The 55987-nt window shown below is 60.5% G+C and carries 52 protein-coding genes, 1 tRNA gene, 1 riboswitch and 1 other annotated feature (1 of these 55 cut by a window edge); of the genes, 9 read left to right on the top strand and 44 right to left on the bottom strand.

What is annotated here, in order from left to right:
• Positions 1-62, bottom strand: a tRNA-Tyr gene (locus LKD23_RS03305) (it extends 23 nt beyond the left edge of the window).
• Between the two features lie 355 nt (positions 63-417).
• Here LKD23_RS03305 and LKD23_RS03300 point away from each other — a divergent pair.
• Positions 418-1788 (top strand): NCS2 family permease, encoded by a 1371-nt coding sequence (locus LKD23_RS03300; protein WP_227620355.1) that lies wholly within the window; start codon positions 418-420, stop codon positions 1786-1788.
• A 99-nt stretch (positions 1789-1887) separates the two neighbouring features.
• Here the strand turns inward: LKD23_RS03300 and LKD23_RS03295 are convergent, their stop codons facing one another.
• The 4 genes from LKD23_RS03295 to LKD23_RS03280 form a co-directional block, all read right to left on the bottom strand.
• On the bottom strand, positions 1888-2202 hold the full coding sequence (locus LKD23_RS03295) for a hypothetical protein (RefSeq protein WP_227620354.1): 315 nt from the start codon (positions 2200-2202) through the stop codon (positions 1888-1890).
• Positions 2203-2713: 511 nt separating this feature from the next.
• A complete protein-coding gene (locus LKD23_RS03290; RefSeq protein ID WP_227620352.1) occupies positions 2714-3712 on the bottom strand; it encodes an ABC transporter permease subunit in 999 nt (332 codons plus the stop codon).
• 18 nt (positions 3713-3730) lie between these two features.
• The gene (locus LKD23_RS03285) at positions 3731-5272 is read right to left on the bottom strand and encodes a sugar ABC transporter ATP-binding protein (RefSeq protein WP_227620351.1); all 1542 of its coding nucleotides are present in this window, start codon (positions 5270-5272) and stop codon (positions 3731-3733) included.
• 167 nt (positions 5273-5439) lie between these two features.
• Complete coding sequence (locus LKD23_RS03280; RefSeq protein ID WP_227620350.1) at positions 5440-6486, bottom strand: substrate-binding domain-containing protein; 1047 nt, start codon at positions 6484-6486, stop codon at positions 5440-5442.
• A 505-nt stretch (positions 6487-6991) separates the two neighbouring features.
• On the opposite strand from LKD23_RS03280, the gene LKD23_RS03275 reads away from it, so the two are divergent.
• Together LKD23_RS03275 and LKD23_RS03270 are read left to right on the top strand one after the other, a co-directional pair.
• On the top strand, positions 6992-8911 hold the full coding sequence (locus LKD23_RS03275) for a diguanylate cyclase (protein WP_227620349.1): 1920 nt from the start codon (positions 6992-6994) through the stop codon (positions 8909-8911).
• Positions 8912-8921: 10 nt separating this feature from the next.
• A complete protein-coding gene (locus LKD23_RS03270; RefSeq protein WP_227620348.1) occupies positions 8922-9269 on the top strand; it encodes an Hpt domain-containing protein in 348 nt (115 codons plus the stop codon).
• Between the two features lie 291 nt (positions 9270-9560).
• Here LKD23_RS03270 and LKD23_RS03265 read toward each other — a convergent pair whose 3' ends face one another.
• The 13 genes from LKD23_RS03265 to LKD23_RS03205 all read right to left on the bottom strand — a co-directional run bounded on the left by LKD23_RS03265 (position 9561) and on the right by LKD23_RS03205 (position 21930).
• Positions 9561-10700, bottom strand: coding sequence for a ribose-phosphate pyrophosphokinase (locus LKD23_RS03265; RefSeq protein ID WP_227620347.1), 1140 nt, complete (start codon positions 10698-10700; stop codon positions 9561-9563).
• Positions 10701-11012: 312 nt separating this feature from the next.
• The gene (gene metK, locus LKD23_RS03260; RefSeq protein ID WP_227620346.1) at positions 11013-12167 is read right to left on the bottom strand and encodes a methionine adenosyltransferase; all 1155 of its coding nucleotides are present in this window, start codon (positions 12165-12167) and stop codon (positions 11013-11015) included.
• Between the two features lie 110 nt (positions 12168-12277).
• Positions 12278-12376, bottom strand: a riboswitch (SAM riboswitch).
• Between the two features lie 184 nt (positions 12377-12560).
• Complete coding sequence (gene deoC, locus LKD23_RS03255; RefSeq protein WP_227620345.1) at positions 12561-13226, bottom strand: deoxyribose-phosphate aldolase; 666 nt, start codon at positions 13224-13226, stop codon at positions 12561-12563.
• A gap of 16 nt (positions 13227-13242) precedes the next feature.
• Positions 13243-13380: a hypothetical protein gene (locus LKD23_RS03250; RefSeq protein WP_015565914.1), complete on the bottom strand. Its 138-nt coding sequence runs from the start codon at positions 13378-13380 to the stop codon at positions 13243-13245.
• 57 nt (positions 13381-13437) lie between these two features.
• Positions 13438-14055, bottom strand: a complete 618-nt coding sequence (locus LKD23_RS03245) for a GtrA family protein (protein WP_227620344.1) — start codon at positions 14053-14055, stop codon at positions 13438-13440.
• 221 nt (positions 14056-14276) lie between these two features.
• Entirely contained in the window at positions 14277-16187 is a 1911-nt protein-coding gene (locus tag LKD23_RS03240; protein WP_227620343.1) for a bifunctional 4-hydroxy-3-methylbut-2-enyl diphosphate reductase/30S ribosomal protein S1, read from the bottom strand.
• Positions 16188-16343: 156 nt separating this feature from the next.
• Positions 16344-16952, bottom strand: coding sequence for a lysophospholipid acyltransferase family protein (locus tag LKD23_RS03235; RefSeq protein WP_227620342.1), 609 nt, complete (start codon positions 16950-16952; stop codon positions 16344-16346).
• Positions 16949-17614, bottom strand: a complete 666-nt coding sequence (cmk, locus tag LKD23_RS03230; RefSeq protein ID WP_227620341.1) for a (d)CMP kinase — start codon at positions 17612-17614, stop codon at positions 16949-16951. The genes LKD23_RS03235 and cmk overlap by 4 nt, the downstream gene beginning before the upstream one ends.
• A gap of 64 nt (positions 17615-17678) precedes the next feature.
• Positions 17679-18968 carry a BaiN/RdsA family NAD(P)/FAD-dependent oxidoreductase gene (locus LKD23_RS03225; RefSeq protein WP_227620340.1) on the bottom strand — a complete coding sequence of 430 codons (1290 nt, stop codon included), beginning with the start codon at positions 18966-18968 and terminating at the stop codon, positions 17679-17681.
• Between the two features lie 194 nt (positions 18969-19162).
• Entirely contained in the window at positions 19163-19948 is a 786-nt protein-coding gene (locus tag LKD23_RS03220; protein WP_227620339.1) for a M23 family metallopeptidase, read from the bottom strand.
• Between the two features lie 196 nt (positions 19949-20144).
• A complete protein-coding gene (locus LKD23_RS03215; protein ID WP_227620338.1) occupies positions 20145-20777 on the bottom strand; it encodes a hypothetical protein in 633 nt (210 codons plus the stop codon).
• A gap of 209 nt (positions 20778-20986) precedes the next feature.
• Positions 20987-21217, bottom strand: a complete 231-nt coding sequence (locus LKD23_RS03210) for a type II toxin-antitoxin system MqsA family antitoxin (RefSeq protein ID WP_227620337.1) — start codon at positions 21215-21217, stop codon at positions 20987-20989.
• A 5-nt stretch (positions 21218-21222) separates the two neighbouring features.
• Entirely contained in the window at positions 21223-21930 is a 708-nt protein-coding gene (locus LKD23_RS03205; RefSeq protein WP_227620336.1) for a Bax inhibitor-1/YccA family protein, read from the bottom strand.
• A 110-nt stretch (positions 21931-22040) separates the two neighbouring features.
• Here LKD23_RS03205 and hemW point away from each other — a divergent pair, with 110 nt between their 5' ends.
• Entirely contained in the window at positions 22041-23123 is a 1083-nt protein-coding gene (gene hemW, locus LKD23_RS03200) for a radical SAM family heme chaperone HemW (RefSeq protein WP_227620335.1), read from the top strand.
• Positions 23124-23126: 3 nt separating this feature from the next.
• On the opposite strand, the gene LKD23_RS03195 is transcribed toward hemW, so the two are convergent.
• The 3 genes from LKD23_RS03195 to LKD23_RS03185 form a co-directional block, all read right to left on the bottom strand.
• Positions 23127-23816, bottom strand: a complete 690-nt coding sequence (locus LKD23_RS03195; protein WP_227620334.1) for a DUF6199 family natural product biosynthesis protein — start codon at positions 23814-23816, stop codon at positions 23127-23129.
• A gap of 447 nt (positions 23817-24263) precedes the next feature.
• Positions 24264-24863, bottom strand: a complete 600-nt coding sequence (locus tag LKD23_RS03190; RefSeq protein WP_227620333.1) for an ATP-binding cassette domain-containing protein — start codon at positions 24861-24863, stop codon at positions 24264-24266.
• Positions 24864-24865: 2 nt separating this feature from the next.
• Complete coding sequence (locus LKD23_RS03185) at positions 24866-25633, bottom strand: ABC transporter permease (protein WP_227620332.1); 768 nt, start codon at positions 25631-25633, stop codon at positions 24866-24868.
• Positions 25634-25805: 172 nt separating this feature from the next.
• Between LKD23_RS03185 and brnQ the strand changes: the two genes are divergently transcribed.
• Positions 25806-27080: a branched-chain amino acid transport system II carrier protein gene (gene brnQ / locus LKD23_RS03180; protein WP_227620331.1), complete on the top strand. Its 1275-nt coding sequence runs from the start codon at positions 25806-25808 to the stop codon at positions 27078-27080.
• Positions 27081-27128: 48 nt separating this feature from the next.
• Here brnQ and LKD23_RS03175 read toward each other — a convergent pair whose 3' ends face one another.
• A complete protein-coding gene (locus LKD23_RS03175) occupies positions 27129-28148 on the bottom strand; it encodes an ABC transporter substrate-binding protein (RefSeq protein WP_227620330.1) in 1020 nt (339 codons plus the stop codon).
• 169 nt (positions 28149-28317) lie between these two features.
• Between LKD23_RS03175 and LKD23_RS03170 the strand changes: the two genes are divergently transcribed.
• The 3 genes from LKD23_RS03170 to LKD23_RS03160 all read left to right on the top strand — a co-directional run bounded on the left by LKD23_RS03170 (position 28318) and on the right by LKD23_RS03160 (position 30762).
• Entirely contained in the window at positions 28318-28998 is a 681-nt protein-coding gene (locus LKD23_RS03170) for a Crp/Fnr family transcriptional regulator (RefSeq protein ID WP_227620329.1), read from the top strand.
• Positions 28999-29206: 208 nt separating this feature from the next.
• The gene (locus LKD23_RS03165) at positions 29207-30187 is read left to right on the top strand and encodes a glycosyltransferase family 2 protein (protein ID WP_227620328.1); all 981 of its coding nucleotides are present in this window, start codon (positions 29207-29209) and stop codon (positions 30185-30187) included.
• Positions 30184-30762, top strand: coding sequence for a flavin reductase family protein (locus tag LKD23_RS03160; RefSeq protein ID WP_227620327.1), 579 nt, complete (start codon positions 30184-30186; stop codon positions 30760-30762). Before LKD23_RS03165 ends, LKD23_RS03160 begins: the two co-directional genes overlap by 4 nt.
• A gap of 417 nt (positions 30763-31179) precedes the next feature.
• Here the strand turns inward: LKD23_RS03160 and LKD23_RS03155 are convergent, their stop codons facing one another.
• The 8 genes from LKD23_RS03155 to rpsO all read right to left on the bottom strand — a co-directional run bounded on the left by LKD23_RS03155 (position 31180) and on the right by rpsO (position 40403).
• On the bottom strand, positions 31180-32232 hold the full coding sequence (locus LKD23_RS03155) for a DmpA family aminopeptidase (protein WP_227620326.1): 1053 nt from the start codon (positions 32230-32232) through the stop codon (positions 31180-31182).
• A gap of 57 nt (positions 32233-32289) precedes the next feature.
• Entirely contained in the window at positions 32290-33228 is a 939-nt protein-coding gene (metA, locus tag LKD23_RS03150) for a homoserine O-acetyltransferase MetA (protein ID WP_227620325.1), read from the bottom strand.
• A 12-nt stretch (positions 33229-33240) separates the two neighbouring features.
• Positions 33241-34515 carry an O-acetylhomoserine aminocarboxypropyltransferase/cysteine synthase family protein gene (locus tag LKD23_RS03145; protein WP_227620324.1) on the bottom strand — a complete coding sequence of 425 codons (1275 nt, stop codon included), beginning with the start codon at positions 34513-34515 and terminating at the stop codon, positions 33241-33243.
• A gap of 141 nt (positions 34516-34656) precedes the next feature.
• Positions 34657-35313 (bottom strand): methionine ABC transporter permease, encoded by a 657-nt coding sequence (locus LKD23_RS03140; protein WP_227620323.1) that lies wholly within the window; start codon positions 35311-35313, stop codon positions 34657-34659.
• Positions 35310-36323, bottom strand: coding sequence for a methionine ABC transporter ATP-binding protein (locus LKD23_RS03135; protein ID WP_227620322.1), 1014 nt, complete (start codon positions 36321-36323; stop codon positions 35310-35312). Before LKD23_RS03135 ends, LKD23_RS03140 begins: the two co-directional genes overlap by 4 nt.
• 21 nt (positions 36324-36344) lie before the next feature.
• On the bottom strand, positions 36345-37265 hold the full coding sequence (locus LKD23_RS03130) for a MetQ/NlpA family ABC transporter substrate-binding protein (protein ID WP_227620321.1): 921 nt from the start codon (positions 37263-37265) through the stop codon (positions 36345-36347).
• Between the two features lie 112 nt (positions 37266-37377).
• Positions 37378-37640, bottom strand: a binding site (T-box leader).
• A gap of 145 nt (positions 37641-37785) precedes the next feature.
• Complete coding sequence (locus LKD23_RS03125) at positions 37786-39930, bottom strand: polyribonucleotide nucleotidyltransferase (protein WP_227620320.1); 2145 nt, start codon at positions 39928-39930, stop codon at positions 37786-37788.
• A 218-nt stretch (positions 39931-40148) separates the two neighbouring features.
• On the bottom strand, positions 40149-40403 hold the full coding sequence (gene rpsO / locus LKD23_RS03120) for a 30S ribosomal protein S15 (protein WP_005933138.1): 255 nt from the start codon (positions 40401-40403) through the stop codon (positions 40149-40151).
• A 227-nt stretch (positions 40404-40630) separates the two neighbouring features.
• On the opposite strand from rpsO, the gene LKD23_RS03115 reads away from it, so the two are divergent.
• Positions 40631-42181 (top strand): carboxylesterase family protein, encoded by a 1551-nt coding sequence (locus LKD23_RS03115; protein WP_227620319.1) that lies wholly within the window; start codon positions 40631-40633, stop codon positions 42179-42181.
• Positions 42182-42256: 75 nt separating this feature from the next.
• Here the strand turns inward: LKD23_RS03115 and ribF are convergent, their stop codons facing one another.
• From ribF to LKD23_RS03045, 14 genes are all read right to left on the bottom strand, one after another.
• A complete protein-coding gene (ribF, locus tag LKD23_RS03110) occupies positions 42257-43174 on the bottom strand; it encodes a riboflavin biosynthesis protein RibF (protein WP_227620318.1) in 918 nt (305 codons plus the stop codon).
• A gap of 6 nt (positions 43175-43180) precedes the next feature.
• Positions 43181-44074, bottom strand: coding sequence for a tRNA pseudouridine(55) synthase TruB (gene truB, locus LKD23_RS03105; protein ID WP_227620317.1), 894 nt, complete (start codon positions 44072-44074; stop codon positions 43181-43183).
• Positions 44074-45057, bottom strand: coding sequence for a DHH family phosphoesterase (locus tag LKD23_RS03100; protein ID WP_227620316.1), 984 nt, complete (start codon positions 45055-45057; stop codon positions 44074-44076). Before LKD23_RS03100 ends, truB begins: the two co-directional genes overlap by 1 nt.
• Positions 45058-45088: 31 nt before the next feature.
• On the bottom strand, positions 45089-45475 hold the full coding sequence (gene rbfA, locus LKD23_RS03095) for a 30S ribosome-binding factor RbfA (RefSeq protein ID WP_227620315.1): 387 nt from the start codon (positions 45473-45475) through the stop codon (positions 45089-45091).
• A 64-nt stretch (positions 45476-45539) separates the two neighbouring features.
• Positions 45540-47987 carry a translation initiation factor IF-2 gene (gene infB / locus LKD23_RS03090; protein ID WP_227620314.1) on the bottom strand — a complete coding sequence of 816 codons (2448 nt, stop codon included), beginning with the start codon at positions 47985-47987 and terminating at the stop codon, positions 45540-45542.
• Positions 47984-48361: a L7Ae/L30e/S12e/Gadd45 family ribosomal protein gene (locus LKD23_RS03085; protein WP_227620313.1), complete on the bottom strand. Its 378-nt coding sequence runs from the start codon at positions 48359-48361 to the stop codon at positions 47984-47986. The genes infB and LKD23_RS03085 overlap by 4 nt, the downstream gene beginning before the upstream one ends.
• On the bottom strand, positions 48345-48650 hold the full coding sequence (gene rnpM, locus LKD23_RS03080) for an RNase P modulator RnpM (protein WP_227620312.1): 306 nt from the start codon (positions 48648-48650) through the stop codon (positions 48345-48347). The genes LKD23_RS03085 and rnpM overlap by 17 nt, the downstream gene beginning before the upstream one ends.
• A gap of 33 nt (positions 48651-48683) precedes the next feature.
• Positions 48684-49805, bottom strand: a complete 1122-nt coding sequence (gene nusA / locus LKD23_RS03075) for a transcription termination factor NusA (protein WP_227620311.1) — start codon at positions 49803-49805, stop codon at positions 48684-48686.
• A gap of 73 nt (positions 49806-49878) precedes the next feature.
• Positions 49879-50364: a ribosome maturation factor RimP gene (gene rimP, locus LKD23_RS03070; protein ID WP_227620310.1), complete on the bottom strand. Its 486-nt coding sequence runs from the start codon at positions 50362-50364 to the stop codon at positions 49879-49881.
• A 126-nt stretch (positions 50365-50490) separates the two neighbouring features.
• On the bottom strand, positions 50491-51732 hold the full coding sequence (locus tag LKD23_RS03065; RefSeq protein WP_227620309.1) for an aminopeptidase: 1242 nt from the start codon (positions 51730-51732) through the stop codon (positions 50491-50493).
• 639 nt (positions 51733-52371) lie between these two features.
• Positions 52372-53793, bottom strand: coding sequence for a glycine--tRNA ligase (locus tag LKD23_RS03060; RefSeq protein WP_227620308.1), 1422 nt, complete (start codon positions 53791-53793; stop codon positions 52372-52374).
• Between the two features lie 263 nt (positions 53794-54056).
• A complete protein-coding gene (locus tag LKD23_RS03055; protein WP_227620307.1) occupies positions 54057-54614 on the bottom strand; it encodes a hypothetical protein in 558 nt (185 codons plus the stop codon).
• 682 nt (positions 54615-55296) lie between these two features.
• Positions 55297-55782 carry a 23S rRNA (pseudouridine(1915)-N(3))-methyltransferase RlmH gene (rlmH, locus tag LKD23_RS03050; RefSeq protein WP_227620306.1) on the bottom strand — a complete coding sequence of 162 codons (486 nt, stop codon included), beginning with the start codon at positions 55780-55782 and terminating at the stop codon, positions 55297-55299.
• 16 nt (positions 55783-55798) lie between these two features.
• On the bottom strand, positions 55799-55987 hold a 189-nt coding region (locus LKD23_RS03045), incomplete at its 5' end, for a hypothetical protein (protein ID WP_227620305.1).

Genomic DNA, 55987 nt, shown 5'->3' with positions numbered 1-55987 from the left:
CCACCGAAGCTGAAAGCAGCAGATTTACAGTCTGTCCCCATTGGCCACTCGGGAACACGCCCTTATTCATTTTCGTGTCCGTTGCCGGACGACTTGTTTAGTTTATCATAGCTTTCCCGTTTTGTCAACAGCTATTTTGATATTTCCCAAGAAAAAGACACGCTCTCCGACGTTACCGTTCCCCGCGCCACGACCGTCTGCGGCACAAGTCCATGGGCGGCATGATGGATATTTTCACATACGCTCACCGGAATAAGCGCCCTAAGAGTCATACTCATTCATCATCTTTTGCAAAAACGTGACTTTTTTGTATTTTTCCGGTGGACAAATGTCGGACGTCCGTGCTACAATAGGCTTTGTTCTTTCCCGGCTGCTTGCGGGCGGCGGGAGTTTCACACAAAGACAGGAGGAACTTTCATGTTCGAAAAAATCTTTCACCTGAAAGAGAACCACACCGACGTCAAGACCGAAGTCATGGCCGGTATCACCACCTTCATGACGATGGCCTACATCCTTGCGGTCAACCCCAGCATCCTTTCCGCTTCCGGCATGGATGCCAACGCAGTCCTGATCGCCACCTCGCTGGCATCCTTCGTGGGCACTGCCCTGATGGCTCTGCTGGCCAACTACCCCTTCGCGCTGGCCCCCGGCATGGGCCTGAACGCCTACTTTGCCTACACCGTCGTTCTCACGATGGGCTACAGCTGGCAGCTGGCCCTGATGGCCGTCTTCGTCGAGGGCATCATCTTCATCGTGCTGAGCCTGACCAACGTGCGTGAGGGCATCTTCAACGCCATCCCCATGACCCTCAAGAGCGCTGTCAGCGTGGGCATCGGCCTGTTCGTGGCCTTCGTGGGCCTGCAGAATGCCAAGCTCATCGTCAACAGCGACTCCACCCTCGTCACCTACCAGCACTTCAAGGGCGAGACCTTCTCCTCTGTGGGCGTGGGCGCTATCCTCGCTCTGCTGGGCGTGGCCATCACCGCCATCCTGCTGGTGAAGCACGTCAAGGGCGGCATCCTCTACGGCATCCTCATCACATGGGTGCTCGGCATTGTCTGCGAGCTGACTGGCATTTATATCCCCAACCCCGACGCAGGGATGTACTCCGTCATCCCCACCAGCTTTGTCAGCTTCGACTTCTCCGCACTGGGCAAGACCTTCGGGCAGGTGTTCAAGACCGACTTCTCCGGTGTGGGCATCCTGAACTTCTTCGCCGTCATGTTCTCCTTCCTCTTCGTTGACCTGTTCGACACGCTGGGCACCCTCATCGGCGTCGCTTCCAAGGCCGATATGCTGGACGAGGAGGGCAAACTGCCCCACATCAAGGGCGCGCTGATGGCCGACTCCATCGCCACCTGCGCCGGTGCTGTGTTGGGCACTTCCACTACTACCACCTTCGTCGAGAGCGCTTCCGGCGTCACCGAGGGCGGCCGCACCGGCCTGACCTCCATGACCACCGGCGTGCTGTTCCTGCTGGCCGTGGTGTTCAGCCCCCTCTTCCTGACCATCCCCTCCTTCGCTACCGCTCCGGCCCTCATCATCGTGGGCTTCTACATGATGGGTTCTGCCATCAAGATCGACTTCTCTGACCCCAGCGAGGGCATCCCCGCCTTCCTGACCATTCTGGCCATGCCCACTGCCTACAGCATCTCGGAGGGCATCGCCATCGGCGTCATCTCCTGGACCATCATCAATGTCGTCACCGGCAAGGCCAAGGAGAAGAAGATCAGCCCCCTGATGTACGTTCTGACCATCCTCTTCATCCTCAAGTACGTCCTGCTGTAAACGCTCCCGGCAACAGCAAAAGCCCTTCGCCATTTTTGTCTGGCGAAGGGCTTTTTTCTGCGCTTATTGTTGCAGGTGCACCCCGGGGAGGGCGGCAGTTCAGCCGCCGAACAGCCCGAAAAAGCTGGTATGGGTCATGCCCAGCACCAGAAACAGGACGATGAGGGCGAACAGCACCCCGATGATAATATCCATCTGGTGCACCGTCAGGGGAAATTTGTCGTAGAGCTTTTCCTTGGGGTTGACGAAGTCGGGGTCGTTGTTGTTCAGCAGCGTTTTGCGGCCCTCCGGAGCCTCTGCACGGGCTGCTTCGAACTTGGCCTGCTCCTGCTCCAGCTGAGCTTCACGAGCTGCCAGAGCGGCTTCTCGCCGGGCCAGCTCCGCCTCGCGGGCGGCTTGTTCTTTTTCGGTCATAGTTGTGTCTCCTGTTTTTAGATGGTGTTCTCCCCTTCGGGAAGGCTCTCCCTTTGGGAGAGCTGGCGCGTGAGCGCCTGAGAGGGCAAGCCCGGCACGACAGAGCCGCTGCACAGCGATGGGCAGACTCTTTATCCGAGCGATATAGCCGCCGCGCTCATACTTTCCCGCCAGCATCCTTGCCCTCTCCGTCACGCCTGCGGCGTGCCACCTCTCCCAAAGGGAGAGGCTTTGGCTTGAGGATAGGCTCGTCTCCGTACAACCTCTCAGTCTCGCATACGCTCGACAGCTCCCCTAGTAGGGGAGCCTCTGGCGAAGAGGCGAAGTTTCTCGGCCTGCCAACGGCTCTCCCTCTGAGGAAAGACTTCCCCCGGTCGGGGGAAGATGTCGCGTAAGCGACAAAAAGGGGAATCTGGCGCGTAAGCGCCTGAGAGGGCTATTCCTATTATAACAAAGTGGACCGCCCACTGCAACGAGTGGGCGGCCCGATAAGCGCTCTCTTCCGGGGGATTTACTTCTTTGCGAGGTACTTGCGAATATCGATGGCGACAGCCACGATGATGACAAGGCCCTGCACGATGTAAGTGTAAGAAGAGTTGACGTTCATGAACTGCAGAGCGACCTTCATCAGCTCGAAGACCAGCACGCCGACGAGGATGCCGGGGACCGTGCCGACGCCGCCGGTGGTGGAAACGCCGCCGATGGTGGAAGCTGCGATGGCGTCCAGCTCATAGCCCTGCGCCGTGTTGACGGATGCGCCGCCGGACTTTGCAGCCAGCAGGCAGCCAGCCAGACCGAACATGCAGGAAGCGAGGATGTAGATGCGGATCTTGGTGGCAGCGACGTTGACACCGGCCACCTCAGCAGCAGCCTCGTTGCCGCCGATGGCGTACATATACTTGCCGTGACGGGTCTTGTTGTACAGGAACCAGAAGCAGCAGGCCACGAAGAGGGCGATGATGATCAGCACAGGAACACCGAGGATGGTGTTGGAGGCCAGAGAGGTGAAGTCCTTGTTCAGAGAGCCGATGGGGGTACCGCCGGTGTAGACGAGGCAGATACCGTAGACCACCTGCTGCATACCCAGCGTAGCGATAAAGGGCTGGACCTTCAGGTAGCTGACCACGAGGCCGTTGCACAGGCCCACGATGGCGCAGATGGCAATGACGAGGATGAAGACCACGGGGGTGGGCAGGGTGGGCATATTGGGGTAGAACTTGCCGGCAGCGCCCTCGGTCTGGGCGAAGATACAGGCCAGACAGGCGGCAAAACCAGCCAGACGGCCTGCGGACAGGTCGTTGCCGGTGGTGATCAGACAGCCGGAGATGCCCAGCGCGATGATGTAGCGGATCGAGACGTTCTTGAACAGGTTGATGATATTGGCCAGTGCGAAGAAGTTGGGATGGATGATGCCGACGATGAGGGACACGGCCAGCATCAGGACGATGATGGCGTTGTTGCCCAGCCACTTCTTTACAGACTTGCCCGTTACTTTCTTGGTAGCTTCCACGATAGACAGCCTCCTTGTTTACTGATTGGCCGCCGCCGCTTCGGGCGCGGTCTCAAACTGGGTCGCCAGAGCCATGATGTTCTCCTGCGTAGCGTCCTTGCCGTCGATAAAGCCGGTGATGCGGCCATCGCACATGACCATGACGCGGTTGGACATACCGATGATCTCGCTCATTTCGGAGGAGATCATGATGATGCTCTTGCCCTGCTTGGCCAGGTCGGCGATGATGCAGTAGATCTCATATTTTGCGCCGACGTCGATGCCTCGGGTAGGCTCGTCCAGAATGAGGACATCGGGGTTGTTGGCCAGCCAGCGGGCGATCAGCACCTTCTGCTGGTTGCCGCCGGACAGGCTCTTGATAGCCGTCTTGGGGCTGGGCACCTTGATGGCCATTTTCTCTTTGTTGGTGGCCACCAGCTCGAGGATCTTCTTATCGTCCAGCATGATAGGCCCTTTGCGCAGCGCATCCAGCGAGGCGATGGAGATGTTGTCGGCCACGCTCAGCACACCCATGATGCCGGTCGCGCGGCGATCCTCTGTCAGCAGAGCCACGCTGTGCTGGATGGCGTCGCGGGGCTGCTTGATGTTGACCTCCTGCCCCTTGATCCACACCTTGCCGGAGGTGTGGGCACGCAGGCCGAAGATACCCTCCATCAGCTCGGTGCGCTGTGCGCCCACCAGACCTGCCACGCCAAGGATCTCGCCCTTCTTCAGCTCGAAGCTGCAGTGGCGGAAGGAGCGCGGATGGATGGAGGTGAAGTCCTCCACCTTCATCATGATCTCATCGGAGGGGTGATTTTCCAGCGGGGGATACAGGTTGGACAGCTCACGGCCGACCATCTTGGCGATGATCTCCTCTTTGGTCATGTTGGCGACGTCCCACTTGCCGATGTAGTGGCCGTCACGCATGATGGTGACTTCGTCGGCGATGACCTTGATCTCGTCCATCTTATGGCTGATGTAGACCAGAGCGACGCCCTGCTCCTTCAGCTCGTTCATGATGCGGAACAGCGACTCGACTTCGTTCGCGGTCAGCGAGGAGGTCGGCTCGTCCAGGATCAGCACCTTGCAGTTTGCGGAGACGGCCTTTGCGATCTCCACCATCTGCATCTGTGCGATGCTCAGGCTGCCCAGCTTCGCGTGGGACTTGATATCCAGCTTCAGCTTTTTCAGCAGTTCGTCGGTGTCCTTATACATCTTGGCGTGGTCCACGATGGTGATGGGGCCAGCCTTCTTGGTGGGGTAGCGGCCCAGCCAGATGTTCTCTGCCACGGTGCGGGCCGGGATGGGCTGCAGCTCCTGATGCACCATTGCGATGCCGCGGTTCAGTGCATCCAGCGGGGTGGGGATGTTGACCTTTTGGCCTTCGTACTCGATCTCGCCCTCGTCCATCTTGTAAATGCCGAACATGCATTTCATCAGGGTGGACTTACCGGCACCGTTCTCGCCCATCAGGGCCATGACTTTGCCGGGGCGGAGCTCCAACTGCGCGTGGTCCAGCGCTTTCACGCCGGGGAAGGTCTTTACCACGCCTTTCATTACCAGACGGTATTCTGACATTCCTCAGAGCCTCCTTGTCTATGGGTCTCAAAAGTGCCGTTTTTGCCATCGGCTTTTCAAAACAAGGCGCGTGCGCGGAGATTTTTTCTCGCACGCACGCGCTTTTTAGCTCTTAATCAAGCCTTATTGGTTCACTGCGCACCTTGCAACGATAGGGTTTTGGCTGCTTACTTGATGTACTGTGCAGCGTTCTCCTCGGTGACCTTGACGTAGTCGACCCAGTAGTACTGCTCGACCTTGCTGCCCTCGACGTACAGCTTGGTAGCAGCTGCGGCGGCGGTAGCCTGACCCACGTCATCGTTCAGGACGGTGCCGGTCATGTTGCCATCGACGACATTCTGGACAGCCTCGCTCAGTGCGTCAACACCGACCAGATAGACGTCCTTGCCGACGGTACGGCCAGCCTGCTGCAGAGACTGCAGAGCGCCCAGTGCCATTGCGTCGTTGTTGCAGAAGACGACTTCGATCTTCTCGCCGTACTGTGCCAGAGCGTTTGCGACGTCCTGCTGTGCGGTGGTCTGATCCCAGTTGTCGAGGTACTCGTACAGGCACTCGACTTCCTTGCCGGCGTCGGTCAGAGCCTTGATGGAGTACTCGGTGCGGTACTGAGCATCAATGTTCTCGGGGTCGCCCTTGCACATGATGTAGGTGATCTTGCCGTCGCCGTTGATGTCGCCCTGAGTCTCGGTCTCGAGGATCAGCTCGCCCTGATAAGTACCGGACTGACGTGCGTCAGCACCGACGTAGCAGCACTTGTCTGCGTAGGAGTCCAGAACGCTCTTATCCGGCTCGCGGTTGATGAAGACGATGGGAGTCTCAGAGGGCTTGATGGTATCAACGATGGTCTGTGCGGAAGTGGTCTGGACGGGGTTGATGACCAGCACGTCCACGCCCTGCTGCAGGAAGGTGTTGATCTGCTCGGTCTGGGTGTTCTGGTCGTTCTTGCCATCGACGATGGTGACGGCGTAGCCCATATCCTTCAGGTACTCTTCCAGATCGGTGCGGTACAGGGTCATGAAGTTATCTGCAAACTGATAGATGCAGACGCCGATGTTGGCAGAGCCGGAAGCAGCGGCGGTAGAGGAAGCAGCGGTAGAAGCTGCAGTAGAGGAAGCAGCGGTAGAGGCAGAGGAACCGCCGCAGGCAGTCAGGACACCAGCAGCACCCACAACAGCGGAAGCCTTCAGGAAGTCACGACGAGAGATCATTTTCATAATTTTGTTCTCCTTCATTACGCTTGTCACAGCATTTCGCAAATCGCACTCTTTGCACGTTTCGCGGTTTCTGTTTGTATTATAACCATCTGCGGAACTGTTCGCAATAGAACAAATCACCAAGATTCTTTGTTATATTTTGTGCGTGTTCCACAAGACCTTCTGTTGTATCCCAAAATCTTTTTGTTAAGCAGCACAATTCTTCATGTTTGTGCAACTTGCGTCCAAAAATCGTGTGTCTGTGCGTAATTTCTTGCAAAATGGTTACAGGATCTTCTGTCTCCTCTGCCCAAAGATGCAACAATTTTATCGGTCTGCGCCAAATTTCTATTTTGTCAGGTTTCCCGGGAAACTTCCATTCCTTTTTGGAAATCCATCTTCCTGCATTGACGAGATTCCTCCCCTTGTGGTAACATAGACTTATATATAATTGTTTGTCGCAGAAGGTGCGCAGTTTTTCTGCCCCCTCCCACGTCATCACCCCCCGTTATCACAGGAGCGACACATGTCCGAACTTACCGACCATATTATGACGCGCCAGCAGGCCGAAGAGGAAATGGCCTGCCTGCGCAAGATATTCCCCATCGTCCGTCTGCTCGACCGGAAGACATTAGCGGAGCAGCCCTGTTATCCGCCGTGGAAAAGCGCCCACCCCTGCACCAGCTGTGTGGGCCGCGAAGCGCTGGCCGGAAAATGCCAGTGCACCAAGCTGGAAACGATGGGCAGCAAGCTCTATCAGGCCATCGCCCGTTACGTCGAGATCGACGGTGAGCCGTCTGTTATCGAGATGGTCCTTCCGCTGGACTCTAGTGCCCTGCGGACGCTCCACTCCGACGAGCAGCTCTACACGGACCCCCTCATCGGGGCTTACAACCGCCGCTTTTATGAGGAGGAGCTGAAGCACAAATACCTCAACGCCGGTGTCGCCATGATCGACCTTGACGACTTCAAGCTCTGCAACGACACCTTCGGCCACGCGGCGGGCGATGCGGCACTCCGGCTCACCGCCGCTATCATCCACCGCTGCATCCGCTCCACCGATATGCTGGTGCGGTACGGCGGCGACGAGCTGCTGCTCGTCCTGCCCAATATCTCTGCCGGACATTTTGTCCAGAAGCTCCGGTACATCAGCAAGCGCCTCTCCACGGCCCACCTGCCCGAGTTCAGCAAGCTGCAGCTCTCGGCCAGCATCGGCGGCGTGATGGCCGCAGACATCCCCATCAGCGACGCGGTGGTGGTGGCCGATAAGCGGATGTATCTTGCCAAGCGCTGCAAAAACACTGTCGTCACCGAGGACGTCGCCCCCAGCTCCGTCTGCTCCGGGAACGCCCACCGCCCGACAGTCCTCATCGTAGACGACTCGCCCATGAACCGGGACATCCTTTCCGAGATCCTCTCCGATGATTTCGAAGTTCTGGAAGCCTCCAATGGGGCAGAGTGCCTCGAGATCCTGGATGCACGCGGCCCCGAGCTTTCCATCTTGCTGCTGGACATCGTGATGCCCGACATGGACGGCTTTGATGTGCTGTCCCGGATGGCGGCGCAGGGCCTGCTCGAAGACCTCCCCGTCGTGATGATCTCCAGCGAGGACTCCGCCCAGACCGTCCGCCGTGCCTACGAGCTGGGCGCTTCGGACTACATCAGCCGCCCCTTCGACGCCCGCATCGTCCACCGCCGTGTTACCAACATCACCCGGCTCTACGCCCGCCAGCGGCGGCTCCGGGCCATGGTGTCCCAGCAGTTCTACGACCGTGAGAAGAACGACCAGATCCTGTTCGGCATCCTCAGTCAGGTCATGGAGGTCCGCTACGGCGAAAGCTCCCACCACATTCCCCGGGTGCAGCGGATCACGGGCATCCTGCTGGAACGGCTCTGCCAGAAGACCGACCACTACAACCTGACCGGGGCCGACCGCCGCCTCATCGTAACGGCGGCCGCCCTCCACGACATCGGACGGATGGCCATTGACGGCCGCATCCTCAACGCCCCCGACCCGACGCCGGAGCAAAAGGCCATCCTCCGCACCCACACCATTCTGGGTGCGCAGATGCTGGAAAATCTGTCCCAGTATCAGGACGAGCCGCTGGTGAAGTTCGCGCTCCAGATCTGCCGCTGGCATCATGAGCGCTGGGACGGCAGCGGCTTTCCCGACGGCCTGAAGGGCGATAGCATCCCCATCGCGGCGCAGGTGGTCTCACTGGCCGATGCCTACGACAGCTTGGTCGGCAAGGGGGACAAACATCTGGCCCTCCCGCAGGCGCAGGCCATCGCCGAGCTGGAAGCCGGAACGTATGGTGCATTCAACCCGCTGCTTCTGGAATGCCTGCGTGACGTAAAAGACCGCCTCGCAGAGGAGGCCGGGATGGATACCCCCGCCCCCCCCCCAGAAAAAAGACTGCCCTTTGACGAAACTTCTCTTGGATGAGGTATAAAAAATGACGTTGGAACAAATGTATTCCGCCATTGGCGGCGATTATAAGGCTGTGATGGAGCGTCTGCCCAGCGCGGATTTCGTCCGCCGCTTCGCCCTGAAATTCCTGCAGGACGACAGCTTCCCGAACCTGAAAAAGGCGCTGGAAGCACAGGACGCCCCCACGGCATTCCGTGCCGCCCACACCCTCAAGGGCGTCTGCCAGAACCTTGGCTTCGATGCCCTCTACGCCCCCGCAAGCGCCCTGACCGAAGCACTCCGCGGCGGCACGCTGGACGGCGCAGATACCCTCTTTCCTCCCGTGGAGAAGGAGTATCAGCGGGTCGTGGCGGCGTTGAAAGAATTGGAGTAAACCTCGCCCAGCCTCTCCCTTTGGGAGAGGTGGCACGGCAAAGCCGTGACGGAGAGGGCAAGCCCGTTTTTGAAGAATATCTGCACAGCGATAAGCATCGGCTTTTGTCAGAGTTGATATTATCGCTGTGTTTCTTGTTTCTTGATAGCGTCCTTGTCCTCTCAGTCTCGCATTCGCTCGCCAGCTCTCCCAAAGGGAGAGCCTCTAGCAGACAACAAAACCGCCCCCATGGTGCAGCAGCACTACGGGGGCGGTTCATTTTATTGGAAGAATATCAGGGGTCGTCTGTCATTATTTCCGGCTTGCCAGCAGGGCCTCGATCTTCTTGATGGGGTCGATGATGCTGGAAACGGACATATCATGGTTCAGGGCCACGACAAAGTAAGCGGCGTACTTGGAGACGTCAACATCGACGTACCAGTCGCGGGTCAGCAGCTCAGGCATCCGGTAGGTCAGGTTGGTGCCGGTGACGTAGTCCAGAGTGCCGTTGGCCACAGCCTTGTCGAACTTCTCGAGGCCGCTGGTGAAGAGCGGGAAGGTGGCGTTGGCGATGATGCGCTTTGCGCCGCGCTCCTTCAGGTTGGTGGCGACCTCCAGCATACTCTCGCCGGATGCGATGATGTCATCGGCCACAAAGACGGTCTTGCCCTCAACGGAGTCGCCCAGATACTCGTGGGCCACGATGGGGTTGCGGCCATTGACCACGCGGGTGTAGTCGCGGCGCTTGTAGAACATACCGAGGTTGCAGCCCAGCACGCTGGAGAAGTACATATTGCGGCTCATGGCGCCCTCGTCGGGGCTGACCACGATGAACTTGTCCTTGTCGAAGCTGATCTCGGGGTTCTTCTTGAGCAGGCTCTTCAGCACCTGATAGGTGGGCATGGCGTTGTCGAAGCTCATCAGAGGCACAGCGTTCATCAGGCGGGGGTCATGTGCATCGAAGGTGATGATGTTCTTGACGCCCATAGCCTGCAGCTCCTGCAGGGCCACCGCGCAGTCCAGACTCTCGCGGGACACGCGGCGGTGCTGACGGCCGCCGTACAGGCTGGGCATGATGACGGACACACGGTGTGCCTTGCCCGCCACAGCCTGAATGAGGCGCTTGAGGTTGGCGAAGTGGTCGTCGGGAGACAGGTGGTTCTCATAGTTGAACAGCTTGTAGGTCACGCTGTAGTTGCCGGGATCGACCACGATGAAAATATCGTCGCCGCGCACCGACTCCTTGACCAGACCCTTGGCATCGCCGCTCTGGAAGCGGGGGCAGGCGCTCTCGATGATAAAGCTATTGGTCTGGTAGCCGGCCTCAGCGGCCCAGCGCACCAGATGCTTGTCGATGAGGTTGGTCAGCTCCTCGGCACCCGGGCAGGCGATGAGGCGCAGGTCGGCGACCTGAGGCTGGTGGAAGCAATCCTTGGGGATAATGACAGACATAATTACAGCTCCTTAATGTTTCTTTTATCGGTCGATAAAATCAGACGTTGAAGTGCATATCCGGTAATATTCTATCACATTTTCGGCGTTTCGACACTAAAAACTCGCATTTTCTGCGCCTTGCACATCTCTTTTTCCAAAAAAGGCCGGAGACTATGTGTTTTTTACAAAAAACATACAATCTCCGGCTCATAGCAGTTTGCGTTTTTAATGCACAGGCAGCATCCGCAAACTGCATATCGCAAATATGCTATTCTGATCGGCGCTATTTTTAAAAATTGCGATAAAAGTCATTCTATTCTATTTTCGCGCTCAGAGGGCTGCGACTGCGGCCTTCAGCTCTTCGACGCGGTCGGTGTTCTCCCACTTCACGCCGAGGTCTTCGCGGCCCATGTGGCCGTAGGCAGCCAGCTTGCGGTAGATGGGCTTGCGCAGGTCGAGGGTGCGGATGATGGCGGCAGGCGTCAGGTCAAAGACCTTCTCCACAGCCTTCTCGATCTTCTCGTCCTCCACGACGCCGGTGCCGAAGGTGTCCACCATGATAGAGACGGGCTTTGCTACGCCGATGGCGTAGGCCACCTGCACCTCGCACTGCTTGGCCAGACCGGCGGCCACGATGTTCTTGGCCACCCAGCGGGTCGCATACGCGGCACTGCGGTCCACCTTGCTGGGGTCCTTGCCGGAGAATGCGCCGCCGCCGTGGCGTGCGTAGCCGCCGTAGGTATCGACGATGATCTTACGGCCAGTCAGGCCGGTGTCGCCCTGAGGACCGCCCACGACGAAGCGGCCGGTGGGGTTGATATAATACTTGGTGTTCTCGTCCAGCAGCTCGGCGGGGATGGTGGCTTTGATGACCTTCTCCATCACGTCGGCGCGCAGCTGCTCCATGCTGACGGCCTCGCTGTGCTGGCTGGAGATGACCACAGCGTCCACGCGGGCGGGCTTGCCGTCCACATACTCCACCGTGACCTGACTCTTGCCGTCCGGGCGCAGGTAGTCCAGCTCGCCGCTCTTGCGCACCTCGGTCAGCTTCTTGGCCAGCTTGTGGGCGAGGCTGATGGGCATGGGCATCAGCTCGGGGGTCTCGTCGCAGGCATAACCGAACATCATGCCCTGATCGCCTGCGCCGCCGACCTCGTCGTTGGTGCCGAGGGCGATGTCAGGACTCTGGCCGTCGATGTTGGAGATGACGGCGCAGGTGTCGGCGTCGAAGCCGAACTTTGCACGGGTATAGCCGATGTCCGCCACGACCTCGCGGACGATCTTCTGAAAATCGACGTAGCAGTTGGTGGTGATCTCGCCCATAATGTGGACGAGGCCGGTGGATGCACAGGTCTCGCAGGCCACGCGGGCGTCGGGGTCGTGGGACAGGATCTCATCGAGGATGGCGTCGGAGATCTGGTCACAGATCTTGTCGGGATGGCCCTCGGTGACGGACTCGGACGTAAACAGACGATTCTTTGCCATTTTTGTACCTCCTTGGCGTTGGGGTGTGTATTACTCTTGACAGCTTCCTACACGTTCATCAAGCTCATGCAACAAAAAAACGCTCCGAACCGAAGTTCGGAGCGTCTGCACTCTTATCTTTCGGTTTCCCGCAGGATTTGGCACCTTATGCTCACGCACAGGTTGTCGGGCTTCACAGGGCCTGTCCCCTCAGCCGCTCTTGATAAGTCGGTATTCAGTTTGTCCGGGTAATATCTTATCATTGCTGCGTCGAAATGTCAAGAAGCGCTGCACTTTTTTTCGGCATTTTCTTGAAAATGATGCACCCGCCCTCATTTCTTTGCTGCCAGAGCGCAGCCTCCCCCGCAAACAGAAAAGGCACAGCCGGAGCTGTGCCCTTTGCGGAGCGGAAGCTTAGTAGCCCTTTGCCTGCTCGCCGTTCAGGATCTTGACGGCGCGGGAGGTGCCCAGACGGTCTGCGCCGAGAGCGAGGAACTTTTCCATATCGTCCACGGTGGAGATGCCGCCAGCAGCCTTGACCTTGCAGCGGCCTGCCACACCCTTGACCATCAGCTCGACGTCGTGGAAGGTTGCGCCTGCGGTGGAGAAGCCGGTGCTGGTCTTGATGTAGTCAGCGCCTGCCTCGCAGACGATGTCACACATCCTGCGCTTCTCGTCGTCGGTCAGTAGGCAGGTCTCGATGATGACCTTCAGGATCTTATCGCCCACAGCCTGCTTGACGGCGCGGATGTCCTCGCGCACGGCGTCGTACTCGCCGTTCTTCAGGCGGCCGATGTTGATGACCATATCCACCTCGGCTGCGCCGTTCTCGATGGCGGTCTTGGCCTCAAAGGCCTTGGAAGCGGTGTCCATCGCACCCAGAGGGAAGCCGACCACACAGCACACCGGGATGCGGCCTGCCATGTACTCGACGGCCTGCTTCACATAGCAGGTGTTGATGCAGACAGAGGCCGTGTGGTTTGCGATGGCCTCGTCGCACAGGGTCTGGATCTGGGGCCATGTGGCCTCAGGCTTGAGCAGGGTGTGATCGACGTGGGACAGGATCTCTTCTCGATTCATGTTTTTTCCTCCTGAATCAATTTTTGGTGGCACGGCGCACCTTTGCCATACCGACAGCGCTCAGGGCAATGGCTGTTGCAGACACCGTTGCGCCGATGATGCCCAGCACAAGGCCGGAGACCAGAAATGCAAAACCTTTCAGACCACGTTTCATAATACCGTACCTCCTAAGTTATATTGGATATTTTTCCGCCGTTGGCGAAAAAACATCTCACTTGCGCTTAAAAACAATGAGCTTGCTGAACACATAATTCAGCACGACCACCACCACATTGGAAAAGACCTTGACGGCGAGGCCCCACAGAGCCTGGGCATCGTAGAAGCTGGTGACGAAGATGGCCGTCGGGCCGTCGGCGCCGCCAATGATGGCAATGGCGGCAGAGCCGTCCGAAACAGATGCAGGGGGCGTTATGCTGCTTGTCGCCATGTGGAGCACCGTGTCCGGGCCAAACCAATTCGCCGCTGCGCTCAGCAGACCATTCATGAAGCCCTCCACAAGCGCTGTGCCCTGTGCGGCCAGCAGGTTTCCGAAGACCATCATGATGGCGGCATCCAAGACCAGTGTGCCCAGACGGCAGGTGACGAATGCACCAAATTCCTTCAGCGCTTCCCTGCCCTGCGTCCGGCTGGCAAAGACGAATGCCCGATTGGTGAGATAGGCGAACAGGATGCAGAGCAGATTGTCCAGCACATTGCCCCAGCTGTTGGCGGCCTCGTACCCGAAAAGCCCGCTGAACAGCGTGTACAGCACGATGTTCAGCAGGGTGGTCAGCAACCCGAAGACGAGATAAGCCAGCACCTCGCGGTGCTTTACAAACCAGTTTTTCATTGATTCCAAAACCTTTCGTCGCCAGCAGGGCACTACTGTCTCCGAGACAAGAAAACCTCACTCGTCCAGTATCCGTCCGACCGGCACGCCAGTGGCTCTCCCTCCGGGAGAGCTGTCGCGTCAGCGACTGAGAGGGCGATACAAAAACAGCCCCGCCGCCGTTTTCCCGGCAACGGGGCTGTTGTTCGCATTGTGTCTGAAGAGACTATGCTGCGGGCCGATTACTCAGCGTCGTCGTTCAGCAGAGCCTTCATGGACAGGCTGATGCGCTTCTTGTCGAAGTCAACATCCAGCAGCTTCACATCGACCATATCGCCGACCTTCAGTGCGTCGGAGACCTTCTCAACGCGATCGTTGCTGATCTCGCTGATGTGGACCAGACCGTCAACACCCGGCAGGATGCGGACGAATGCACCGAACTTGGTCAGGGACACGACCGGAGCATGGAAGGTGCTGCCGATGGGGTAGTTGTTCTTCAGCTGCTCCCAAGGATTGTCCTCAGCCTTCTTGTAGCCCAGAGAGACCTTGTGGTTCTCGGTGTCGATATCCTTCACATACACCTCGATGGTGTCGCCCACAGAGACGACCTCAGAGGGATGCTTGATGCGGTTCCAGCTCAGCTCGCTGATGTGGCACAGGCCGTCCACACCGCCGATGTCAACGAATGCACCGTAAGAGGTCAGGCTCTTGACGACGCCGGTGTAGGTCTTGCCGACCTCGACGTTTGCCCAGAACTCCTCACGCTTTGCCTTGTTCTGCTCAGCGGTGACCTTGTTGATGCTGCCGACGATCTTGCGGCCAGAGCACTCGGTGACGACCAGCTGAACGTGCTGGCCGACCAGAGCGGTGTAATCCTCGTCGCGGCGCATGGTGGCCTGAGAACGGGGGACGAACACCTTGACGCCCTTGACGTTGACGACAACGCCGCCCTTGTTGAACTCGGTGACGTCGCCCTCGACGACCTCGCCGGACTCAGCTGCCTTGGCGATCTCTTCCATGCCCTTGCGAGATGCGAGCTTCTTGCGGGAGAGCTGGATGACGCCATCCTGATCCATAACCTTCTCGACGATGAGGTCCAGCTCATCGCCAACTTTCACCAGGTCCTCGACCTTGGCGGAGGAATCATCGGTCAGCTCGCTCAGCTTGACAAAGCCGGTCTGCTTAGCTCCGATATCCACCTGGATCTCGTTGGCAGAGATGCTGGTCACGATTCCTTTCACAATACTGCCTGCATGAACACGCTTTTCCTCGGATGCGTTCAGCATCTCCTCAAAGCTCATGCTGTCATTGATTTCTGCGCTCATACTGTTAAGTACCTCCTCAATAATAGACGATGGCGTTGAAGCCCCGGCTGTGACGCCCGCCGTCTTTACATCTGCAAACCATTCCGGCCGAAGTTCGCTCGCGGTCTCGACCGTTACGGCTCGCGTATGCTTTGCGGCGACCTGTACCAGCTTTTGGGTATTGGAAGAATGATGACCGCCAATGACAACAATGATGTCGCATTGTTGGCTGAGGTCTTCCGCTTCCTGTTGCCTCGCCCACGTCGCATTACATATTGTATCAAAAATTCGGGCGTTTGTATAGGCTTTTTTGAGAAACTCCGAACTTTCTTGCCATTTTGTTACCTGAAATGTGGTCTGTGCAACCGCAAAAATGGGCTTTTGGGGGTCAGAAGGGCCTTTCCACGCCTTCAGCTGGGCCAGATCGCCGAAAACAAATACCTCTCCCCGGGTATGTCCCACGATGCCCTGCACCTCCGGGTGGGAGGCGTCTCCGGCCACCACGAGCACCGCACCGGCGGCTTCGGCCTCGGCGGCGATCTTCTGGATCTTCCGCACAAAGGGACAGGTGGCGTCGTGGTAGACGCAGCCCCGGGCCTCCAGCTCGTCGTAGATGCTGCGGGGCACGCCATGGCTGCGGATGACCACCTCATAGCCTGCGGGCACATCGGCAGGGGTGTCCGCCACCCTCGCGCCCCGGCGCTCAAGGTCTTCGACCGTCTGGGGGTTGTGGATCAGGGGGCCAAGGGTGGCCACCTTGTGCCCCTCTTCCAGCAAACCATAGGTCAGCTTGACCGCGCGGTCCACCCCGAAGCAGAAACCGGCGGTCTTTGCAAGTCTGATTTCCATTGCTCGTCCTTCCTATCTTAGCGTCCTTGCCCTCTCAGTCTCGCTTTGCTCGACAGCTCTCCCAAAGGGAGAGCCTTCAAGCGTAGCGGGAAAGCCAAGCCTCTCCCTTTGGGAGAGGTGGCACGGCGAAGCCGTGACGGAGAGGGCAAGCCGCCTTTACAGCTTCTCCCACGCCTCCAAGACGGCCTGCTTATTCTCCCGCAGCTTTCTGAGGTCGCGGCGGCCCTCCATCGAAAACCGGGCGGCGGGCATCGGCTCGCCGTAGACCACCCGCACCCGGCAGAACGGCTTCATCCTGCCGTCGGGCGTGTCGTAATGGATGCGGCAGGGCACGACGTCCACACCGGCGGCAGCTGCGACGACGAAGAGGCCGCTCTTGAGGGGGAGGAATGCATTTTCCTTCTCCCGCGTGCCCTCCGGGAAGATCAGCAGGGTGCCGCCCTCTTTGCACTTTTTCACCGTGTCGTCGATGGCACCGACCTCTTCCTTCGTGCCTCGGACGCAGACCGCGCCCGCACACCGGAAGAACCACGACAGGAACGGGTTTATCTCAAACAGCTCTTTCTTGGCGAACACCATCATCCGCTGCCCCCAGAACCGGGTGATGACGATGAAGACCGGGTCGATGGCAGAGATGTGGTTGGGCGCGATGATGCAGCCCTTCGTGCCGACCTTCTTCAGATTTTCCCGGCCCTCACACCGGACGCGGAAACCGATGTTGAACACCAGCCATGCCAGCGGCACAATAATATAATATAGTATCATCCGACCTTCTCCACGATCATCTTTTTCATGGCCTCCAGACTCTGCTCGAAGTTCATCTCCGAGGTGTCCAGAAGCTGGGCATCGTCGGCCTGTCGGAGGGGGGCTGCGGCGCGGTGGGTGTCCTGATAGTCCCGCTGCCGGACGTCGGCCAGCACCTCTTCATACGAGACCTCAACGCCCTTCTGCTGGTATTCCTTCCAGCGCCGGGTGGCGCGGGCCTCGGGGCTGGCGGTAAGGAAGATCTTCACCGTCGCATCGGGCAGCACCACAGTGCCGATGTCGCGGCCATCCATCAGGACGTCCTGCGTCTTGGCCATATCCCGCTGCATCCCCAGCAGGAAGGCGCGCACCTCCGGGTTTGCGCCCACGGCAGATGCCGCCATGCCCACCTCCTCGGTGCGGATGGCCGTGCTGACGTCCTCGCCGTTCAGGTAGATGTGCTGTTCGCCCCCGATGAAGGCGAACTTGAGGGAAATCTCGGGCAGCAGGGCATTGACCGCCTCGTTGTCCTTCGGGTCCTTACCCGCCCGGAGGGCGTAAAGGCCGATGGTGCGGAACATTGCACCGGTGTCCACATAGATGTAGCCGAGTTCTGCGGCCAGACGCCGCGCCAGTGTAGATTTGCCTGCGCCCGCAGGCCCGTCGATCGCAACAGATACCATTTTTCTATCTCCTTTTATATAAATACGGTTCAGCCTCTCCGTCACGGCTTCGCAGACCGAGAGGTCATCCCAGATTATTCGCAAAGCTCTGCGCCGTGCAGAACGCGATCTGCAAATTATATCCGCCGGTGTAGGCGTCCACATCCAGCACCTCGCCTGCGAAGTAGAGGCCCAGCGCCTTTTTGCTCTGCATGGTCTTGGGGTCCACCTCCCGCACCGACACGCCGCCCGACGTGATGACGGCATGGGCTAAGTCGCCCCGGGCGTCGATGGATACCCGCCAGTGCTTCACCAGCTGCACCAGCTCCCGCTTCTGCTCGCGGGTGATCTGGTTGGCCTTGGTGGCCGGGTCGATGCCCCAGCGGGCCACCATGACCGGCTGCATACTGGACGGCAGCAGCTTCACCAGTGCGCCCTGCGCCGCGTGGTTTGCCAGCAGGGCAAAATCCCGGGTGATGCGGTCATAAAGCTGCTCCTCGCTGAGGGCGGGCTTCAGGTCGATAAACGCCTCGTACCTGTGTTTTTTCATATCGCCCAGATGGCTCGAGGCGCTGAGGGTCAGCGGCCCGCTGATACCGAAATGGGTGAACAGCATCTCGCCCTGCTCCTCGAAGATGGCCTTGCCGTCCTCGTGGAGGGTGAGCGTCACGTTCTTGAGGGCGAGGCCCATCATCTTTTTGCAGTCGGCGTCGTGGCTGACAAGGCTGACGAGGCTGGGCACAGGCTCCACGAGGGTGTGGCCCGCCTGCTGGGCCAGCTTGTAGCCGTCGCCGGTGGAACCGGTGGTGGGGTAGCTCAGGCCGCCCGTCGCCACCAGCACGGCGTCCGCCCTGTACTCCCGGCCCGAGGTGCCCCGCACGCCCACACAGCGGCAGGCCGGGCCGGGCTTTTTCTTCTTGGGGTGGCGGGGATTTTCCGGCGCGGCGGGCGCTTCCTCCGGCTGAGCCAGCGGCTCCAGCAGCAGCTTTTTCGCCCCGTCGCGGACGATGTCCGCCCCCTCGGCGTACCGCAGAAGGGCCTGCCGGATCTCTTCGGCCTTGTCCGACACCGGGAACACCCGGCGTCCCCGCTCCACCTTCAGCTCCACCCCGAGCGACTCGAACAGCTCCATCGTCTTGGCGGGCGGGAACGCCCCCAGCGACGAGAACAGAAAGCGGGGGTTCGTCCGCACATGGTGCAGAAATTCCTCTGCGGTGCAGTCGTTGGTGACGTTGCAGCGGCCCTTTCCGGTGACGAGGATCTTCTGGGCCGGCTTTTCCATATGTTCCAGCACCGTCACCTCATGCCCCTGCCGCAGGGCTGCACCCGCCGCCATCAGGCCGGCCGCACCGCCGCCTATCACTAAGACCTTCATCCTTCGTTTCCTCCGCTTTTCCTTCATTTCATACTGATACGAGTTTATCATACCAGAATCGACGTCCAAAAGCAATGCATCACCGTCCGCATTTTTCAGCGGGGTTGGACTGCCTGTTGCAGCGGCGCTGTTTTGGAAGACCGCGATAAAAAAGCAGGCACAGCGTTCCACTGCACCTGCCCGGGAATTTCTGCTTATTTCATGGCCTTCACAGGGTCGAGATACCGGCCATCCTGCATGACCTCCAGATGGATGTGGCTCTCCTCGGCGCACTCACAGCTCACGCTGCCCACCTTGCCGATGGTCTGCCCGGCCGAGACGGTATCGCCCTTTTTCACCTTGGCGTCTGCCGTGCCGCAGACCCGCCAGACCCTGCCGGATTCGTCCTCGATGGCGACCACAGGCCCCCACTTGTCGTCGGTGCCCGTCTCCACCACCTTACCCGCCGCCGGGGCGGCTACCTCTGCGCCCTTTTCGGCGGCGTAATCCACGCCGTTGTGGGTGCGCCAGTCCCCCAGCGTCTCGCTGTAGACCAGCTCATCGCCGCTGTAGCTGTTCAAGACGCGCCCCGAGACAGGCTGCGTGGAGGCAGGCGCAGCCGAACTGCTGGCAGGCGAGGACTCGGTTTGCAGCGCGGAGGGTTCGCGCACCGAACCAGACCCAGACTGCGCCCCAGAAGAGGATGCAGCTCCACCGGAGGAGCTGCGGGCTTCGGGCACATTGGCCACGCTGTTTGCGGCGGGTGCGGTCTGCTGCTGCCATTCGGCTTCCTCCTCTCCGGCAAGGCCGGGTGATGTGCGGATGCCCTCGTCGATGCCGGGGGCAGTGCTGGACGGGCTGCGCACCGCGTCCAGATCTTTCTTCAGCTCCTTGCGCACCGTGTGCACGGCCCACACTCCGGCCGCTGCCGCCGCCAGCAGGCAGGCGGCGAGCACCAGTGCAAAGGCCTTGTCCCGCAAAAACTTTCTGAATTGCTCCATCGTTCGTTACTCCAATCCATCTTTGTGTACGGAATCGTTTCTTTGGTGGTAGTTTGGAGCGATGGAGCGGGGTTTATTCATAAGGACGCAAAAAGGCCCCGGCGGATCGGGGCCTAACGAGTTCATGATTCAGTGGGCGGGCATTGCTGCGGCTCAATCCTCAGAAGCACCTTCATCAATGCCACCGTCATTCTTATCAATTTTTATCCGGATTCTGATTCGGCTTATAATCCGGATTCTTTTCAGCAGTGGTCTGGAAGAGGACGACCATGTACTTCTTACCGCCAACCTCGCCGGTCGCAATGGCAACATAACTTTTGTCACCCGCAATCCAATTAGGCACCCTCTGACCAACCCACTCTGTGTCAGGAGGATTGATGGGAGTTTCGGAAGTTATCAGCTGATCTGCATAGTAAATGTTCTTACTGTTGCTTGCAGACAGCGCTGCGCTAATATCGGCAAAGCCATACCCATACAGCGGCGAACCATCACCAATGTTTGCTTTAGTAAACTGCTTTGCCCAATCCTTCAGCTTCAGCCATGCAGCGTCATTTTCCATAACTTTTCTGCGCACATCATCGAAGTCCTTGGCGTCTTTAAAATCGATCTTCTTGCCGGCCTCATCCACGATCTTCACCAGTGCCTCTACCTGAGCCTGCAATTTTTCATCGCCCTTTTCGAAGGTAGTATCCACACCATAGATCTTCGCCCAGTCATTCAGTGCGTCGACCATCGTCACGGTAGCAGCACTGTTGTTGCAGCCCGTCAGGACGGACAGCGCCAGCACGCCCGCGAGGGCAGCGGCGAGAACCTTTTTGAACAGTTTCATTCGAAAACCCTCCTCAATAAAAATAAGCTTTGTGTGATGCTGCCGCAAACATCGTCCGCCGCATCACCACACAAATTTTACCCCCCCCCGGCATCCTGTCAACCTTTTCCTCGATTTTTGGCAAATCGCACAGTTATCATGATCTAAAGCAGGCATTCTGACAAAAAGAGCCGCCGTGCAAACGCTCTGCACGGCGGCGCCCTTATTTTTTATGCAGCACAATCCGGGAAGTTTACGACCGTGATCTCTGCCACAGCCTTTTCGACGGTCTGCAAAATACGCTCTATCTTTTCTATCGTATCTGCCGACAGAATGACCTCACCGCACTGTTCACACTTCATACAGGGAACATTTTTGATGACAACGACACAGTTCTTTAGCTGTACGGTGTGGATAGTCGTGTCGGGCTTCATCTCGCCCTTGCAGAAAAAGCAGGTCATGTTCATCAGTTGTTGCGGCTGCGGCTGTTCATGCCCAGCAGACGGACGACATACAGGAAGATGTTGATGAAGTCCAGATAGAGGGTCAGTGCGCCGTAGATGGAAGCCTTCTCGGCCATCTCGGCGTCGCCTGCGTAGTAGGCGTAGATCTGGCGCAGCTTCTGGGTGTCGTAGGCGGTGAGCAGCATGAACACCACCAGACCGATGCCGCAGTAGAGCACCGAGGCACCGAAGCCAAAGCCGAAGAGCGCGCCCACGAGGCTGGTGACGATCATGGCCATCAGAGCCATCATCAGGCGGGGACCCCAGCCGGTGAGGTCCTTATGGGTGGTGGTGCCGTACACGGCCATAAGGCCGAAATAGACCGCCGTGGCGAGGAAGGCCATGACCAGAGTGCCCACCGAGAAGAGCAGGAAATAGTAGCTCAGCACCATGCCGTTGAGGATGGCGTAGCCAAAGAATGCAGCCCGCGCCCCGTCGATGGACATCCTCTGCACCCGGGCGCTGAGCATGAACACCAGCGCCAGCTCGGCGATGGTGAGCAGGAAGTAGAGGGAATCGACCAGATAAATGAGCGGCGTGGTCGCCGTGATATAGGCCATTGCGAAGGTGACGAGCAGGCCGCCGGCCATCCAGCGGTAGGTGCGGGTCATATAGTCCGATGCGCTCATCGAAGGCTCCGCATAGCCGCGGTCATAGTTGTTGTAATCCATAGGGAATCCTCCATTCAAAATCAGGGCATCGGCCTCGGCCTTGCCCCGGTCTACAAAATATAGTATACTGCATAGAAATGAACGATTCATGAAAAAGGCTGTGATATTTGATGTCCCTCGGACTTTATCTGCATATTCCCTACTGTTTTTCCAAATGCCGGTACTGCGATTTCTACTCCGCCCCCGGCCAGCGCGGCGTGCCCCGCGCCTATGTGGACGCTCTGCTGCGGGAGCTTTCCCGCTTTGCGCCGGACGCCCCCCTGCGGCCGGACACCCTCTATTTCGGCGGCGGCACCCCCAGCCTCCTCGTCCCCGACGACGCTGCCCGCCTCATCGACGCCGCCCAGCCCCTGCCGGGGGCAGAGATCACGCTGGAAGCGAACCCCGAGACGGTGACGGAGGCGTCCCTCCGGGCGTTCCGCGCCGCAGGCGTCAACCGCATCTCCTTCGGCGTCCAGTCGGCCCGGGACAGCCAGCTCAAGACGCTGGGCCGCCCCCACACCGCAAAGCAGGCCCGTGCGGCCTTTGCCGCCGCACGCCGGGCCGGGTTCGAGAACATCAGCGGCGACATCATGCTGGCCCTGCCCCATTATACGCAGGCCGAGTTCGACGAGACGCTGGAGCTTATCGAGGAGGGCGGCGCGACACACATTTCGGCCTACCTCTTAAAGATAGAGCCGGACTCTGCCTTTGGCCGGACGCCCCCCGAGGGTCTGCCCACCTCCGACGAGGCGGCGGACTTCTACCTCTACGCCGTCGAGCAGCTGGAGCACCACGGGTATCTGCAGTACGAGATCTCGAACTTTGCCCGCCCCGGCTATGAGGGAAAGCACAACCTCATCTACTGGGACTGCGGCGACTATCTGGGCATCGGCCCCGCCGCCCACTCCTGCATGGGCGGCAAACGGTTCTACTACCCGGCCGACACCGAGGCTTTCCTGCGGGACGAGGCCGCGCCGGTCATGGACGGCGGCTGCGGGGCGGAAGATTATCTCATCTTACAACTCCGTCTCCGCAAGGGCCTGAACCTCGACGAATACAAAAAACGCTATGGCAGGGAGCTTTCCACCGCACAGCGGGCTTTCGTGCAAAACTGTGTGAAGAGCGGCTACGCCAGCTTCGACGGCCGCACCCTCGCCCTCACCCCCGCCGGGCTTATCGTACAGAACAGCATCCTCGCCGAGCTGTTGTGAGCCTCAGTGGAGGGCAAAGCTCAGGGCCGCCAGCACAAAAATGCCAACGATGTCGGTGATGCGGCCCACCCGCTGCATCGAGTAGTACCAGTCGGTCGGCTCGCCGCCGGATACCTCCAGCCCGTGGCGGAGATTCCAGAACAGCAGCGGGAAGCGGAGGTCCAGAAACAGCAGCAGCGCCAGCGCCCCCATCGGCAGCAGGAAAGCCACGCTGCCCCGGGTCTCCCGCCGTCCGCCGACGGCCACATTATAGAGCCAGCCGCAGCTGGGCCAGAGGTCATCTTTCTGGTATTCGCCATTGACGATGACCTTCACCTCGTCGGCCAAGCCCCCGTCGTCCTCCCGCCAGAGGATGGCGTCCCCGGGGTCGCCCAGTGCACTCCCGTCAAAGATAAGCGCCCCGTCCTGATAGAGCTTTACCTCTGCGCTGTCCTTCGCCTCGATGCGGTAATGCCTCGTCTCTCCGTCCAGCGTGAACGCTGCCTCGGCTTCGCTCTCCGTCCCGGAGAGCTGCAGGGTGTAGGCCGCATAGGCATCCTTGCCCGAAAAGCTGCCGTCTGCCTGCCGGTACAAAAAGGCGTCCCGCAGCCAGACCCCCGGGCGGAGAGCGGCGAAGAGGTAGACGCCAAGCAGTACGAGACAGACGATCCAGCAGGTGCTCGTCTGCATTTTGTGGAAGATCGATCCTTTCATACAGCTTCCTCCTTGACAATCCACGTTAAAACGCATATACTAGAAATACAAAAGGTGCTGCCCCAAAAACGGCTAGCTCCTTACCATACGCGAGCAAAAAAGATTGACCGGCATACTTGGGGAAGTAGGTGGCGGTCAGTCTTTTTTGTTTTTATGATCTTTGTCGTCATGGCTGATTTTCCATGTAATGTCGAAGACACCATAGGCTACGCTGAAGACGAGCGTCAACAGCAGCAAAACCTCGGACAGAGTCATGCGCCATCCCTCCTTCTGCCTGAACATCGGGAGTATGCGCCAAAAAAGCCGCTCTCCCGATGCCTGTTCACTCGAAAGTTAAACAAGAGCGCATCGGTAAGAAGCGTTCGCCGCCTGCGTTTGAGGCAACACCTTTGCAGTCCGGAGACTGCATTCCTAGCATAGCATAAATTCTTTCAAATTACAATCGCCCTACCCCAATTCAATGACCCTCCACCCCAGCTCCCGGATGGCCGCTTGGTCATGGGTCGCCAGCAGGGCGGGCTTTGCGCCGCAGCGTGCTTTGAGCATGGCTGCGGCCTTTTTCATGGCGGCGGGGTCCATCCCGGTGAACGGCTCGTCCAGCAGAAGGGTGTCGCTCTCGGCCCAGAGGGCGCGCAGGAGGGCGGTGCGCCGCTTCTGGCCGCCGGAGAGCTTCCGGGCCGGCAGGGCGAGGGCCTCATCATCGAGTCCAAGCTGTATAAGGTCTCTCCTTATCTGCTCTTTGTATTGCGTTTTTGCCTTGTACTGCTCCACCGGGAGCACCAGCGCCACATTTTCCTCTGGGGTGAGCTGGGGGCAGAGCCGGTCCTCCTGAAAGACCACGCCGACCCGGCCCACCCCCTCCACGCTGCCGGACGTGGGCACTTCCAGCCCCATCAGGATGCGCAGCAGGGTCGTCTTGCCCCAGCCGCTGGGTGCCCAGAGCACCGCCGGGCCGTCCACCGTCAGGGACAGACCTTCGAAGAGCGTTTTCTCTCCGAATCGTTTTGTCAGGTCCTTTATTTCCAGTTTGTTATGATATTCTCCCATTTTTATGCCCCCTCTTCGCCCAGAACTGCCGTCACCGCCCTGTCCAGCAGGGCGAGGAAGAGCTTTTCAAATACCGCGCTCAACAGGATGATGACGAAGGTCCATGCGAACAGCTCCCCGGTAGAGAGGGTGATCTTTGCCCGATAGAGGGCGTCGCCGATGCTGCCGTCGGGCAGGCCGATGACCTCCGCCGCCACGCCGCTCTTCCAGCAGATGCCCAGCGCCACACTGCACCCCTGCCGGAACGCAGGCAGCACCGCCGGGAGCCAGACAGCCCGCAGACGCCGCCCCAGCGGCAGGCGGAACACCTGCGCCATCTCGAGAAGCCGGCGGTCGGCGCTCCCGATGCCGGTGCGCACCGCGCCGTAGAGGACGGGCAGCACCATCAGGAAGCTGATGAGGACCGACAGGGACGAGCCGCTGACCCACACCAGCGCCAGAATGATGAAGCTGGCCACCGGGGTGGCCTTGACCAGCTGCATCACCGGGGCGAGAAGGGCGTCCACCCACTCCCATTTTTCCGCCGCCACCGCCAGCACGGTACTGGACAGTGCACCCAGCCCGAAGCCCAACAGGATGCGCCCGGCGCTGAACGCCACCCGCTGCCAGAACTCCGCCTGCGGCAGAAGCTGCACCAGCGTCCCCAGCGCCTGCACCGGCGAGACCAGAAAGACCTCCTGCCCGATGGCCATTGCTGCCGCCTGCCAGACGCCCAGCCAGAAGACCGACGCCGCCAAGAGCTGAAGGCGGCGCTTTTTTGTTTTTTCCATCTGTTTCTCTGCTCCTCTTCTTTTTTCGCTTTCAGAATATCACATCATGTGAAAGAATACAATCCTTCATCTTTTCTTCTCTTGACATGAAGGGGATAAGACTCTACACTGTAATAAAGCAATCCGTGTTTCATATTTTACGCGCTCCTGCGCACGACTGGGAGAGATGACCATGCACGAATCCACGCAGGCCCTTCGGGGCAAAAAGCTCTTTCTGGTGGGGTTTACCCTGTTCTCGATGTTCTTCGGGGCGGGCAACCTCATCTTTCCGCCCTTCCTCGGCGCACAGGCCGGGACGGCGCTCTGGTCTGCCTTCGCAGGCTTTGCCGTCAGCGCCATCGGCCTGCCCATCGCGGGCGTAGCGGCGGTGGCGCGGGCAGGCGGTCTGCCCGTGCTGGCCGGGCGGGTGCATCCCCGCTTTGCGCAGGTGTTCGCTGTGCTGGTCTACCTGTCCATCGGCCCCTGCCTCGCCATCCCCCGCACGGCCAGCACCTCCTTTGAGATGCTGACCCCGCTGGTGGGGCGGAGCACGCTGGGGCAGTTCCTCTACTCCCTTGTATTCTTCACGGCAGCGTACTTCGTGGCCCTCCGACCCGAAAAGCTGACCCAGCGGCTGGGCCGCATCCTCTGCCCCACCCTGCTGGTGCTCATCGTGGTGCTGTTCGCGGGCTGTCTCCTCCGCCCTGCTGCCTCCGGTTATGGCGTGCCCACCGCGGCTTACGCCGCCCTCCCCGCCGCGCAGGGAATATTGGACGGCTACCAGACCATGGACGCGCTGGCGGCGCTCAACTTCGGGGCTGTCATCGCCCTGAATATACAGGCCGTCGGCATCACGGAAGAAGCCGCCGTGCGGCGGGGCACCATCCGGGCCGGACTCGTCGCAGGCGGGATGCTGCTGGTGGTCTACGCCATGCTGACCCACATTGGCGGCATCTCGGGGGCAGCGTTCCCCGGCTGTGACACCGGCGCGGCCGTCCTGACGGCGCTGGCCGACGGCCTGTTCGGCCGGGTGGGACAGGTTCTGTTAGCCGCCATCTTCGTCATCGCCTGCTTCAACACCTGCGTAGGACTCATCGCCAGCGTGGGCGAATACTTCCATGAGCTGCTGCCCCGGCTGTCCTACCCTGCCATCGCGGCCTTCTTCGCACTGATGAGTATGCTTCTGGCCAACATCGGCCTCGCGGACATCCTGAGTCTCTCCGTCCCGGTGCTGAACGCCATCTACCCCATCGCCATCATCCTCATCGTGGTGGAGTTTCTGCCGGAGCGGTTCCAGCGCCCTCTGGTCTGGCGGCTGGGCGTCCTCTTTACCGCCCTTCAGAGCATCCCCGCCGCCCTGCCCTTCGGCCCTCTCTCCGGGTTCATGAACGCCCTGCCTCTGAGCGGCCTCGGCTTCGGCTGGCTTCTCCCGGCCCTCATCGGCATCGGTGTTGGCCTCGTCTTATAACGTGAAAAAACTGCCGTACAGCTGTGCGGCAGTTTTTCGTTGCAAAACTTACTTTGCAGAGTTGCGGATGGCCGTCATGACCTTGCGGAGGACGGACGGCTCGGTGTAGTAGAAGCCGTCGTCCGGCAGCTTGCCGCCCACAGAAGCGGGCGAGGCATCGTAGAGCACCTGCAGATAGGCGGAGATGTCCTTCTTCATTTCCTCGCCGTTGCGGTAGACGATATTGCACTTGGGCAGGGCCTTTTTGGCGATCGCCGCCTTGGCCACCACGCCGACCTGCTCACACAGGGCGGCAGTTCCGTCGATGTCCTCATTTGCAGCCTTAACGCTCTTCTGGTAGTCGGTCAGGAAGGCGGCGATGACGTCCGGGTTCTTTTTGGCGTACTCGGTGCGCACCACGGTGACTCCGGTAATGAGCTGGGTATCGCAGACCTTGTTCCACTCGCGGGTCAGGTCAAGGACGACACGGAGGCTGCTGTCCTTCATCTGGGCGGCAGTGACGTAAGGCTGAGGCAGAACGGCGATGGCGTCCTTCTTGGCAGCGGCCATCTGGGCCGTGACCTCAGAGGCCTCGCTGTAATACTCGATCTTCACGTCCCTGTCGGGGTCGAGGCCGTTCTTCCGGAGCAGATAGCGCAGGACGTATTCCGGCGTCGTGCCCTTGCCGGTGGAGAGGATGGTGCGGTCCTTGAGGTCGGCGAAGCTGTGGACGGTGTCGCCCTTCTCCACGACGTAGAGCACGCCCAGCGTGTTCACTGCCATGACCTGAATGCCGCCGTTCGTCTTCTGGTAGAGGGTGGCGGCGAGGTTGGCCGGGATCGCAGCCATATCGAGGTCTCCCTTGATGAGCTTGGGCACGATCTCATCGGCTGCGCCGTAGAGCTGCAGGTCGTAGTCGAGGGAGGCAGTGCCCTCCTTCTCCATGCTCAGCAGGTTGACGAGGCCCATGGTGGTGGGGCCTTTCAGGCCGGCGATCCGCACCTTGGTGTTGGTCTTGGCCGATGCGCCGCAGGCCAGCATGCTCACCAGCAGCACCGCCGACAGCAGCAGAGATGTCAGTTTTTTCATTTTGTACAGTTCCTCACTTTCATCGGGATAAATTTTCCCGCAGAAAATTTGCAAAAACCATTTGCTTTACGCCCCCAAGTTTACTATAATAAAAGAAAAAATACCGTTGCGTATGCAACGGAATCGCAGAAGGGCGGTGAGGGCCCGGGGAAAACCTCACGGAATGGGTATGGAAAACTATCTTCCGCTGTTACAATCCACCTCTCTGTTCGCCGGGCTGGAGGCCGAATCGCTTCGGGTCCTGCTGGGCAACGTGGGAGCCGTATTGCGCACCTACAGCCGGGGCGAGACCCTCGTGCTGGCCGGGCAGACCAACCGCCGGGTGGGCGTGGTGCTCTCGGGCACCATCGAAGCCTATCACCCTGCCGCCAGCGGGGCGCGTCTGCCCATCAGCCAGATGGGGCCGGGCGGCGTGTTCGGCGATGTGCTGGGCGGCTCGAGCCTTTCCAGCCCGGTGACGGTAATGGCCTCCGCCCCCTGTGAGGTGCTGCTGATGCCCTACGAAAAGCTCCTGCTGCCCGGGGCCGACCCGGCCCGCCAGCGGGTGCTGCAGAATCTCGTGCGCACCATCAGCGACAAATACTTCCTCCTCTCCCGCCGAGTGGACCTGCTGCTGCTCAAGAGCCTGCGGGCCAAGGTGTGTGCCTACCTCCTCAGCGAGGCGGAGGTGCACCACAGCCTCACCTTCACCATCCCCTACTCCCGCATCCAGTTGGCCGATTACCTCAACTGCGACCGCAGCGCCCTCTCCCGGGAGCTGAGCCTCATGCAGCGGGACGGCCTGCTGGAGACCTATCGGAGCAGCTTCAAGCTGCTGGAGCCGGAAGCGCTGCGAAGGATGGTGCTGTAACAGCCTCTCCCTTTGGGAGAGGTGTCACCGAAGGTGACGGAGAGGGCAAGGATGCTGACGGAAAAGCGCAGGCGCGGCGATAGTATCGCTCTGACAAGGAGCCTGCTTATCGCTGTGCGGTGGCTCTATCGCAGTTGGCTTGCCCTCTCAGGCGCTTCGCGCCAGCTCTCCCAAAGGGAGAGCCTTTATATAAAAGGAGAACTTCATCATGTCCAAACCTATCCTATGGATCGTCATCCCCTGCTACAACGAGGAGCAGGTGCTGCCCATCACGGCCCCCCTGTTCCTGAAAAAGATCAACGACCTTGCCGCAGCGGGCCTTGTCAGCGAGAAGAGCCGGGTGCTCTTTGTCAACGACGGCTCCCGCGACGCCACATGGTCCCTCATCCAGAAGTTTGCCGCTGAGGACGAGCACTTCATCGGCATCTCCCAGAGCCGCAACCGCGGCCACCAGAACGCCGTGCTGGCCGGGCTGATGGAGGCGCTCCACAGCGGCAGCTGTGACATTACCATCTCCATCGACTGCGACGGTCAGGACGACATCAACGCCATGGACGAGATGGTCAGGAAGTATCTCGCCGGGGCCGAGGTGGTCTATGGCGTGCGCAGCCGCCGGGACACCGACACCTTCTTCAAGCGGTTCACCGCCGAGGGCTTCTACCATGTGATGAACGCGCTGGGGGCCGACATCGTCTTCAACCATGCCGACTACCGCCTCATCAGCACCCGTGTGCTGGAAAGCTTCGCCGACTACCGCGAGGTGAACATCTTCCTGCGGGGCATGGTGCCGCTGGTGGGCTACCCCAGCGACACCGTCTATTACGAGCGCCACGAGCGTCTGGCCGGTGAGAGCCACTACCCGCTGCGCAAGATGCTGGCCCTCGCCTTCGACGGCATCACCAGCCTGTCGAACAAGCCCATCCGCCTCATCACCGGGGCAGGCATCGTGGTCAGCCTCATCAGCTTCATCGGCGTCCTCTGGGCCATCGTGCAGGCGGTCAGGGGCAGCGTCGTGGCCGGCTGGGCCTCCACCATCTGCATCGTCTGCTTCATGGGCGGCGTCCAGCTGGTCTGTCTGGGCGTCATCGGCGAATACGTCGGCAAGATCTACATGGAAACCAAGGCCCGCCCCCGCTACATCATCAGCGAGCGGACATGGGCACCCTACGAAAGGAAGTATCACGGATGAGCAAACAGAGCTGGCGGGGCAGCACCCTGCTGAACCCGGAGCCGCCGGTACTGGTCTCCTGCGGCGGGCTGGACAAGCCCAACCTCATCACCATCGGCTGGACGGGCACCATCTGCACCCAGCCCAGCATGGTGTCCATCAGCGTCCGCCCCGAGCGGTACAGCCACCATCTCATCAAGGAGAGCGGACAGTTCGCCATCAACCTGCCCACCGAGGCACTGGTGAAGTCGGTGGACTGGTGCGGCGTCAGGAGCGGCCGGGACTTCGATAAATTCGCGGCCTGCGGCCTCCATGCCGCCCCCGGCTCGGTGCTGACGGACTGCCCCATCCTCGCCGAAAGCCCCGTCAATCTGGAATGCCGGGTGACGCAGGTCATCCCGCTGGGCAGCCACGACCTCTTCCTCGCCGAAGTCGCCGCCTGCGACGTGGACGAAAGCCTGCTGGACGAGAATGGCAAGCTCTGCCTCGACAAGGCTAGGCTCATCGTCTACAGCCACGGCGAATATCTGGCGCTGGGCAAAAAGCTGGGCACCTTCGGCTACAGCGTCCGGAAGAAAAAAGCACGGCGGAAATAACTTCCCCGTGCTTGACAATTCGCGTAAAACAAACTATACTAAAAATAGAAAAGGCACTGCGACAAGCGGTTAGCCTCTAGTCTAAGGTTTTAAGCTCTATTGAACCGTCGCCTTTGCCGAGGTGGCGGTTCAGCGTTTTTTCACGATAATGGTGATAGTAAACTCACCAATATGGAAAGTAATCCGCATTGCCTCACCCCCTTTTCGGGAAGTGTAGGCCAACCGCCTGCCGTATGTGCAGTGCCTTGCCGCTAAAGCAGCAAAATTAGTATAACACAGTTTTCGACAATCTGCAATCACAAAAGCCGCAGGATGCATAGAGCATCCCGCGGCTTCGATTTTATCGCAAGGCAAGAAATTAGTGCGACATGAAAACAGCATATTTGCGGTATGCAATTCAACGCTGTTGCTGCTGCATTAAAAAGTTGAATTGCTATATTTCAGCAGATCACTCAAGCACTTCACCGTCCGGCCATGATGGCCGGTGACGGTCTCCGCGTGGAGCAGACTGCTCAGGACGCTCTCCTCCACGCACTCGGCCACGGCCCGGAACAGCGGGTTGATGGCATCGTCGTGGACCATGCCCATCGGCAGGATGGCCTTTTCCGAGTCATGGGGCACCCGGTTCGCAGTAGTGAAGGCGATGACGATCTCGCCCGAACCATTTCCGCAGAAGGAGCCGGTGCGGGACAGGCCCACCAGCGCCCGGTGGCAGAGCCGCCGCAGCTGGCGCTCACTGAGGGGGATGTCCGTCGCCAGCACCGTGATGATGGAGCCTTTGTCCTCGTGGGGCGGGATGCTGGCGTCCAGCAGGGTCTGGATGGGGGTGCCTGCCACCACGAGGTCGTCGAAGACGGCGTGGTTAGAGAGCACCAGCGCGCCGATGGTGTAGGGCTTCCCGTCCAGCTCCACCACACGGGAGGCCGAGCCGATGCCGCCCTTCAGACCATGGCAGCGCATCCCCCGGCCTGCGCCCACCGCGCCCTCGGCGAAGTCGGCGCGGCAGTCGGCCAGCGCGGCCCACACATTTTCCTCGGTGACATGGAGGCCCCGGATGTCGTTCAGGCCGCTGTCGTTGCACTCGCAGACCACCGGGTTGACGCTGCCGGTGGTCTCGCAGATGTCGGGGTTCCGGTCCAGCATATACTTCACCAGCGCCGTCTCCACCGTGCCCACGCTGAGGGTGTTGGTGAAGAGGATGGGCGTCTCCAGCGTGCCCAGCTCCTCGATCTGGACAAGGCCGGTGGTCTTGCCGAAACCGTTGATGACGTGGCTGGCCGCCATCACCTTATCGTGGAAAATATCCCCCGGATGGGGCAGCAGGGCGGTGACGCCGGTCTGGACCTCGCCGTCCGACAGCGTGCAGTGGCCTACCGTGACGCCCGGCACGTCACTGATCTTGTCCAGCGGGCCGCAGGGCAGCTTGCCCACCCGGATGCCCCGGTTCTTCCATTCTGATTCGATTCCCATACAAATTCTCCTTACAAAAATGCCCTCCTCGTTTCGTGCGGAGAGGGCGTTCTTTGTTTATTCTTCCCCGTGCTCCACCCGCTTGATGGCTCCCAGATCGTAGGGCGTATTCTGGTAGACGTAGTAGTTCAGCCAGTTCTCATACAGCAGATGTGCGTGAGCGCGCCAGCGGAAGAGGGGCGGCTGGGCGGGGTCGTCCTCCGGGTAGTAGTTCTTCGGCACAGCGATGGGCAGGCCCTTGGCCACATCCCGCTTGTACTCGGCGTCGAGGGTGTACTTGTCGTACTCCGGATGTCCGGTGACGAAGATCTGCCGGCCATTCTCGGTGCTCATCAGGAAGGGGCCTGCCTCGTCGCTCTCGGCGAGGATGCGCAGGGCCTTGCAGTTCAGCACATCCTCGCGGGAGATGCCGGTGTGGCGGCTGTGGGGGGCGTAGAACACCTCGTCGAAGCCCCGCACCAGCGGGTTCGAGGGGCGTGTGACCCTGTGCTCGAAGACGCCGAACATCTTCTCGTTCAGCAGCTGCTTGCGGATGCCGTAGTGGTAATAAAGCCCCGCCTGCGCACCCCAGCAGACGTGGAGGGTGGAGTAGACATTCGTCTCGCTGAAGTCCATGATCTCGCACAGCTCCGGCCAGTAGTCCACCTGCTCGAAGTCGATCTTCTCCACCGGTGCGCCGGTGATGATCATGCCGTCGTAGCGGTTATTCTTCACCTCGTCGAAGGTCTTGTAGAACGTCTCGAGGTGGGCCGCCGAGACATGGGTCGCCGCGTGGCTGGCCGTCTGCAGCAGGGTCATGTGCACCTGAAGAGGCGTATTGGCCAGCAGGCGGGCGATCTGCGTCTCAGTCGCAATTTTCGTCGGCATGAGGTTCAGGATGAGGATCTCCAGTGGGCGGATGTGCTGGGAGAGCGCCCGTTCCCGGTGCATGACGAAAACATTTTCCTCGTAGAGGGCGTCATAGGCGGGAAGAGTCTTGGGGATGATCAGGGGCATAGCGATTTCTCCTTAGATTTTATCGAGTGCCTGTGCAATATCTGCGATGAGGTCCTCGCTGCTTTCCAGTCCGCAGCTCATCCGCACCAGCTCGGCAGGCACACCGGCAGCGGCCAGCTGCTCGTCGTTCATCTGGCGATGGGTGCTGGAGGCCGGGTTGAGGCAGCAGGTACGGGCATCGGCCACATGGGTCTCGATGGCGGCAAGCTTCAGCTCCTTCATGAAGGTGCTGGCCGCCTCGCGGCCTCCGGCCAGACCGAAGGAGACGACGCCGCAGCTGCCGCTCGGCAGATACTTCTGGGCCAGTGCATGGTAGGGGCTGCTCTCGAGGCCGCAGTAGTTGACGTAGGCCACCTTCGGGTGGGCCTCGAGGAACTTTGCGACGGCCATGCCGTTCTCGCAGTGGCGCCGCATCCGGACATGGAGGCTCTCAAGGCCGAGGTTCAGCATATAGGCGTTCATGGGGGACTGCATCGAGCCGAAGTCCCGCATCAGCTGTGCGGTGGCCTTGGTGATGAATGCCCCCTCCTTGCCAAAGCGCTCGGCGTAGGTGATGCCGTGATAGCTCTCGTCGGGGGTGCACAGGCCGGGGAACTTGTCGGCGTGGGCCATCCAGTCGAACTTTCCGCCGTCCACGATGGCACCACCCAGCACCGCACCATGGCCGTCCATGTACTTGGTGGTCGAGTGGGTCACGATGTCAGCCCCCCACTCGAAGGGGCGGCAGTTGACCGGCGTGGGGAAGGTGTTGTCCACGATGAGGGGTACGCCGTGGGCGTGGGCGGCCTTGGCGAACTTCTCGATGTCCAGCACAGTGAGGGCAGGGTTTGCGATGGTCTCGCCGAACACGACCTTGGTGTTGGGCTGGAAGGCAGCGTCCAGCTCCTCCTCGCTGCACAGCGGGTCCACAAAAGTGGCGGTAATGCCCATCTTCTTCATGGTGACGGAGATGAGGTTGAAGGTGCCGCCGTAGATGGTGCTGGACGCCACGATGTGGTCGCCTGCCTCGCAGAGGTTGAACAGTGCGAAGAAGTTTGCGGCCTGACCGCTGGACGTCAGCATGGCGGCGGTGCCGCCCTCCAGCTCGCAGATCTTTTTCGCCACCAGATCACAGGTGGGATTCTGCAGGCGGGAGTAGAAGTAGCCGTCGGCTTCGAGGTCGAACAGCTTGCCCATGTCCTCGCTGGTGGCGTACTTGAAGGTAGTGGACTGGATGATGGGGATCTGGCGGGGTTCGCCGTTGCCGGGGGTGTAGCCGCCCTGCACGCAGATGGTATCACGGTTCATTGCAACATACTCCTTTACTGGGTTTGTCTGTATAGCACAATTCCCCGCCAGAGGGCAGGCCTCCGGCGGGGAATCGGTTCGTTAAATTTTGTTCCCTGCCGGAAAACACGCGAAAGGCGCTCCCTTTGGGAGAGGCGTTCCTTACTTTCTCAGCCGCTTATCGCTCTTGGTCGCCCAGAGGGTGCCGACGGTCTGGAACACCTGCACCATGAGCACCAGCAGCACGACGCAGACGATCATGATGTTGGTCTGATAGCGGTAGTAGCCGTAGGACAGGGCGATCTTGCCCAGACCGCCGCCGCCGATGACGCCGGACATGGCCGAGTAGCCGAGGATGGTGGTCAGAGCAGTGGTCATGCTGGAAATGAGGCCGGGCAGGCACTCCGGGATCATGACTTTGGTGATGATCTGGAAGGGGGTCGCGCCCATGCTCTGGGCTGCTTCCACGACGCCCTCGTCCAGCTCGCGCAGGCTCGTCTCCACGAGGCGGGCCACAAAGGGGAAGGCTGCGACCACCAGCGGAACGATGGTGGCCTTGGTGCCGACGGTGGTGCCCACGATGGCGCGGGTCAGCGGGAAAACGCAGATCATCAGGATGAGGAAAGGCACGCTGCGCAGGATGTTGATGACGATGTTCAGGATGTGCATCAGCCAGCCCGGCAGGGGCAGCACGCCATCCTTGTCGCCCGCCACCAGCAGAACGCCCAGCGGCAGGCCCAGCACCAGAGAAAATGCCGTGGAGAGGACGGTCACATAGAACGTCTCCCAGATGGCGAAGCCATAATCTGCAAAGCTCATTCTCCGGTCACCTCCTCAACGGTCACACCATTCTGGCTGCGCATATAGCACACAGCCTGCTTTGCCTGTTCGGTATCGCGGGGAAGCTTGAGCAGCATCGAGCCATAGCACTGGCCGCTCAGGTCGCGGGTGTCGGCGCTGAGCACCGACACAAGGATGCCCTTCTCCGCTGCGAGGCTCGCCACCAGCGGCTTTGCGGTGGATGAGCCGTTAAAGGTCACACGCACGACGTGGTCGTCGGGCGCAAAGCTCGAGAGGTCGCGGGCCGCGCTGCCGCCGTTGGGGGCGACAAGGCGCTTGGCCGCAGCCGTCTTGGGATTTGCGAAGATCTCGCGCACCTCTCCCTGCTCCACGACCACGCCGCCGTCCAGAATGGCGACCCGGTCGCAGATCTCTTCCACGACGCTCATCTGATGGGTGATGACCACCACCGTGATGCCCAGTTTCTTGTTGATGTCCTTGATGAGGGTCAGGATGGCGTGGGTCGTGTTGGGGTCCAGCGCACTGGTGGCCTCATCGCAGAGCAGAACTTTGGGGTCGGTGGCCAGCGCACGGGCGATGGCGATGCGCTGCTTCTGGCCGCCGGAGAGCTGGGCGGGGTAGGCGTTGGCCTTATCGGGCAGGCCCACCATTTCCAGCAGCTCCTTTGCGCGCTTTTCGGCGTCGGCCTTCTTCACACCCGCCAGCTCCATCGGGAAGCAGATGTTTTTCAGGCAGCTGCGCTGCATCAGCAGGTTGAACTGCTGGAAGATCATGGTGATGTCCCGGCGGCGCTCCCGCAGGGCGGCGGGAGACAGAGTCTCCATCGCGGTGCCGTCGATGACGACGCTGCCCTCGGTGGGGCGTTCCAGCAGGTTGATGCAGCGCACCAGCGTGGATTTGCCCGCGCCCGACATACCGATGATGCCGTAGATGGAGCCATCGGGGATGGTCAGGTCGATGTCCTTCAGCGCATTCACCGCGCCGTCCTTCATCTGGAAAGTCTTGGAAAGGTGTTTGATCTCGATCACAGTTTACTCCTTAGTAGGGTCTTAACCCTCGATGGGGGCAAGGCTGTCCTGCTTGCCGCCGTAGATGCCCATCGGCTCGACGTGGATGCCGGCGACCGTCACCAGATGGGTGCCCTTTTCCTCATTGAAGTTGTCCAGATACGGCTGATGCTGGAAGTAGTTGGTGTCGCACTGGCCGTCCTCGACGATGGTGTTGGGGATCACATAGTCGTCGTACTCCTGAATGTCCAGCGTGATGCCCTTGGCGGCCAGAATGTCCTTGCAGACCTCCAGCACCTCGCAGTGGGGAGCGGGGGTAGCGGCGCAGCTGACGGTCTCGCCGTTCAGTGCGTCATAGTCGATGGAGGGATCGTAGCCGTCGGTGGGGTTCTCGACGACGGAGACGACAGCGCCCTTGTAGTTTTCATCCATGAAGTCCTTGACCTGCTGGCTCTGCAGAGCAGCCACCAGAGCCTTGATCTTCGGCTCGTTCTCGTTGCCCTCCTTGCAGACCAGCACGTTGACGTAAGCAGAGGAGCCGTCCTCCATGGCCAGAGCATCGGTCATGGGGTCCAGACCAGCGGAGATGGCGTAGTTGGAGTTGATGACCGCGTAGTCCTCGTCCTGCAGGACGTTGGGCACCTGAGCAGCCTCGACCTCATCGACGGTGACATTCAGGGGGTTCTCCTCGATGTCGTTCTTGGTGGCGGTCAGACCGGCGTCTGCCTTCAGCTTGAAGAAGCCGTTCTTCTCCAGCAGGGTCAGGGCGCGGGCCTCGTTGGTGGTGTCGTTGGGGACAGCGACCTTGATCTTGTCCAGCTTTGCAGCAGCGGAAGCAGCCTCAGAAGAAGCAGCGCCGGAAGCAGCAGAGCTTGCGGTGGAGGAAGAGCCGCCGCAGGCGGTCAGGGCAGCAGCAGCGGCTGCAACACCAGTAACTTTCAGAAAATCACGACGAGTAATCATAGTTTTATTCCCTCTCTATTGTTTGGATAAAATGTACAGCGGCGCGGCACAGTCCGCGCCAGCTCTGGCCGGAAGCACGAAAAAAGCCTCCGTCCCTGTCAGCTCTGCGCTGCACAAGGACGGAGGCCTGAAACTTCCGTGGTACCACCTTGGTTCGCAGCATCCTCACAGACGCTGCCTCAAAACTGCGGCAGAAACTCTTTCTGCTTACAGCCGGACGCTTTAACGGGCGCACCCGTCGCGGACTAGTGCTCTTGCTCGTCGTCCGCGCAGCTCCGAGACCATTTTCAGCTTCCTGTTTCCTGCCCTTTTCCATCCTCCGGGCTTTCTGGTAAGGCTCATGCGAAAGCTTACTCTTCTCTTCACAGCCATTTTTGTGATATTGCGTTTATTGTACTCGCCTTGACAGGATTTGTCAACCCTTACAACAAACTTTTCTGGTAGGGAATTAAAATTTTTTCGCCCGGCAGACAAAAATGCCCCCGCGCGAGGTGCGCGGAGGCATTTTGGAAAACGTGATTTAGCCCTGCTCCTGCTGTGCCTTCTTGGCTTCCAGAGCCAGAATGGCATCGCGGCGGCTCAGGTTGATGCGGCCCTGCTGGTCGATGTCCGTCACCTTGACGACGATGGCATCGCCCACGGCGACCACATCCTCCACCCGCTCGACCCGCTTGGTGTCCAGCTTGGAGATGTGGACGAGGCCCTCCTTGCCCGGAGCGATCTCGACGAAGGCGCCGAAGTTCATCAGGCGGGTGACTTTGCCCTTGTAGATGGCACCGATCTCGGGGTCCTCCACGATGGTCCTGATGGTAAAGATGGCCCGCTTTGCGTCCTCCTGATCCACCGCAGAGACGAAGACATGGCCGTCCTCCTGCACGTCGATCTTGCAGTTGCAGGTGGCGCAGATGTCCTGAATGACCTTGCCGCCCTTGCCGATGACGTCCTTGATCTTATCGGTGGGGATCATCATGCTGAACATCTTGGGTGCCCAGCGGCTCAGCTCATGGCGAGGCTCGGCGATGACCGGCTTGATGATCTCATCGAGGATGTACAGACGGCCCTTGCGGCACTTCTCGAAGGCCTCAGCGATGATGTCGTAGGTCAGGCCGTCGATCTTGATGTCCATCTGGATGGCGGTGATGCCCTTGCGGGTGCCGCCCACCTTGAAGTCCATGTCGCCGTGGAAGTCCTCGACACCCTGAATGTCCAGCATGGTCATCCAGCGGTCACCCTCGGTGATGAGGCCGCAGGAGATGCCGGCGACCGGAGCCTTGATGGGCACGCCTGCGTCCATCAGGGCCAGCGTAGAGCCGCAGATGGAAGCCTGCGAGGTAGAGCCGTTGGAGGACAGGACCTCAGACACGCAGCGGATGGTGTAGGGGAACTCCTCCAGAGAGGGCAGCACGGGCACGAGAGCGCGCTCGGCCAGTGCGCCGTGGCCGATCTCGCGGCGGCCGGGGCTGCGGGGTGCGCGGGCCTCGCCGACGGAGTACGGCGGGAAGTTGTAGTGGTGGATGTACCGCTTGGTCTGCTCGTCGGTCAGGTCATCCATGAGCTGGTTGTCCTTGGTGCCGCCGAGGGTGCAGGTGGTGAGCACCTGCGTCTGGCCGCGGGTGAACATACCGGAGCCATGCACGCGGGGCAGGATGCCGACCTCTGCGGCCAGCGGACGGATCTCGTTGATGCCGCGGCCATCCACACGCTTGCCCTCATCCAGCAGCCAGCGGCGGACGACATACTTCTGCATCTTGTAGCTGACGAGGTCGAGGTCGGCGTCGGTCAGGTCGGGGTACTCCTCGGCGATCTTGTCCATGATGGGCAGCAGGGCGGCGTCACGCACATTCTTGTCGTCGGTGTCCATGGCGGCCTTGAAGTCGTCCAGATACTTCTCCTTGATGGCATGGAACATATCCATATCGAGGCCCACGACCTGAAAATCGATCTTCGGCTTGCCGCGCTCGGCCACGATGCTGTTGATGAACCCGATGACCTTCTTGATCTCCACATGAGCGGCCTTGATGGCGTCCAGCATGGTGTCCTCATCCACCTCGTTGGCACCGGCCTCGATCATGACGATCTTGTCCATGGTGGCGGCAACGGTCAGGGCCAGGTCGCTCTTTCTGCGCTGCTCCTGCGTGGGGTTCAGGACGATCTCGCCGTCCACCAGACCCACCTGCACGCCGCCGATGGGGCCGTTCCAGGGGATCTCCGACACGGCAGTGACCAGCGAAGCGCCGATCATACCGGCGATCTCGGGGCTGCAATCGGGGTCAAGGCTCATGACCGTCATGGTGATGCAGACGTCGTTGCGCATCTCCTTGGGGAACAGGGGGCGCATGGGGCGGTCCACGACGCGGCTGGTCAGGATGGCGCGCTCGCCGGGGCGGCCCTCACGGCGCATGAAGCTGCCGGGGATGCGGCCTGCGGCGTAGAGCTTTTCCTCGTACTCCACGTTCAGGGGGAAGAAATCGACGCCTTCGCGGGGCTTGGGGCTCATGACCACGTTGCACATCACGCAGGTCTCGCCGTAGCGGATGAGGGCGCTTGCGTTGGACAAGCCGCACATCTTGCCCATTTCCACCTTGAAGGGGCGGCCTGCCAGCGTAGTCTCGTAAACTTTGAAGTTGTCAAAGTTTTCTTTGCGGGAACCAAATTCGATTGCCATTTGGTTTGCCTCCTTATGTCCGTTTGATATTCCAAAAGGCTGCCCGCCGCGCATCATAGCAATAAATCCAGCGTCCGTACCAAGGCACAGGCGCTCGATTTACTGCTGCAACACGCAGCAGCGGCCTATTTGTTCCAGAGCTTGGGATACAAGGGAAAATCCAACAAAAAAGAGCAAAGGGCAGGCACCACATTGCGGTACCTGCCCTCTGTTTTCTATTACTTACGCAGACCCAGAGTTGCGATCAGAGCACGGTAACGCTCGATGTCCTTCTTCTGGAGGTAGGCCAGCAGATTGCGGCGGCGGCCAACCATCTTCATCAGACCACGGCGGCTGTGGTGATCGTTCGGGTTCTTCTTCAGATGCTCGTTCAGCTCGTTGATGTGAGCGGTCAGCAGAGCGACCTGAACCTCGGGGGAGCCAGTGTCCTTCTCGGTCAGAGCGACTTTGGCCATAACTTCCTGCTTGTTCATAGTAACAGTACCTCTTTATAAAATTTTATTTGCCGACGGCACAGCAGCGGGAAAACGGTACTCCCGGATGGGCATACTCCCAGCCCCGTATCGCGGTAACAGTGCTAGTATAACAGAAACAACCGTAAAAAGCAAGAAAAATTTTTACAGATGCGCAAAAATGAGGATATTGTTTTTCTGTCGAGTCATGGTATAATCTGTCTGTTATCAAAACGAGGTATCTCTATATGTTATGTGAATTTTCCCGCCGCAGCTTCCTGAAAGGGAGCGCAGCCGCCGCAGCGGCGCTGGCCTGCCCGCTCTGCCCGGCCGATGCGGCTCCTTCCCCATCCGAAAACGGCCTGTTCTCCCCCGTCACGCCCCTCCGCCCGACCCAGTATGGCCCGGTGCGGGGCAGGGCGCGGGAGGATGGCACCCTCTGCTGGTACGGCATCCCCTACGGGGCCGCACCCACAGGCGAGGACCGCTGGACATCCCCCCGAGAGCCTGCCCGCTGGCGGACGGTGCGGGACTGCACCGCCCCCGCCCCGGCAGCGTATCAGTACACCAGCTTCCCCCTCGGCACCGAGGACTGTCTGACGTTGGACATCTATTCCGTGCCGGAGGCAAAAAAGCGGCCCGTCCTCGTCTATCTCCATGGCAGCGCCTTTTCCGGCTCGCCGCAGGAGCTGCCCGGCAGCGCACTTGTACGGGACACCGGCTGCGTCTTCGTGGCCCTCAGTTACCGGCTGGGGCTGTTCGGCTGGAACTGCCTGCCCGCCCTTACTACCGGTTCAGACGCCGCCGGAAACTTTGCCCTGCTGGACATCCTCCGGGCACTGGACTGGGTGAAGGAGAACATCCACCACTTCGGCGGCGATGGGGCCAGCATCACCCTCTGCGGCTTTTCCGACGGCGGACGGATGGCGGCTGCCCTCGCGGCCAGCCCCCTCTCCCGGGGCCGTTTCCAGCGGGCCGCTGCGCTCTCGGGCGGCTGGTCTCTGGCCGACCCGGACGCTTCGGCCCATCTGCTGGCCGAGCGCTTCGCGCCGCTGGCCGTGGAGGACAGCCTGTTTGCCGACCCGGCTTCCGCCGCCGGATGGCTGCTGACGCCGGGGGCTGACGTCCGGGAGTGGCTCTGCGGCCTCGAACCCGCCCGCATCGCGGCCCTCGGTGCGCCCTCCATCCTCTATGCCGACGAGGCGCTGCTCCCCCGGGATGCCCGGAGCGCCGTCCCCCTCCTGCTCCTGAGCAGCGCTACTGAGTTCAGCGGCCTCGTCCGGGACGACCTGCGGCCCGCCTCCGGCCCGGCCCGGGCCTACGCCGTCCGGTACGGCTCGGCCCTCTGCCGGTGGAGCAGCACCGAGGCCCTCGCCGAGGCGCTGGGCGGCAGCGCACCGGTCTGGCTGGGCCTCATCGACTACGGCGGGGCCGACAGCCGCACCGTCCTCCCGGGCCTCGGCTCCTTCCACGGCATCCTGCTGGCCCTTTTGTCGGGCGAGAGCAGCTTCTCCCGCTGCGCCGACCTCTCCTCCGAGGGTGCACAGGCCCTCTCTTCCCGCCTGAAGCAGTCCCTCGCCGATTTCATGACCAGCGGCACCCCGGGCTGGGCGGAATGGACGCCCCAGAGCCGCACCGTCCTCCGGCTCGACGCGGACAGCACTGCGTGCTTTTCCTCCCTCTCTGCCTACCCCGACACCCGGGAGAGCATCCGCGCCGCGATGGCCGCAGACGCCTCCCTCTCCGACGCCGAAAAAGAGACCGTGGAGCACCTTTACCTTTCGGGCTTCTACTTCTGACCAAGCAGAAAGCACCCCGCCGATGCAAGCGCATCAGCAGGGTGCTTCTTTCTTTTTGTTCAGCGGACGGTGCCGTCACTCCGCAAAGTATTCCTGTGCGCGCTTCGCTGCGTGGTCGATGCAGCCCCGCAGCTCGTCCAGCGTGTCGAACTTTTTGCTGGGGCTGAGGTAGGCATGGAACTCCACCACCGGGTCGGTGCCGTAAAGGTCGCCGGTAAAGCCCGGGATGAAGGTCTCACAGGTCACTTTGCTCTCGTCGCTGTTGACGGTGGGCCGGGTGCCGAGACCGGTGGCCGAAGGATACCAGTGCTCTCCGATCTTGGTGCGGGTGATATAGATGCCGTACCGGGGCAGCTGGAAGCCCTGCGGATAGATCTGGTTGATGGTGGGCACCCCCAGCGTCCGGCCAAGACCCGCCCCGTGGTGCACCGTGAAGCGGATGGCGTAGGGCATCCCCAGCATGGCGTTGGCCGCCGGGATGTCGCCGCCCTCCAGAGCGGTGCGGATGCGGGTGGAGGAGACCGGTTTCTCCTCGAACTGCGCCATCGGCAGGACGATCACCTCCACACCCAGCGGTGCGCAGAGCTGACGCAGCAGCTCCGGCGTGCCCGCCGCCTTGGCACCGAAGGTGAAGTTCTCGCCGCAGAACAGCGCCCGGGCGTTGCAGTCCCGGATGATGCCCAGCACGAACTGCTCGGGCGTCATGGCCTTGATCTCCTCGAAATCGGGGCAGAGGTAGTGCTCGACGCCGAGGCTGGCGATGAGGGCGTGCTTGTCCTCGGTGGAGAGCAGCCGCTTGCCCTTCATCTTGTTCTCGGCGGGCAGGCGGAAGGTGAAGACCACTGGGGCCGCGCCATGGGCTTTGGCCCACTCCACCGCGCTGCCGATGACAGCCCGGTGGCCGATGTGGATGCCGTCAAAAAAGCCCATTGCCACAGCAGAGCCGTGGGCACCGCCCAGCGCAAGCGGCGCAAGCTGCGAATAGATCTGCATGAATGTTTAGTCCTTTTCGTTTCTCTCTACGAAGAGTTTTTCGACCTTGAGCACGCCGCCGGTGATCTTTGCAAGCCCGAGGAACTGTCCCCCGGCGCTGCGCACGCGGTAGCGGCCATCTGCCGCCGGGTAGCGGCTGGTGGGGCAGCCATTGTAAAGATGCTGCTCCACCCTCGGCTCCACCACCAGCAGAGGCAGGCTCTCGAACACGCTCTCCACCGGCAGCATCAGCGCCTGCAGCGCCTCGGGGCCTGCGTCCTTCGCGGCCTGGATCTCTTCCAGCGTGTGGGCGTCGGCCTCGGTGTAGACGCCTGCCGTCGTCCGGCGCAGAGCGCTCATGGTGCCCTTCTGGCCCATCGCAGCAGCGATGTCCTCCAGCAGGGTACGGATATAGGTGCCCTTGGAACAGCAGACCGTGAGGACGTATTCGTTCTCCGCCGGGCTGCCGCCGTACCGGATGTCCAGTATCTCGATGGGGCGGGCCTTCCGCTCCACGGTCACGCCCTCGCGGGCCAGCTTATAGAGGGGCTGGCCGTTGAGCTTGACCGCCGAATACATGGGCGGCGTCTGCATCTGCGGGCCGAGGAACCGGGGCAGCACCGCCAGCAGCTCGGCCTCCCCCGCCGTCACCGGGGCCGTTTCCAGCACGGTGCCGGTGATGTCGCCGGTGTCGGTGCGCAGCCCCAGCTTCAGCCGGGCGCAGTAGGTCTTGGTGTGGTCGAGCTGAAGGTCCACAGCCTTGCTGGCCCCGCCGCAGAACACCGGCAGAACGCCGGTGGCCATGGGGTCGAGGGTGCCGCTGTGGCCCAGCTTGCGGGTACCGAGGATGCCGCGCAGCTTGGCGATGACGTCGAAGCTGGTCCAGTCCATCGGCTTATCTACGATCAGGATGCCCTGCATCAGCCTTCCTCCTGCATCTCGGGGCGGTCAAGCTCCGCCTGCACTTCGGCCAGAATGGCGTTCTTGGCGTTGTCGAGGTTGCCCAGCAGTTCACAGCCCGCCGCGCGGGTGTGGCCGCCGCCGCCCAGACGCCGCGCGATGGCACAGGCGTCCACGCCCTTGGCGGTGCGCACGCTGATGCGGTAGCTGCCGCCGGGCTGCTGGCGGAGCAGCAGCCCCACTTTGACGCCCTCGATGCTGATGGGCAGGCTGGTCAGCTCCTCCAGATCCGCAGGGTCCACGCCACTCTGCTCGATCTCGTCGCGGGTGAGGTACATCAGGGCGCAGCGGTCGTCCAGATGATATTCCAGATGGTTGCGGGCGATGCGCTCGGCCTCCATCCGTTCCCGGGGCTTGGTGTCAAAGAGCAGAGTGTTCAGCTCTTCCAGCTGCGCGCCCGCCAGAATGAGCTTCGCCGCCACAAGGTGGGTGTTGGCCGTGGTGGACGAGAAGCGGAAGCAGCCGGTGTCGGTGGCAAGGCCGGTGTAAAGGCAGTTGGCGATGAGGGGGGTGATCTCCACGCCCATCTCGCTGATGACCTCATACAGAAGCTCTGCCGCCGCGGCCGCGCTGCCGTCCAGCAGGGTGAAGTCCGCATAGCCGCTGTTGCCCGCGTGGTGGTCGATGCAGAGATCGATGTGGCGGGTATACTGGGGCACGCCGTTGTTTTCGCCGAAGAGCTGCACGCTGGCAACGTCCACGGCCACGACGGTCTTCGGCTCGAAGCCGCCCCGGAACATCACCGGCGCGGTAAAGCTGTAGCGGGAGGGCACTGCATCGGAGCAGAGGACAGCCGCCGTCTTGCCCAGCGCCTTGAGCGCGTGGCAGAGGGCGCTGCCGCAGCCGATGGTGTCGCCGTCCGGGTTTTTATGACACAGGATCAAAATGTTGTCCGCAGCACAGAGGCGCTGGGCCATCTGCTGCACATTGAGCTGTTCTGTCATTCGATGGATCATCCTTTCCGCAGCGCTGGATTTATTCCTCGGTCTCGGCGGGCTGAGTCTCCTCGGCATCGCCATTCACATTCAGCGTGCGGAGCAGCTCGTTGATGTGGGCTGCATAGGCGGCACCGTCGTCCTCCACAAAGATGAAGCGGGGTGCCTTGCGGATGTGCATCTTCTTACTCACTTCGGTGCGCACATGGCCTGCGGCGCGGTTCAGGGCCTCGATGGCAGGCTTGGGGCCGTCCTCGCGGCCCATCACGCTCACATAGACCTTTGCCACGTCCAGATCCGGCGTCACATCCAGCCGGGTGACGGTCAGCAGACCGCCCTCCAGCCGCGGGTCCTTCAGCCGTCCGATGATGGCGATCAGCTCACGCTTCATGTCCTGCGCCAGACGGCCCATATTTTTCTGAGACATAGTTTCTCCTCTAAAAAGTCTGTTATCACCGCCCGATGGGCGGTGATAACAGTACCTTCAACTCTTAGTCGCGGTATTCTTCCATCTTGAAGGCCTCGTAGACGTCGCCTTCCTTGACGTCGGCAAACTTTGCCAGAGTGACGCCGCACTCGTAACCCTCGGCCACTTCCTTGGCGTCGTCCTTGAAGCGCTTCAGCGATGCGATCTCGTCCTCGGTGATGACGATGCCGTCACGGACGACGCGCACCTTGCTGTCGCGGGTGATCTTGCCGCTGGTGACGCGGCAGCCTGCGACGGTGCCGACGTTGCTGATCTTGTAGACCTGACGGACCTGCAGCTCGCCCAGAGACACCTCGCGGAACTTGGGAGCCAGCATACCCTTCATAGCGTCGGTGACGTCGTTGATGGCGTCGTAGATGACGCGGTACATCCGCATCTCGACCTTGGTGGCCGCAGCCTCTTCCTTCGCCACATTGTCGGGGCGGACGTTGAAGCCGATGATGATAGCGTTGGAGGCGTCGGCCAGATCGACGTCGGACTTGCTGATGGCACCGACACCGGCGTGGATGACGCGGACGCGGACCTCCTCGTTGGAGATCTTCTCAAGGCTCTGCTTGACGGCCTCGGCGGAGCCCTGCACATCCGCCTTGACGACGATGGCCAGCTCCTTCATGTCGTTCTGTGCCATCTGGCTGAACAGGTTATCCAGCGTGACCTTCTGGAAGGAGGAGAACTGCTTCTCCTTGGCGGCGGCAACACGCTGCTCGGCCAGCTCACGAGCCAGACGCTCGTCCTCGACGGCCTCGAACAGGTCGCCGGCCTCCGGCACAGCGGTCAGGCCGGTGATCTCCACGGGGGTGGAGGGGCCTGCATCGTTCAGCAGCACGCCCTTGTCGCTGCGCATGGTGCGCACGCGGCCCACAGCGGTACCGGCGATGATGACATCGCCGGAGTGGAGGGTGCCGTTCTGCACCAGAATGGTAGCGATGGGACCCTGACCCTTATCCAGACGAGCCTCGACGACAGCACCCTTGGCGCGGCGGTTGGGGTTGGCCTTCAGCTCCATGACCTCGGCCTCCAGCGCGATGCGCTCCAGCAGGTCGTTGATGCCCATGCCGGTCAGGGCAGAAACGGGAATGCAGGCCACGTCGCCGCCCCAGTCCTCGGTGATGATGCCGTACTTGGTCAGGCCCTCCATCACACGCTCGGGGTTGGCGGTGGGCTTATCCATCTTGTTCATGGCCACGATGAGCTTGACGTTGGCTGCCTTGGCGTGGTTGATGGACTCGACGGTCTGGGGCATGATGCCGTCATCGGCAGCAACGACCAGAACGGCGATGTCAGTCATGTTGGCGCCGCGGGCACGCATGGAGGTGAATGCCTCATGGCCCGGAGTATCGAGGAAGGTGATGAGGCTGTCGTTGACCTTGACCTGATAGGCGCCGATGGCCTGCGTGATGCCGCCGGCCTCGCCTGCGGTGACGTTGGTCTTGCGGATGGCGTCGAGGATACTGGTCTTGCCGTGGTCAACGTGGCCCATGACGCAGACGACCGGGGGACGGGTGACGAGGTCTTCCTGTGCGTCCTCCTCCTGCGTGAACAGGCGCTCTTCGATGGTGACATGGACTTCCTTCTCGACCTTGGCGTGGAACTCCTCGGCCAGAAGAGAAGCGGTATCGAAGTCGATGACGTCGTTGATGGCGTGCATCTCGCCCATCTGCATGAACTTGGCGATGACCTTGCCTGCCTGCTGCTTCAGGCGGGCGGCCAGCTCGCCGACGGTGATCTCATCGGGGATAAGGACTTTCAGCTGTGCGTTGCGGGCCTTTTCCAGCTGGATGCGCTGCAGACGCTCGAACTCGGTCTCGCGCTTGCCCTTCTGGAACTGCTGGCGCTGGCGCTGGCCGCGCTGGGTGAACTTCTGCTTGTTGCCCTGCGGGGTGGGCTTGCGGCGGTTTTCGGTGTTCTTGGTGGAGGCCAGATCGTCGTAGCGGGCATCGAAGCGGTCCACGTTCATATCGACAGTGCGGGTATCCACCGTCACCTGATTGTCCTCGCGGCGGACGGAGACGGACTGTGCGGGGGCAGCTGCGGCCTTTGCGCCGGTCTCACGGGCCAGATCCCGCAGAGAGACGGTCTTCTCCTCCCGCTTCTTGTGCTGCTCGGGCTTCTTGCCGTTGTCGTGCTTGGCGGCGGGCTTTGCCTCCGCCTTTGCAGGCTCGGGCTTTTTCTCGCTCTTGGCCTCCGGCTTCTTCTCCGCCTTCGGCTCTGCCTTCTTCTCGGCAGGCTTCGCCTCGGCCTTGGGGGCCTTGGCGCTGTTCAGGAACTCGTCGAGGTTCTTGACGCTGTTGTCCTTGCTGAACTTCTCCAGCAGGTAGTTCAGCTCGTTCTCCTCCAGAGTGGAGCTGTTCTTCTTGCCGGTGCTGCCCATGGCGTTCAGTTCATCGAGGACCTTCTTGGCAGAGATGCTCAGGTCCTTTGCAAAATCGCTCACTTTATATTTTACGGTCATTCGCTCATATCCTCCTCATTTTGAATCGCTCCGCACGCCGTCAGCCGGTCAAAGCAGAGCTTGGCGAGGTTGCGGTCGGTGACAGCATACACGGCCACCGGTTTGCGGCTGATGTCAGCCAGCTTATCCTGTGTCAGCGGCATGGGGATGACGTCCACCATATCGCCCACAGCGTAGTTGAGCCGCTGCACGGTCTTGGCGCTGGCGTCCGACGCGGTCATGACCAGCCACGCCTTGCCCTTGACGACGGCCTCCTCCACTGCATCGAAGCCCATGGTCAGTGCACCCGCCTTGCGGCAGAGGCTCACGGCCTGAAACAGGGCCTCTTTCGGCTCGAGGGCCGGTTTTTCGGGGGCGTTATGCTTCTTTGCCATCGCGGTCAGCCTCCTTTTCCACTTCCACACCGGCCAGCTGCTGGGCCAGTGCATCGTATACCTCGGCGGGGACCGGCTGCTCAAAGCAGCGTTCCAGCGCCTTCTTCTTCTTTGCCTTTGCAAGGCAGGCGGCATCCGGGCAGAGGTAAGCACCGCGGCCGGGCTTCTTGCCCACGGGGTCGATGCTGATCTCTCCGCTGGGTGCGCGCACCACACGCACCAGCTCCTTCTTGGGGCGGCTGGTCATGCAGCCGATGCACTGGCGGGCAGGGATCTTTTTTTGTGCCATCCGGTTTTCCCTCCTTCGGCAGGTGTTCTGCGCTTATTCTGCGGCGGTGTCTTCGGTCTTCTCCGCCTCGGCAGCCTTCGGCTCTTCCTCGCCGTAGTAGCCGCTCTCGGGGCGGATGTCGATGTTGTAGCCGGTCAGGCGGGCGCACAGACGGGCGTTCTGGCCCTTGTTGCCGATGGCAAGGCTCAACTGCTGGTCAGGCACGGTCACGCGGCAGGAGCGGGTCTCGCCGGGCAGAAGCTCGACCTTGACCACCTTGGCGGGGCTGAGGGCAGCGGAGATGAACTCGGAGACATCCTCGCTCCACTTCACGATGTCGATCTTCTCACCGCCCAGCTTCTCGACCACAGCGGCCACACGGTCGCCGTGGGGGCCGATGCAGGCGGAGACGGGATTGACGTTGGGGTCCTTGGACCAGACAGCCATCTTGGTGCGGGCACCGGCCTCGCGGCTGATGGCCTTGACCTCGACGGTGCCGTCATAGATCTCGGGCACCTCCAGCTCGAACAGACGCTTGACGAGGCCGGGGTGGGTTCGGCTGATCATGACGCGGGGACCGCGCTCGCTGGCCACCACATCCACGATGTAGACCTGCAGCATCTGTCCCTCGGTGTACACCTCGCCGGGCACCTGCTCGTTGCGGGGCAGGATGGCCTCGCCGCCCTTGCCCAGATCGAGGGCAACGATGCCCTTCTCGGGGTCAACGCGGGTGACGGTGGCCTGCACGATGTCGTGGGCGCGGGACTGGATCTCGCTCAGCTGCTGGCTGCGCTCGGCCTCGCGGATGCCCTGACGGATGACGTGCTTTGCGGTCTGGGCGGCGATGCGGCCGAAGTCCTTGGTCTTGAGGGGGGTCACGACCCGGTCGCCCACCTGATAGCTCTTGCGGATGTGCTGTGCCTCGGTGATGCCGATCTCGCTGTGCTCGTCGTACCAGTCCTCGTCGGCCACGACGTCCTGAATGAGGGCGACGTTGAACTTGCCGGTCTCGGGGTCGATCTCGACCATGACGTGGTCGTCCTCGACCTCATAGTTCTTCTTCACGGCAATGATGATAGCAGCCTTGATCTTGTCGATCAGGTACTCTGCCGTAATGCCGCGCTCGTGCTCCAGCATGGAGAGAGCTTCAAAAAATTCGTTGTTCGCTGCTGCCATTTTTCGGGTTCCTCCTAGTTTATATTGTATCTTCTCTCGGTTCCTCTTTGGCTCTCCCCCGGGAGAGCTGTTTTCAGTCAAACAGGTGTTCATCATCACAGAGATGGACGCTGGATGCAGCGCTCACCTCAAAGCTCACCGGGCCGTTCTCGGTCTCGACCGTGACGGTGCTGCCCTCACGGCCTTTGAGGATGCCGGCAAACTCGCGCACGCCGTCGGCGTTAGGGCGGATGAGCTTGACGCCGATCTTTTCGCCCTTGAGCGCCTCATAGTGCTCCGGGCGGGTCAGCTTACGGCCAAGGCCGGGGCTGCCCACCTCGAGATAATAGCTCTGGTCGATGGGGTCTGCCTCATCAAGGATGGGGTCCAGCGCGTGGGACACTTCCGCACAGGTGTCGGTGTCCATGGTGCCGTCCTTGTCGATGAGCACGCGAAGATACCAGTCCGGCCCTTCCTTCTCAAAGACCACATCCCACAGGCGCAGGCCCATGCCCTCCACGGTGGGGCGGACAAGCGCTTCGACTCTCTGGGCGGTATTGCCGCCAGACTGCTTCGCCATAAAAAACCTCCAAACAAACAAGAAAAGCGGACCTTGCGGCCCACTTTCCAATAAAACTATAGCGTACTACTAGAATATAGCATACTCTTGCGAATTATGCAAGCTTTTTCGTGAAAAATCCTCTTCTCACAGCACCCAGACGCCGTCGCGGAAGAGTTCCACGGTGCGGCCGTCGCGGCATTTGCCGGTGATATGGCTGTCCTCCGCGCCGACCATGACATCCTCGTGGATGGTGGACTGGTTCATGCCCCGGGCCAGCAGCTCGTTCTTCGACAGGCGGGTGCCGTTCTCGGTGGTGCCGGGGTAGCTGGCACCGAAGGCGATGTGGCAGGCGGCGTTCTCGTCGAAAAGGGTGCTGTAGAACAGCGCGCCGCTGCGGTTGATGGGGCTGGAGGCGGGCACCAGCGCCACCTCGCCGATGCTGCGTGCACCCTCGTCGGTGTCCAGCAGCTGGCCCAGCAGCTCTGCGCCCTCCTCAGCCCCGTGCTCCACGACCCGGCCATCCTTGAAGGTAACATGGAAGCCCTTGATGAGCTGGCCATTGAAGACATAGGGCTTGGTGCCGTAGACGATGCCGTCCACCTTGTCCTTGTGGGGCGCGGTGAAGACTTCCTCGGTGGGGATGTTGGGCAGGAAGACCACGCCCTTCTCGCTGACGCTGGCGGCGCTCTCCCATGTGGCCTTATCGGCGATGCCCACGGTCAGGTCGGTGCCGTTGGCGCTCTCAAAGTGGACGCTCTCGAGGTCGAGGGCGTTCATCTTGTTTTTCAGGTCGGTCAGGCGGTCGAGATGGGCCTTCCACTCGTTGACCGGGTCGCCGTTCGTCACCCGGCAGACGTCGAAGATGAGCTTCCAGAGCTTCTCGACGGCGGCAGCCTCGTCCAGCTCCGGGAACATCTTCTTGGCCCACGGGGCACTGGGCATGGCGGCGATGGACCACTGGACGCGGTCGTTCATGGTGTACTCCCGCCACGGGGCCATGAACTTGCGCTGACCGGCGTTCACCCGGCTGATCTTCGCACCGTCCAGACCGGCGTAGACCTCGGGGTCGTCGGCGTGGATGTGGAGGACGCAGACGCTGCCCTCGCTCTCGGCGTAGTCGAGATAGCGGCGCAGCTGCCACGACTTGAAATCGCTCAGAGCCTCCTCGCTGCCCAGCTCCATCCGGCTGCGGGAGACGTCGTTGTCGCTCCAGTTCACCAGCACGTCACGGGCACCGGCCTCGTAGGCGCTGCGCACACACAGACGGGCCAGCGGAGCGGCCTCGAGGCAGCAGTTGATGATGAGGGTCTGGCCCGGCTGGGGGTTCACGCCCACCCGGACGATGAAGTCGGCATATTTTTTCAGAAGAATGTCAAAGTTTTCCACAAAGATTCCTTTCTGCCGTGCAGAACACGGCGGTGCATTTTCTGATTAACAGTATAACCCATTTACAGGGGAGTTGTCCATATTTGAAATTTCAGGAGATCCATTGCCTTTTTCACGTTATCGTGTTATACTATAGATACAAAAAGAGAGTGTTGCCCGGCAAACGGTCTTCGCTCTTTGGCTAGTCACAAAAATGACCGCTCAGTTTGCGAGACTGGGGGCGGTCATTTTTTGTTGCCGAAGATTTTCCAAGCGATGTCGAACATTCCAAAGCCGACCGTTGCAATCAGCGTCAGCAGAGCTAAAGTCTCCAAAAGCGTCATGGTCCATCCCCCCTTTCGCAGTGAAGCGTCAGGGGTGCAGCAATGCAGGCTCCCTGACACCGTGCCAAAGAGCTGCAAGACCGCCTGCCGTATGTGGGCAGCACTCTCATATTTTAAGTATAACAGACATTCCGTAGTTTTTCAACAAAAAATGACCGCCGTGCCTACCAAACTCGTGCGGTCATTCTTTGTGATTGACTTGCCGGAAAGGTACTGACCGTTTGCCAGACAGCACTTTCTTTCGTTGTATAAAACCACAGCCCCGCCGAAAATGCAACGGCGGGGCTGTTTTTCACTCACAAAAGTAAGTTTTTTATCAGAACTCGATCTTGCTCTCGATGTAGCTCTTCAGCTCGGAGATGGGCATACGCACCTGCTCCATGGTGTCGCGGTCGCGGACGGTGACGCAGTTGTCGGCTGCGATGCCCTTGGCCTCGTCGCCCACGGTGTCGAAGTCCACGGTGATGCAGTACGGGGTGCCGATCTCATCCTCGCGGCGGTAGCGCTTGCCGATGGAGCCGGTGTCGTCGTAGTCCACCATGAAGTACTTGCTCAGCTCGTTGCGGATCTCCATGGCCTTGTCGCCCAGCTTCTTGCTCAGGGGCAGGACGGCGCACTTGTAGGGAGCCAGAGCCGGATGCAGGTGCAGGACGGTGCGGATGTCCTCCTTGCCCTTGCTGTCGGTCAGGTGCTCCTCGTCGTAGGCCTCGCACAGGAAGGCCAGAGCCACACGGTCACAGCCCAGAGACGGCTCGATGACGTAGGGGATGTAGTGCTCATTGGTCTCGCTGTCGAAATACTCGAGGCTCTTGCCGGAGGCCTCCTGATGGCGGGTCAGGTCGTAGTTGGTGCGGTCTGCGATGCCCCACAGCTCGCCCCAGTCGGTGAACGGGAAGGCGTACTCGATGTCAGTGGTAGCGCGGCTGTAGAAGGCCAGCTCGGCAGGCTCGTGGTCACGCAGGCGCAGATGCTCCTTCTTGATGCCAAGGCTCAGCAGCCAGTTCTCGCAGTAGTCCTTCCAGTAGCTGAACCACTTGAGGTCGGTGCCGGGCTTGCAGAAGAACTCGCACTCCATCTGCTCGAACTCGCGGGTGCGGAAGGTGAAGTTGCCCGGGGTGATCTCGTTGCGGAAAGCCTTGCCCACCTGACACACGCCGAAGGGCAGCTTGCGGCGGGTGGTGCGCTGGATGTTGGCAAAGTTGACGAAGATGCCCTGTGCGGTCTCGGGGCGGAGATAGCAGGTCGAAGAGCTGTCCTCGGTGACGCCGATGGCGGTCTTGAACATCAGGTTGAACTTACGGATGGGGGTGAAGTCGTGCTTACCGCAGACGGGGCAGACGATGTCCTCGTGCTCGGCGATGAAAGCGTCCATCTCGTCGAAGCTCATGGCATCGACGTTGACCTCGGGGTGCTCCTCGCCGATGAGCTTATCGGCGCGGTGGCGGGCCTTGCAGGCGCGGCAGTCCAGCAGGGGGTCAGAGAAGCTGGAAACGTGGCCGGTCGTCACCCAGGTCTGGGGGTTCATGATGATGGCGGCATCGAGGCCGACGTTGTAGGGGCTTTCCTGCACGAACTTCTTCAGCCATGCCTTCTTGACGTTGTTCTTGAACTCGACGCCCAGAGGGCCGTAGTCCCAGCTATTGGCCAGACCGCCGTAGATCTCAGAGCCGGGGAACACATAACCACGGTTCTTGCAGAGATTGACGATCATATCAAGGGTCTTTTCGCTCTGTTCCATTGTAAGTACATCCTTTCCGTCCGCGGCTGGTTTGCCGTGTCGTGTTGTAGTATTCTCCCGGCCGCTTTCCCCGCAGCCGGGCGTGCCTTTCCTGTCGAAAGCACATTATCTTTACTTTATCATGTTTTGGGGGGATTGTAAAGGCCAAACCGCGTTGTTCTTCCGCGTTCCTTCCCTGAAAACACCAAGGCCCGGGGTGTCTCCACTCCGGGCCTTGGTGCCATTTTTTATCGAAGAAATAGGGAATTGCTTAGTTGGAAGAATCAGGAAGCAGACTTGACCTGAGCCTTGCAGGTGACAACGACCATGACGTAATCCTTTGCATCCTTGCCGCTGCCGATGGTGAACTCCTTCATGCTCAGCTTAAACTCGTTGCCAGCCTCGATGGCAGTGCCGCTCTTGCCATCGACCTTGACGTCACTGTAGTTGACAGCGGCACCGGTGTTGATCGTTGTGGCAATGGGCATCACGAGCATCATCTTCTTGGCGATCTTCTGAGCCTTATCACCCTTCTTCAGATCCTTGGTCTCAAAGCAGTCGTACCAGACGTACTTATCGTTGTTATCCTTGCTCAGTGCAGTCTTGACGTCAGCCTTCAGAGTAGCCTCAGCCTTGAGCTTGCCGTCAGTGGTCTTAGCAGCATCGACTGCCTTTTTTGCCAGATCGTCATCGACAGCCTTGACGGTAGCCTTGGGGTTAGCGGCCTTCAGCATACCCTCCAGCTCGTCAGCGACCTGACGAGAAGAGATGCTTGCGCAGCCGGTCAGCATGGACATTGCCATGACGCCGGTCAGGACGAGGGCCAGAAGTTTCTTTGCCATTTTCATGATTTTTTGCCTCCATAAGTAAAAATAAATTATACAGGCAGGCCATCCATTTCCGGCTGTCGGCCTGTGGCCTCATTATACCCCCCCCCGAATAGATTTGTCAATATCTTTTTCGCATTTTTATCACATTTACAAATTATCTCTATCCAAACCGTGCATTTTCCACAAATTCACAGAAAGGGACAGCGAAATACAACCACTCCGCCTGCGGCTCTCCCTTTGGGAGAGCTGGCGTGAAGCGCCTGAGAGGGCAAGGGCGCTGACGGGGAAGCGCAGACACGGCGATGGCATCGCTCTGACAAAGGGACAGCTTATCGCTGTGCGGCGGCTCTCGGGAGAGGAGCTTGCCCTCTCCGTCATTGCTTCGCAATGCCACAGCCCGGGTTGCGGCTCCCAGCGTCTGCTTCGCTGTCACTTGCATCCTGCTGGCCGCTGCCCCAACAGCTCCTCCCTGTTTCCGCTGCTGGCGGCGGTCGTCGCCGTTGCTCCCAAAGGGAGAGGCTTTCGCACGCCGCTGAGTTTTCCACATCCTCTCCGCCTTCCCCGATTTTTCCACGCAAAAAAGACCGCTGCATTTCTGCAACGGCCTTTTCTCTGAGAATCAGGCGGGGTGACGATTCCCGCATCTCCTAACAATGGGCGACGGCTGCCTGTTCCGTCCTCCGATTCTTTCAGCTTATTTGTGATACTTCATCCCCGCGTTGATGGTGCAGGCGCGGTAGATCTGTTCCGTGAGGACGAGGCGGGCCAGCTGATGGGGCATCGTGATGCGGCCCATGCTGAACTTGAGCGCCGCCGCACGCTTGACCTCCTCTGAGAGGCCGTGGGACGAGCCGATGACGAAAGCCACATCCCCCGCCCCGCTGTTTGCACGGTCGGCGAGGAACTGCGCCAGCTCATCGGAGGAGATCTGCTTTCCCTCGATGCACATGGCCACGATGGCCGCGCCCTTGCGGGCGCTGGCGAGGATGGCTTTGCCCTCCTTGTCCAGCGCTTTTTTCACCACAGCGTCGGAGGCATTTTTCTCTTCGATCTTCTCCTCCGGCAGCTCGACGATGCGGAAAGACGCGAACGCCGCCAGACGCTTCTGGTATTCGGCCACGCCCTCGGCGAAATACTTCGCGTTGAGCTTGCCGACGCAAATCAAGTCGATGTTCTGCATTGTTATTGTTCCTCTTTTATTGTGTGGTATCTCGCGCTGGCAGCGCGGGGTCAAATTTCTGTTGTCGCAGGGCTTGGTTTTCTTTGAGTGAGCTTGCGCGCCTGTGCGCGGGGCAGAGCGCTTTTTCGTTAAGGCTAATGTTCTCTTTTGCGTGCCAAAAGAGAACCAGAAAAGCACCAGCGATTTCGACGCGCTGGATCCACGA

The organism is Faecalibacterium butyricigenerans, assembly GCF_020687345.1.
GTDB lineage: Bacteria > Bacillota > Clostridia > Oscillospirales > Ruminococcaceae > Faecalibacterium > Faecalibacterium butyricigenerans.
The sequence above is the reverse complement of the archived record's forward strand: the minus strand, read 5'-3'. Positions and strand labels throughout refer to the sequence as shown.

Coding starts and splice junctions, on each gene's coding strand:
- LKD23_RS03300 (WP_227620355.1), top strand. CDS start 418: ATGTTCGAAAAAATCTTTCACCTGAAAGAGAACCACACCGACGTCAAG.
- LKD23_RS03295 (WP_227620354.1), bottom strand. CDS start 2,202: ATGACCGAAAAAGAACAAGCCGCCCGCGAGGCGGAGCTGGCCCGGCGA.
- LKD23_RS03285 (WP_227620351.1), bottom strand. CDS start 5,272: ATGTCAGAATACCGTCTGGTAATGAAAGGCGTGGTAAAGACCTTCCCC.
- LKD23_RS03280 (WP_227620350.1), bottom strand. CDS start 6,486: ATGAAAATGATCTCTCGTCGTGACTTCCTGAAGGCTTCCGCTGTTGTG.
- LKD23_RS03275 (WP_227620349.1), top strand. CDS start 6,992: ATGTCCGAACTTACCGACCATATTATGACGCGCCAGCAGGCCGAAGAG.
- LKD23_RS03270 (WP_227620348.1), top strand. CDS start 8,922: ATGACGTTGGAACAAATGTATTCCGCCATTGGCGGCGATTATAAGGCT.
- LKD23_RS03265 (WP_227620347.1), bottom strand. CDS start 10,700: ATGTCTGTCATTATCCCCAAGGATTGCTTCCACCAGCCTCAGGTCGCC.
- metK (WP_227620346.1), bottom strand. CDS start 12,167: ATGGCAAAGAATCGTCTGTTTACGTCCGAGTCCGTCACCGAGGGCCAT.
- deoC (WP_227620345.1), bottom strand. CDS start 13,226: ATGAATCGAGAAGAGATCCTGTCCCACGTCGATCACACCCTGCTCAAG.
- LKD23_RS03250 (WP_015565914.1), bottom strand. CDS start 13,380: ATGAAACGTGGTCTGAAAGGTTTTGCATTTCTGGTCTCCGGCCTTGTG.
- LKD23_RS03245 (WP_227620344.1), bottom strand. CDS start 14,055: ATGAAAAACTGGTTTGTAAAGCACCGCGAGGTGCTGGCTTATCTCGTC.
- LKD23_RS03240 (WP_227620343.1), bottom strand. CDS start 16,187: ATGGAAATCAGACTTGCAAAGACCGCCGGTTTCTGCTTCGGGGTGGAC.
- LKD23_RS03235 (WP_227620342.1), bottom strand. CDS start 16,952: ATGATACTATATTATATTATTGTGCCGCTGGCATGGCTGGTGTTCAAC.
- cmk (WP_227620341.1), bottom strand. CDS start 17,614: ATGGTATCTGTTGCGATCGACGGGCCTGCGGGCGCAGGCAAATCTACA.
- LKD23_RS03225 (WP_227620340.1), bottom strand. CDS start 18,968: ATGAAGGTCTTAGTGATAGGCGGCGGTGCGGCCGGCCTGATGGCGGCG.
- LKD23_RS03220 (WP_227620339.1), bottom strand. CDS start 19,948: ATGGAGCAATTCAGAAAGTTTTTGCGGGACAAGGCCTTTGCACTGGTG.
- LKD23_RS03215 (WP_227620338.1), bottom strand. CDS start 20,777: ATGAAACTGTTCAAAAAGGTTCTCGCCGCTGCCCTCGCGGGCGTGCTG.
- LKD23_RS03210 (WP_227620337.1), bottom strand. CDS start 21,217: ATGACCTGCTTTTTCTGCAAGGGCGAGATGAAGCCCGACACGACTATC.
- LKD23_RS03205 (WP_227620336.1), bottom strand. CDS start 21,930: ATGGATTACAACAACTATGACCGCGGCTATGCGGAGCCTTCGATGAGC.
- hemW (WP_227620335.1), top strand. CDS start 22,041: ATGTCCCTCGGACTTTATCTGCATATTCCCTACTGTTTTTCCAAATGC.
- LKD23_RS03195 (WP_227620334.1), bottom strand. CDS start 23,816: ATGAAAGGATCGATCTTCCACAAAATGCAGACGAGCACCTGCTGGATC.
- LKD23_RS03190 (WP_227620333.1), bottom strand. CDS start 24,863: ATGGGAGAATATCATAACAAACTGGAAATAAAGGACCTGACAAAACGA.
- LKD23_RS03185 (WP_227620332.1), bottom strand. CDS start 25,633: ATGGAAAAAACAAAAAAGCGCCGCCTTCAGCTCTTGGCGGCGTCGGTC.
- brnQ (WP_227620331.1), top strand. CDS start 25,806: ATGCACGAATCCACGCAGGCCCTTCGGGGCAAAAAGCTCTTTCTGGTG.
- LKD23_RS03175 (WP_227620330.1), bottom strand. CDS start 28,148: ATGAAAAAACTGACATCTCTGCTGCTGTCGGCGGTGCTGCTGGTGAGC.
- LKD23_RS03170 (WP_227620329.1), top strand. CDS start 28,318: ATGGAAAACTATCTTCCGCTGTTACAATCCACCTCTCTGTTCGCCGGG.
- LKD23_RS03165 (WP_227620328.1), top strand. CDS start 29,207: ATGTCCAAACCTATCCTATGGATCGTCATCCCCTGCTACAACGAGGAG.
- LKD23_RS03160 (WP_227620327.1), top strand. CDS start 30,184: ATGAGCAAACAGAGCTGGCGGGGCAGCACCCTGCTGAACCCGGAGCCG.
- LKD23_RS03155 (WP_227620326.1), bottom strand. CDS start 32,232: ATGGGAATCGAATCAGAATGGAAGAACCGGGGCATCCGGGTGGGCAAG.
- metA (WP_227620325.1), bottom strand. CDS start 33,228: ATGCCCCTGATCATCCCCAAGACTCTTCCCGCCTATGACGCCCTCTAC.
- LKD23_RS03145 (WP_227620324.1), bottom strand. CDS start 34,515: ATGAACCGTGATACCATCTGCGTGCAGGGCGGCTACACCCCCGGCAAC.
- LKD23_RS03140 (WP_227620323.1), bottom strand. CDS start 35,313: ATGAGCTTTGCAGATTATGGCTTCGCCATCTGGGAGACGTTCTATGTG.
- LKD23_RS03130 (WP_227620321.1), bottom strand. CDS start 37,265: ATGATTACTCGTCGTGATTTTCTGAAAGTTACTGGTGTTGCAGCCGCT.
- LKD23_RS03125 (WP_227620320.1), bottom strand. CDS start 39,930: ATGGCAATCGAATTTGGTTCCCGCAAAGAAAACTTTGACAACTTCAAA.
- rpsO (WP_005933138.1), bottom strand. CDS start 40,403: ATGAACAAGCAGGAAGTTATGGCCAAAGTCGCTCTGACCGAGAAGGAC.
- LKD23_RS03115 (WP_227620319.1), top strand. CDS start 40,631: ATGTTATGTGAATTTTCCCGCCGCAGCTTCCTGAAAGGGAGCGCAGCC.
- ribF (WP_227620318.1), bottom strand. CDS start 43,174: ATGCAGATCTATTCGCAGCTTGCGCCGCTTGCGCTGGGCGGTGCCCAC.
- truB (WP_227620317.1), bottom strand. CDS start 44,074: ATGCAGGGCATCCTGATCGTAGATAAGCCGATGGACTGGACCAGCTTC.
- LKD23_RS03100 (WP_227620316.1), bottom strand. CDS start 45,057: ATGACAGAACAGCTCAATGTGCAGCAGATGGCCCAGCGCCTCTGTGCT.
- rbfA (WP_227620315.1), bottom strand. CDS start 45,475: ATGTCTCAGAAAAATATGGGCCGTCTGGCGCAGGACATGAAGCGTGAG.
- infB (WP_227620314.1), bottom strand. CDS start 47,987: ATGACCGTAAAATATAAAGTGAGCGATTTTGCAAAGGACCTGAGCATC.
- LKD23_RS03085 (WP_227620313.1), bottom strand. CDS start 48,361: ATGGCAAAGAAGCATAACGCCCCCGAAAAACCGGCCCTCGAGCCGAAA.
- rnpM (WP_227620312.1), bottom strand. CDS start 48,650: ATGGCACAAAAAAAGATCCCTGCCCGCCAGTGCATCGGCTGCATGACC.
- nusA (WP_227620311.1), bottom strand. CDS start 49,805: ATGGCAGCAGCGAACAACGAATTTTTTGAAGCTCTCTCCATGCTGGAG.
- rimP (WP_227620310.1), bottom strand. CDS start 50,364: ATGGCGAAGCAGTCTGGCGGCAATACCGCCCAGAGAGTCGAAGCGCTT.
- LKD23_RS03060 (WP_227620308.1), bottom strand. CDS start 53,793: ATGGAACAGAGCGAAAAGACCCTTGATATGATCGTCAATCTCTGCAAG.
- LKD23_RS03055 (WP_227620307.1), bottom strand. CDS start 54,614: ATGGCAAAGAAACTTCTGGCCCTCGTCCTGACCGGCGTCATGGCAATG.
- rlmH (WP_227620306.1), bottom strand. CDS start 55,782: ATGCAGAACATCGACTTGATTTGCGTCGGCAAGCTCAACGCGAAGTAT.